The organism is Chryseobacterium sp. LJ668, from assembly GCF_019613955.1.
GTDB lineage: Bacteria > Bacteroidota > Bacteroidia > Flavobacteriales > Weeksellaceae > Chryseobacterium.
In genome coordinates, this window is the sequence record NZ_CP080443.1 from 864,877 (window position 1) to 922,547 (window position 57,671).

Consider the following 57,671-nt stretch of genomic DNA (forward strand, 5'->3'; position numbering starts at 1 on the left):
GCGTGATCGGTTGCAATGACATCAATTCTGTCATCCAACAACGCTTCCCAAAGTCCGTCTTTGTCTTTTTGGGTTTTTACGGCAGGATTCCATTTGATTAGTCCACCTTTGGTATCGTAATCTTCATTTGTGAAAGTCAGGTGATGCACGCAAACTTCTGCTGTAATTTTTTTATCTTTTAATGGAATATCATTTCTGAAAAGCTCCATTTCCTTTGCTGTTGACAAATGAAAAACATGCAGTCTTGCTCCCGTTTTTTTTGCCAGCTCAACTGCTTTTGAAGAAGATTTATAACAAGCTTCTTCACTTCTTATCAAATGGTGGAATTTCACGGGAATATCTTCACCGTATTGATCTAAATATTTTTGGGTATTTGCTCTAATTGTTGCTTCATCTTCACAATGCACAGCGATCAGCATTTTTGTATTGCTGAAAATATTCTCCAGCGTTTCTGGATTGTCTACCAGCATATTTCCTGTTGATGAGCCTAAAAATAATTTAATTCCGGGAACATTTTTAGGATTTGTTTTTAAAACTTCCTCTAGATTATCATTCGTTCCGCCCATCATAAATCCGTAATTGGCATATGCTTTCTGAGAAGCAATTTGATATTTATCCGCAAGCAATTCCTGAGTTACCGCATTCGGAACGGTATTTGGCTGGTCGATAAAACTTGTAATTCCACCTGCAATTGCCGCTTTTGATTCAGTTTCTATATCACCTTTATGCGTTAAACCCGGATCACGAAAGTGTACCTGGTCATCAATCACTCCAGGCAAAAGATATTTTCCGGCCGCATCGATTACCTCATCCGCTTCTTCAGAAATATTTTTTTGTATTTTAGAAATTAAATCATTTTCAATAAGAAGATCGCTTTCAACAGTTTTTCCTTCGTTGACGATTCTTACGTTTTTTATAAGGATTTTCATTTTTTACTTTTAAATATAAAGATTTGTATTGCACAAATTTAATATTTTCAGCAGTGATTTTTAAACATCAATCAGAAAATTGTGAATTCTAATATTTACATTTGCATTTTAAAAAAATAAATTTGTACAAGAAATTATTTGGACAAACCGCAGTATATGGGTTGAGTTCGGTTCTGGTGAGGATCTTTCCTTTCCTGATTGCACCCATTGTTACCAAAGCGTTCGGTCCCTCTGCATCTTCTCCTTTTGTAGACTGGTATTCGATAGCGGGCGTTATCACCGTTTTTTTGACTCACGGAATGGAAACCTCTTTTTTCCGTTTTGCGCAGGAAGGTGAGATCGATAAAAAAACTTTGGTATCCACTTCTGCACTCAGCATCTTAGGAATCGGTTTTTTATATCTTATTTTAGGATATGTATTCAGGCAGGATCTTGCAAACGCTTTTGAAACGCCGGATCAGGTCAATTACCTTGTTATTTTTCTATTTATTCTTTCGTTTGACGCTTTTGCGACGATTCCGTCAGCCGTTTTACGTCTTGAAGGAAAACCTGTAACCTATATGCTTTCCAAAGTTATAGGATCATTAGTGTATTATTTTTTAGTTGTATTTTTTATCAAATGGCTTCCTCATTATCCGGACGGAATTCTAGGAATTAAATATGATCCTAAAATAGGCGTCGGATATGTTTTCATCGCCAATTTGGTACAGAGTATTATCACATTAGCCATCGTCGGGAAAGAATTTGTGAATTTCAGCATCCATAAATTTGATTTTAAACTTTGGAAAAGAATCATGAGCTATTCCTGGCCGGTAATGATTGCAGGACTTGCAGGAATTATCAACCAGACTTTGGATCGGCAGTTCCTTAAATATTTGCTTCCGAAAGAGGAAGCAAAGCATCAGATCGGCGTGTATGGCGCCGTTTATAAGATTGCAACATTTATTACTGTTTTCCGCCAGGCTTATCAGTTGGGAATCGAGCCCTACTTTTTTTCTAGTTTTAAAGATAAAAGCAATCATAAAACCTATGCAGTCCTGATGGATGTTTTCGTGATCTGCAACTGTCTTATCTATATCGGTTTGATGGTCAACCTTCAGTGGATTTCCGAAAGATATTTAAAAAATCCACTGTATTTTGAAGGAATTGAGATCATTCCTTTTGTAATGCTCGGCGCATTGTTTTTAGGAATTTACCTGAATCTTTCGATATGGTATAAACTATCTGATCAGACGAGAGTGGGTTTATACATTTCTCTTATCGGAGCGGCAATAACGATATTCATCAACTTTACTTTTATTCCTGTATACGGATATTGGGCGAGTGCGTTTGCTGCATTGATTACATATAGCAGCATGATGGTTATTTCTTATATTTGGGGTAAAATACAATATCCAATCCATTATAACATAAAAAAAATTGCCGTTTACCTATCATTATCGATTGCAATATCAATGATTTCGTTTTATCTTTTCCGATATAATTATTTAATTGGAAACGGATTATTTATCTTATTCATCGCATTCTTGGTCTACAATGAAAGAACGATGATCAACAAAATACTAAGAAAATCTTAAATTTAAATTAAACTATAAAACATATGAAAATTATTGTACCAATGGCTGGTCGTGGTTCAAGATTACGTCCGCATACCCTTACAGTTCCAAAACCTCTGATCCCGATTGCAGGAAAACCCATTGTACAAAGATTAGTAGAAGATATTGCTAAAGTTGCCGGAGAAGAAATAGAAGAAGTAGCATTCATTATTGGTGATTTTGGCGATGAGGTTGAAAAATCTCTGCTTCAGATCGCTGAAAGATTAGGTGCGAAAGGAAGCATTTATCACCAGGTTGAGCCACTTGGGACTGCACACGCAATCAAATGCGCAGAAGATTCTATGCAGGGAAATGTAGTCGTGGCTTTTGCAGATACCCTTTTCCGTGCAGATTTTGTTTTGGATAAAGAATCTGACGGTGTGATCTGGGTAAAAAGTGTTGAAGATCCTTCTGCGTTCGGAGTTGTAAAATTAGACAATCTAGGTTTTATCACAGATTTTATTGAGAAACCTCAAACTTTTGTTTCAGACTTAGCCATTATCGGTATTTATTATTTCAACAGTGCTGAAAAACTGATGGATGAGATCAATTATATCATTTCAAACGATATCAAAAACGGCGGTGAATACCAGCTGACTCTTGCCCTTGAAAACCTTAAGGCTAAAGGTGCAAAATTCAGTTCGGGGCAGGTGAATGACTGGATGGATTGCGGAAACAAAAATGCAACCGTCGAAACCAACTGTAAAATTCTTGCCTATGAAAAAGAGGAAATGTCTCATTTTGCAGCTACATCTGTTGTTGAAAACTCTCTGATTATTCCACCTTGTTTTATCGGCGAAAACGTGAAGATTTTTAATTCAAAAATCGGCCCCGGAGTTTCTATTGGAAATAACACTGTGATTATCAATTCAAATATCGAAAATTCTTTAATCCAGGAAAATACAAAAATTAATCACGGGAACCTTTCTAACTCAATGATTGGTAATTCTGCCCAATATTTTGGGGTTGCAAGAGAGATTTCTTTAGGTGATTTTTCGGTTTTAGATTTTCTGAATAAAGATTAATTTCACTTAAAATAAATTGACGCCAGACCGCACAACGTGTTTTGTATGGTTTGGCGTTAATATTGTACCCTATTGATTTAAAAAATATATGAAAAAGTGGATCACGTTATTGCTGGCAACACTGGTTATACTTTCTTGTAAAACCAGAAAAAATGCTGTGCAGAACCCCTCTGAAAATGACAGTATTCAGGTTGTAAATTCAGATAATAAAAAACCGATAGATGCCGGCAAAAATATATCCGACCGATTGACTTTTTACGAAAGTATTTATATCCATCCGAAATTTGAGCAGATTAAGATCAACAGCAAAATTACGGCTGATAATATAAGGGTAAGTCCGTTAGATGCGACGATTTATATTGAAAGTGATAAAAAAATATGGTCAAATATTAATTTTCTTTTTTTTAATGCGGCCAGAGCAATTATTACTCCTGACGGCATTAAGGCAGTTGACAAATACAATAAAAATTATATTGATTCTGATTTTGAATATTTAAATAATTTACTGAATATCAATTTCATAGATTACAAAACTTTAGAAAAAATTCTTTTAGGAAGAACATTTTTAGTGGTAAGTGACAGGAATTCGAAAATCACGAAAAACATGCAGGGATACCAGCTTGAATCAATCGTCAATCAGAAAATTGTGACCAATGATCAGGAACGTGAGTATAAAATCACTATGCACTATTCCAACGATTATGATTTAATTTACGTTAAATTACAGGATGTGAAATCCGATGACGCAGTTGAAATCGTATATGATCAATGGGAGAGCTTTGAAAATAATCTCAGATTGCCGCAAAGTGTTAAAATAATTATAAAAGGTTCAAAAACAAGCCAGATTCTATTAGAAAATACGAAATTTGGCTTCACTAGGATGGAAACACCGTATTCAGTTCCAACCAATTATAAGAAAATTGAGATTCAATGATTAAAAAATTTAGCTTTTTAATAGGAATTTTGCTGTTCACGCTGCACTTTGGGCAAAAAAAAGAACAGTTACAGCAACAAAATGCCGAGCTTAAAAAACAAATTGCAAAAATAAATTCTGAGTTGGCGAAGACGAGAAACGATTCTAAACTTTCGATTTCGTATCTTACAAGTGTTAACCAAAAATTAGCTCTGAGAGAAAAGGTTTATAATAATACTCAAAAGGAGAAGAGATTTATAGAAGATGAGATTTATCTCCGTCAGCTCGAAATCAACAGGCAAAATCGTGAGTTAGCCGTTTTAAGAAAGAATTATGCACATGTTCTTGTTAACGCATATAAAAATAAAGGAGTTCAGAATAAAGTGACATTTATTCTCTCTTCAAAAGGTTTTGGAGAAGCATTAAGAAGAGTGCAATATCTAAAGCAGTATTCTGATTATCAGGACAAAAAAGCAGCAGAAATCACTAATGCTGCGGTTGAATTAAAAAGATCTGTAGAAAAGAAACGAAAATCTGCTGTTGAGAAAGAAAATTTATTGGTCAATCAGCAGAAAGATCTGACAACAATCAGTGCCGAGCGGAAGCAGAAAGAGCAGTTAGTCAATGATTTTAAAAAGAATGAAACTAAACTTGCCGGAGAATTAAGACAAAAACAAACTCAGTCGAAAGCACTTGAAGGGCAGATACGATCTATCATCGCAGAGGAAATTCGCAAAGCAAAAGCAGAAGAAGAATCTCGGAAAAAAGCAGAAGCAGAAAAAATACGTCTGGCAAAAATAGCTGCTGACAGAGAGAAAGCAAAAATTGATGCAGAAAATAAAGCAAGAGCTGATGCATTAGAAAGAGAAAGGAAAATAGCTGAAGCTGAAGCTAAAAAAGCTGCTGATTTTGCTGCAAAAAGAGCTGAAGAAGAAAGGAAGAGAACTGAAGATGCAGCGAAAAGTGAGGCAAGTGCTAAAGACGAATCAAGAAAAGTTGCCGCAAAAAAAGCATCAGATGATGCAGCATTACGATCAAGAGAAGCCGCAACAAAACTGGCTGCAGCAAAAGCAGCTGAAGCAGCATTAGAGAAGAAAACAAACGATGATAAGAAAGCCGCAGAAACTAAGGCAATGACCAATTACGGGGTTTCTACATCAGCAGGAAATAGTTTTGCAGCAAATAAGGGAAGATTGGCAATGCCTGCATACGGTACCATTACACACCGTTTCGGGAGACAGCCACATCCTGTATTTAAAAATATTGTTGAAGAAAACAACGGGATTAAAATTTCGGTAGCAAAAGGTACCAGCGCAAAAGCAGTTTTTCCGGGTACAGTTTCTTCAGTAATGCCTTCATCTGACGGCACAAAAACAGTTTTGATAAAGCATGGAGATTATTTCTCCATTTATTCAAACCTCAGCAATAATACGGTATCAAAAGGCCAACAGGTTTCTGCAGGGACTTCTGTAGGTACCGTTGCCCAGGATTTTGATGGCTCGTTTACCTTAGATTTCCAGATTTGGAGAGGTGATACACCGGTAGATCCTTTAGGTTGGGTTTCATATTAAAAAAATATTAACTTTGTAAAAATTTAAGAAATGTATACACTTACAATACTGTCATTATCTTGGCAACATATTCTGATCGTTGCGATCATTCTTTTACTTCTTTTCGGGGGAAAAAAAATTCCGGAATTGATGAGAGGTATGGGATCTGGAATTAAAGAATTTAAAGATGCTGTAAAAGAAGAAGATAAGCCGGTGACTAAAACCGAGAATCCATCTTCAACTACTACCAATAATACCAGCAACTAAAAACTTTTTATCCGAAATGAATTTCAGCGACATTGCTTGGGAAATCTTCAATAAATCAATTGAAGACTACCATGTTTTAGATAACATCGAAACGCCAATTAATAATACATTTCCTATCGACAGTTTGGAACGGATTTTGTATGCTAAAAACTGGATTGATACCGTTCAATGGCATTTGGAAGATATTATTAGAGACGAAAATATAGATCCTGTTAATGCACTTCAGCTGAAAAGAAGCATTGATGCTTCTAACCAGAAAAGAACAGATTTAGTTGAATTTATAGATAGTTGGTTTCTAGAAAAATATAAAAATAGCGCTCCAAAAATTGATGCGAAGATAAATACCGAAACTCCAGCTTGGGCTGTAGACAGATTATCTATACTTGCGCTGAAGGTTTATCATATGTCATTAGAAGCCAATAGAGCATCAGCTTCCGAAGAGCATCGTATAAATTGTCAAAAAAAATTAGATGTACTTCTTGATCAGAAAGAAGATCTATCTACTTCAATTAGTCAATTGCTTACTGATATTGAGAACGGTGATGTTAAGATGAAAGTGTACAAACAGATGAAAATGTACAATGATGAAAGTCTTAACCCAATCCTTTATCAAAAGGAGCAAAAATGAAACCACTATATTTCGGATTACTTTTATTAATCACCATATCCTGCGCCACAGAAAAACCTAACGTTTCTCCCTTGTCTAATGGCTTTTACAGTGAGGCGAAGAAGGCTGAAGCAGATGCAGAATCTAATGATAGTTTTTCTATCAACATCAATGAAAATATAAACGCTGCAGAAATCACTAATTTGATTTCAACTTTTCCCAAATTTAAAAATTCAGCGGTAAATGTAGAGGTCAGTACTTTAAAGTATACCTTACAGAATTATTTATATGCTATCGATGCTGGTAATATTTCCGGAAAAAACAAAACTCTAAATAGTTTAGAAAAATCTTACAAAAAAATTCAGAAACTCAGAAAATATCTCAATAAAGACGATAATGAGGTTCTTAACAGATATCTGGTAAGATTAAAAACCAATGTTACTTTTATTGAAAACTCGATAAACAGTAAAAAATAACTAATAATTAAATGATTAAAATTCAGGCGGAAGCTAATGTTCCTACCGATCATGGGAATTTCCGAATGATAGCTTTTTCTGAGGAGTCTAGTGATTGGATGCCTCATATGGCGATCATTGCCGAAAATACAGATCTCTCAAAGCCTGTCAACGTACGTTTCCATTCTGAATGTATCACTGGTGAAGTTTTTCATTCTCAAAAGTGTGAGTGCGGGCAACAGTTAGACGCTGCAATGAAATACATGCATGAAAATGGTGGCATCATCGTTTATCTTCGTCAGGAAGGAAGGAATATAGGAATTATCAACAAGCTAAAAGCTTACTCGCTTCAGGAAAAAGGCTTTGATACCGTTGCTGCTAATTTGGAGCTGGGCTTGCCTGCCGATGACCGAAATTTTGCTGTAGCCATAGAAATTCTCAATATTTTACAGATTAAAGATATTAATCTTTTAACAAATAATCCTGAAAAGGTGAAGTTTGTAAGGGAAAGCAATATCAATTTAAATTCAAGAATTCCTTTACAGATTCCGGCGAGTGACGCAAGCAGAGGATATTTACAGACAAAAAAAGATTACTTCGGGCATCTTTTGGATGATGAAGTTTAGATTTTTTAAAATTCAAACAAAAATTAAAGCTCTGAGAATTTCTCAGAGCTTTTTAATTATAAAACTAAAGGATTATAAATTAATTTTTTAATTTAATTTTAGATTCGTCAATTCCGTAATATTTAATAACTGCATTGTAATCTTTATGATCAATACTATTTTTACCTGTTTTAGCAGGAACTACAACCACTCTGAATCTTTTTCCCGCATAATATGTTGAATTTGCGTCTAAGTTCAATGTAGGGGTTGAATTTACATTTATTTGTATGTCGAATTTACTGAAATCAAAGTTATAATCTACCTCATCAATACTACCTACAAAAACTGTGTAAGGAAGCAGTCTCCATACGGGAGAATTATTAGCCGTTCCTGTTTGCATATAGATAAGTACTACATCAGACTCCACTAAAGGATCGTTAAATTCATCAGAAAACTGGTATAGATTGCTGCTGGATCTTATAAAAGTTGGCGAAATATCATAAGCGGTTGCATAAGTGTCATTATCTTCTACCTGTACCACTTCATCATTATCATCACAGCTTAATATGAATAAACCGGCAAATGCCAGCATTAGAATTGAAAGAAATTTTTTCATTTTATAAAATTTAATATTATTACTTACTATGCGGGATCAAAACATATACCAAAAAACTGAAAAACTTTGTTTCTGCTGTTTTTTTTAATTGTATTTTTGTTCTTATTCAAAAATCATGAACAAAGTAGCTTTTCAATTACTCTTCATTTTACTGTTTATCCATTCACAGATTTCTGCACAATACCAGCCGAAAAACATTTCTCAGTCAGATCAGAAAAAAGCTCAGCAATGGGTTGATAAAGCTTACAGCTCATTAACTCAGGATGAAAAGCTGGGGCAGCTATTTATTGTTGCACTGTATACCAATAAGGATGAAAACCACATCAATCAGGTTAGAAATATTGTCACTAGTGATAAAATCGGCGGGTTGATTTTGATGCAGGACGATGCAGCAAGAGAAATCAATTTAGTCAATGAATTTCAGCAAAAATCAAAAATTCCGTTAATGATCGGGATGGATGCTGAATGGGGAATTTACCAGAGAATTGCTGCTGCACACAAATTTCCGTGGGCGATGACTTTGGGAGCGATTCAGGATAAGAACCTGATTTATCAAATGGCCGCAAAAATCGCTGAGGACTGCAAAAGAATGGGTATCAACTGGGATTTTGCTCCGGTTGTAGATGTCAACACCAATCCAAACAATCCGATTATCGGAAACAGAAGCTTCGGGTCAGAAGTTTCTAATGTTACCCAATCTGCACTCTCCTACTCCAAAGGCTTGCAGGATAACAATATTTTGGCAGCTATCAAACATTTTCCGGGTCACGGCGATACAAGTACCGACTCACATTTAGACCTGCCGGTAGTCTCTCACTCATTAGAAAGATTAAATTCAATTGAATTGGCACCTTTCAAAGCTTTGATGAATAAAGGAATTGGCGGAGTGATGGTTGCTCATTTATATGTTCCAAGCTTAGAACCACAGAAAGGAATTCCCGCTTCAATTTCAAAAAATATCATCACAGGTCTATTAAAAGAAAAATTAGGCTACAAAGGTTTAATTATTACCGACGCTCTGAATATGGGTGCAGTTGCCAATAAATATCAACCAGGCGAATTAGATGCATTTGCTTTCAAGGCTGGAAATGACATTATGCTTTTTTCACAGGGTGTTGCAGAAGGTAAGAAACTGATTCAGAAAGCAATCGATAATGGCGAAATTTCACAATCAAGAGTGGAAGAAAGTGTAAAAAAGATTTTACTGACAAAATATTTTTTAGGATTAAATCAATACACTCCAAAAAATCCTGAAAATGTTAATCAAGACATCAATAATACTTCTCACAAAATATTGGTTCAGAATCTTTATGCAAATGCTTTAACTTTAATAAAAGACGAAAAGAAACTACTTCCTTTAAACTGTAAAAGCACCTGCTACTACGTTCCTTTGGAAGAAGCACCTTATCAGACTTTTGCAGATCAATTAAATTTAAACTCTACTGTCATTATTAAAAAAGCTTCGGAAATCAATAGCATTCCTGCAAATTCTACAGTGATTGTTGGTTTTCACAAGGATAATTCAACAGCGTATAAGCCGTACAAAATATCTGCTGAATCGAAAAAGGTTTTGGCAGACTTAACTAAAAATCAAAATGTAATTTTAAATATCTTCGGAAGTGCTTATGCATTGAAAGACATTGATATTTCAAAAGTTTCCACCGTTTTGGTTTCTTACGAAAACAATGATGATTCAATGACAGCAACTGCAAATGCCATCAATGGGAAAACAAATATATCAGGAAGGCTCCCGGTTTTGGTAAACGACCAACTGAAAGCGGGAATGGGAATTACATTAGAAGCCCCGCAATTTTCTAAATCAACAGAATTCACCACATCAAAATAAAATAAGATTAAATGAAATCCACTTTTAAGTATTTATTTGACTTATTAAAAACCAAAAATTAAATCAATGAAAATAGGCATACTTTGCTACCCAACATACGGCGGAAGCGGAATCGTAGCAACAGAACTCGGGATGTCTCTCGCCAATAAAGGCTATGAGGTGCATTTTATCAGTTCGGCCCTACCTGCAAGATTAGACATTACCAATCCCAATATTTTTTTTCACAAAGTAAATGTTCAGACCTATCCGCTTTTTCAGTATCAGCCTTACGATATCGCACTGAGCTCGATGATTTACCGTGTTGTGAATCTTTATAAATTAGATCTGCTTCATGCACATTATGCCATTCCGTATGCCTACGCGGCTTTTACGGCAAAACAAATGCTGAAAGAAGATAATAATGACATTCCTTTGGTGACTACTCTTCACGGGACCGATATTACGCTTGTGGGCCAACATCCCAGTTACAAGCATGCGGTAGAATTTTCTATCAATCAGTCTGACGCGATTACTTCTGTTTCTGAAAGCCTGAAAAAAGATACCCTGCAGTTTTTCCGTATCAAAAAAGAAATTCAGGTAATTACCAATTTCATCGATAATACCGAGTTTGAAGATCTTAATGAATGCCAGAGAACCCAGTTTGCCAGTGCTGATGAAAAAATACTGATCCACGTTTCCAATTTAAGACCTGTAAAACGTGTGGAAGAAGTGCTGCAGATTTTTAAAAGCGTCGAAAAGAAAGTTAAATCTAAATTGATCATCATCGGTGAAGGACCCGATATGGAGAAAGTAAATTCTTTCTTAGAAGAAAACCCGGAACTGATCTCTAAAATCCGTCTTTTAGGCAAAGTAAATGATTTGTACAGGATCTTGCGCTTGTCAGACGTATTCTTATTGCCATCTGAGCAGGAAAGTTTTGGTTTGGCAGCTCTTGAAGCGATGGCAGCAAATACGCCGGTTATCAGCTCCAATGCAGGTGGAATTCCTGAAGTTAATATTCAGGGTGAGACAGGATTTTTAGCTGAAATCGGAAATGTAGAAGCCATGAGCAATTACACAATTAAGCTTCTCAGCAATGAAGAATTGTTGGCTCAGATGAAAATCAATGCCAAAGAGCAGGCTATTAAATTTGATCTAAAAAATGTTCTTCCGATCTATGAAGAAATGTACAAAACAACGATTGCAAATTTTAAAAAGGAACCGGCAAAGGTTTAAAAATTCCAAATATTATTAATTAAATCAGAGTCAGTGCTCTGATTTTTTTTATGCCTTTATTTTTGAACCATCATATTTTAAATTCAAATTTTCTTACATTAGTGGTAACACAAAACACCACAGATGAACGAAAAATTATTACAATATCTTTGGAATTTTAAGGTATTCACTCATTTCAACTTTAGTGACCTCAAGGGAAACCCTATTGAAATTTTAGATTTCGGGAAATGGAATAGTGATTCCGGACCGGATTTCCTCATGGCAAAAATAAAAATCAATAATATTATTTTAGCCGGAAATATAGAACTTCATGTGAGGTCATCTGACTGGATTTTTCATCAGCATTCCAAAGATCCGAATTATGATAATATCATTCTGCATGTCGTTTTCCAAAATGATGCAGACATTGATGAATTAAGCAAAAAAAACATCCCTACGCTCGAGCTGAAAGACCATATTGACGAAAGCATTTTTAGCAAGTATGAAAAATTGTTGAAAGAAAGCCGGTTCATTGCCTGTGAAGATGTATTTAATCCCAATATAATTCCAGTTTATTTTTTCGAAGAAAGTTTATTAAAAAAGCTTGAAGAGAAATCTTCAGAACTTGAAAAAGACCTTGAAATTCATAAAAACAATTATGAAGCTGTTTTGTTTCACGCTCTCGCCTATGCTTTTGGATTAAAAGTAAATGCTCATCTATTTAAACAGATTGCAGAAAGCATTGATTTTACTGCTTTTAATAAAATCAGGCAAAATAAAATTCAGCTTGAAGCTTTACTTTTCGGAATTTCCGGCTGGCTAGAAAAGCCTGAAGACGAACAAATGAAGATATGGAAAAGAGAATTTGACTTTCTGAAAGCTAAATTTAATCTATCTGAACTTATCATTCGTCCTAAATTTTTAAGATTACGTCCGCCCAATTTTCCAACGATCCGTTTATCACAGTTGGCAGATCTCTATTACCAGCATCAGAATTTATTCTCAAAAATTATTAATTCTAAAAATTCTGATGAATTGATATCAATTTTTCAAAGCGTAAAAGCTTCTGAATATTGGGATAATCATTTTAATTTTGGAAAGATTTCAGGTGTCGACCAGCCGAAAGTTTTAACCAGAGATTTTATAGAGTTGATCATTCTTAATAGCATTTTACCTTTAAAATACAGCTATCACAAATATCAAAACGAAGAAATTGCAGATGAAATTCTGGAGTTTTATAAAAAAATTTCCGCTGAAAAAAACTCAATCATAAACGGCTGGAAAAATACAGGCTTAAGTATAAAAAATGCTTTGCAGACACAAAGTCTGATTTATCACTACAAAAATTACTGCACACCAAAAAATTGCTTAAATTGCAGCATCGGATTTAAAATTCTAAAAGATAATAATCATGTTTGATAACCTGCGTCACAAGATGGAAAGAGAATGGTTTGGGGTACTCACGAGAATGGGTGCTAAGCTTGGAATTCCTGTTTCTAAATTGCGGGTTTTCTTCATCTATTCTACCTTTGCAACAGCAGGATTTTTCTTTTTAATCTATTTGGGGCTGGCTTTTACCCTGTGGATAAAAGATATTTTCATCACCAGAAGACCCAGCGTTTTTGATTTATAAGTATGGAATTTATACAGATTACCTCACCCGACGATTACCGTGTACAAGTTATTTATGATTCTTATGCTTCAAGTTTTCCTGAAGACGAAAGAAGAGACTGGTACAAATTTGTACGTTTGTTTGAGCATCCGCAGGTCAAAGTTTTATCAGTTTTAAATGATTGTGAAAATATTGGTTATCTGGTGCTTTGGGAACTTGAAAATCACACTTTTGTAGAACATTTTGAGGTTTTTACAGAATTTAGAAATCAGAAACTAGGATCAAAAATTACAGAGTACCTAACTAAAAACCATCCGAGGATCATTTTAGAAATAGAGCCTGGAAATCTGAATGAAAATTCACAACGCCGTTTCTCATTCTACCAGAAAAACGGTTTCCATCTGATCGACGAGATGTACCTTCAGCCTAGTTACGGTGAAGGCAAAAACCCGCTTTCTTTATGGCTTTTATCTAACTATCACCCAGAAAATCTTAATCAGGTAAAAGATGAAATTTATGATGTTGTTTATCATTAATTTTTAGTTTGCTTTTAGAAAACAGTGAGGTGACAATAAAACAAAGTTCATCACGCTTTATTTTTGTGTCTGCGGAGCTTTGTATGAGGAGATTCTCGATAAAACAGCACGTTGAAATCTCATGAGATCTGCATCGCTGACAAAACCATATTTCAGAATACTTTTTCGCTCAAAACCGTTTGCTAAAACATAATATATAAAATGCTGGATCTGGGAACTTTCTATTTTTAAATCTGTAAAATACTGTGTGCCCAAAGCCATTGTGAGATAACCCATAAGATCTACATCCTCCCACTTATCTTTGACTTTTCCTATCGAAAATCCCTGTCCTTTTGGCTGTACAAATTCTCCCGGCCTAGCTGCAAGAATTCTAGGATCAGACTTTTGCTTAATATAAACAGCCAGATCACTTTTGAGTTTTTCAACTTTTTTTGGTGGATTTAAGGTTTTCGTATCTATCTTTAAATCTCCGGTCAGTAATTTTTTGATTTCAACTTCATCAATGAGCTTTGCAGTTCTTAAAAGCTTAATATTAATGGGTGAATTAATATTATCTTTAGTAACAATTGTATTGGCTCTTTCATAACCGATTTTGATAAAACGCAGGTTGTCATCCTGTCTTCCGGAAATCATAAAGTGGCCATCCTGATTGGTTGTCACACGCTCGTCTGTTCTGATGTTGATTACAGTGACATCATATAATTCAATATTTTCTTCAGAGATCACTTTCCCAAAAATAAAATTTTGGGCGTTGATGTTGACGAAGAAAAATAAAGACAAAATAAAGAGTAGTTTACATTTCACGGATTATTGTTTTATGCAGCAAAACTAAAGTAATTTTAATTGTATCTGAGAAATTTAACCACAGTTAACGCTTTTAGTAATTTTTTTTGAATTTTTCTTTTTCCAACTCTTAAAAACCCATTCTCAAATGTTAAAATTTCATTTATATTTTAATTAAATTGCAGTCTCAATCTTTCAAAAAAATGAATAATTCTTACACAGTCATCAATGCATCTGCGGGTTCGGGGAAAACGTATGCGCTTGTACAAAGACTGTTGATGATCTGTCTGCGATATCCTAATCAGCAGCATGCTATTCGTAATATTCTTGCGCTCACTTTTACCAACAAAGCAGCAAATGAAATGAAAGAAAGAATTTTGTCGTGGTTGGGAAACTTCACTGCTGAAAACTATAGGGATAATTCAGATTTAAAAAACATGCAGACGGCTTTTGAAAATGAAGACATAAAAATAACCATTGACGAGCTTCATTTCAGGTCAAAAAAAATGCTGGATTATGTTCTTCATAATTATTCTACTCTAAATATCGGAACGATTGACCGTTTCAACTCACGTCTGGTGCGAAGCTTTTCTTATGAGTTGGGCTTAGCTAAAAATTTTAATCTTGAGATTGATGCTGAACCTTTTTTGATTGAAGCTGTTGACAAAATGCTCGATCAGATCGGAGAAAATGACAGTATTTCAAATTCTTTTATGGATTATGTGGATTACAGTCTTGAAAATAATGAAAAAATAAATTTAAATAAAAACCTATACGATTCTGCAAAAGAATTTGTAAAAGACATTCATTACGAGCATCTTAAAAACAACAAAAGCTTTGACGACAGCAAGTACGAAGAAATTAAAAATACGCTTCGGAAAGAAATTGTCTTCAATAAAAAACATTCTTTAGAAATTGCCACACAATCAATCGAATTGTTTAAATCAAGATCGATTGAAGTTGATGATTTTTCGCAAGGTAAAAATGGAATCGGAGGGTTTTTTACTAAAATTGTAGACTTTTATAATAAAGAAAGACCCGGATTTCCGTTCCCTGCCAACGAGGAAAGCGCCTTAAATAATATTCTGAAAGGTGCAGCAACAAAATCTAAGCACAAAGAAGCAGAAATTTTGGAAATTCTTGAAAAGCTTCTGGAAAACAGAATGAAGCTCATTCTTTTATTTATTGAAACTCAGAAAAAAGAAAAAATATTGTCGGCGTTGCTTCCATTAAAGGTCAACAAAGATATTCAGGATGAGCTGAAAAAAATTGAGGAAGAAAATGATTTGGTACTCCTTTCAAAATTCAATATTCTAATCAACGAAAATCTTAAAAATGAACCTTCTGCTTTTATTTATGAAAAAGTGGGTTCGCAGTTTCAACATTATTTTTTTGATGAATTTCAGGATACTTCAGAACTGCAATGGCAGAATTTTATGCCTTTGAGAGATCATAGTGTTTCAACAGAAAATACTTCTTTTACTTTGGTTGGTGACCCGAAACAAAGTATCTACAGATTTCGCGGTGGAGAAAGCAAACTGATGCTCGACATCATCAATAAAAAAGAAATTTCACCGAAAGAAGCTGAATTATTGGTTTTAAAAGACAATTGGAGAAGTGCAAAAAATATCGTTCAGTTTAATAACGAACTATACCAATTTCACTCAATAAATTTAGAGGAAGAACATAAAAACATTTTCGGAGTTGACGCTAAGCAGAATTCAAAATCTAAAATCGAAGGTCGTGTAAAGGTTAATTTAATCGAAAACCTCACAAAGGAAGATTTTTACAACGACGTTTCCGAAAAAATGCAGAAAGACATTCAGGAATGTATTGATAACGGATTCAGGTTTTCCGACATTACGATTCTTTGTCGCGGTAACTTCGATATTTTCAGTTATTCTCAGAAATTGGGAAACTTGAAAGTAAAGTACAAAGATGAACAAACCAATATCAAAACGATTTCCGACAAAGGTCTGACTTTAGAATTATCAAACACTTTACAGGCGGTAATTCAATTTTTGAGATGGGAAACCAACCCGAAAAACAAACCGCATCTGATTATGCTGATGTTTTATCTGAACCGTTTGGGAAGAATAACGATGCGGGATTTCAGTTTGGATATAAAGGAAATTCTTTTGTTAGATTCTCACGAAGAGATTTTAGAGTTTATTCAAAACAAATATTCTCTCAAATTAAAACAGGATAATTTCCCGAAATTTAATCTTTATAATTTTGTAGAATACTACATTAATGAATTTGCAGTCGAACATAAAGAAACAGACTTTCTCCTCAATTTTCTGGAAATGCTTTTCAATTTTACTCAAAATGCAGGTGCTAGCACAAAAGAATTTCTAAAATATTGGGATGAGGAAGCTTCTAAACATACGATTCAGGCTTCTGAAAATATTGATGCTATCCAAATCATGACCATCCACAAAGCGAAAGGGCTCGAATTTCCGATCGTTTTGATTCCTTTGGAAAATAAAAATTCTGACAGCCAGTTCAACAATTGGTTTGACACGGGTGATGATGATGCATTGAAATCTGTAAATATCAACCAGTTTAATAAAAATCTTGAAGCATACGATCCGGAGATTGAAAAATTTAATAAAATAAATTCCTATAAAAATTTTGTTGACCGGCTTTGCCTGCAGTACGTGGCCACAACGAGACCTGTGGAACAGCTTTTCTTTTATCTTCAAAAAGCCAATAAAACTTCAAATAATCTGGAGATTTTAGAATTTATTCAATCAAAAAACATAGAGAATCTTGATGAGTTTGATCTGTATCGAACCGATCCTGAAATGCTTACCAAGCATACTCAACATAAAAGCTCATCATACAAGACCAAAGACATTCAAAATCTGAATAATAAACATGAAAAGAGTACTTCAATAAAAATAGCTACTCCTTCAAAAACCTATCAGGAACGCAACAAAAAAGTACGGACCGGGATTTTCGTTCATGAATTGCTCTCAAAAATCAATACCGAAAAAGACATCGAAAAAGTGCTTGCATGCTATACTCTTGAAGGTTTGATCACGCTGGAAGAAAAAGAAGAAATACAAAATAATTTAAAAGAAATTATCAACAATTATTCAGAATTTTTTGATGAAAAATGGGAAGTCATTAATGAAAAAGACATTATGATTTCTGAAGGAGGAATCAGCAGAATTTATCGTCCTGACCGTATTTTAAAAAGCACTGAAGGCTATATTATCATTGATTTCAAAACCGGACAAGAGTCTGGTAAAAACGAAAAACAGATTGAAACTTATAAAATGGTTTTGGAAAGTTTAGGGATGAAGGTTTTGAAAACGCAATTGATTTATTTATAAAAAACACAAAGTTTTATAAAAAAGCTTCAATTCTTGATATTTTTTTCACAAATAAATGCAAATATATTTCATTATACAGCAGCCATATCATATAATGCAATTAATTAATCAAAGAAACAAAATATACTTTTAAATTACTGATAATCAGTTTTTTATACTATAAATTTTCTTGTATGTTTGATATTTTTTTATAATTTTGGGAGATCAAATAATAATTAAAAATTTATGTAACAAATTAATTTAATAGCAATTATAGGCATTGCTATCTCCTCATTTTTCTACTCATGTTCTACTGAAAGGGAACTTGAAAACGAAAGTTCTCAAAATCTAGAAATCTTTTATCTAGTCGGGATTCTGAAGTCTGTGATATTTTTAGTAATGTCACTGAAAGCACATTGATTCCTGGTATAAAAGCTGTAAATATTGACAATGGAATTTTATCAACATGTAATAATAATATTTTGATTTCCCTACACTTCAGTCTTATGAAGATGCAATTACAATACTAGACAATCAAATTGATGATTACAATGATGGTTTTGATCAACAAACTGCAAATATGACTGATGAAGAAGCTGATGATTATGCAGACGAAATTGGCTTTAATGAAGATTATCCTTTAATAAAATTTGAAGAAGAACTAAACTCTTGTTCTCTAAGACAAAATATTGAAACTTTAGAAGAAGATTGGTTAAGCCAGCAAGGAGATGGAGCATGGAATTTAAATGCAGACCCATGATGAAACTGAAAGAGCATTACTGATTGCAGGATCTGAATTCATCGTCGGGAATTGTAAAGATGGTTACACATATTATAAAATATTTGAATGGGGTACGGTTGAAATTGAAATTAATGACATAAGTTCTCTTTCAAATATTTTAATTGCTATTAACAATATTATAAACCCCACAATGACTCAAGTAGACGATATATTAGCTGCTTCTGATACACCACATAAAATTGATGTAGGACCACCCGCTTACAATAACATCCCTACTTTTCCCAATGATTGCAAAGAAGCAGCAAAAGAAAAAGAAGAAAAAATATTTGGTAATAACAGAAGAATTATATGGAAAAATAAATTTGTAAGAAAATCTGGCGTCGGTTCATCTCCATCAATTAAAGGGAAAGCATTAACAAAATCATATAGAAAGAAAAAAGGAAAATGGAAAAAATTTAGAGCTACTATTACTGCCGGTCTTGATGGTATAGTTTATAATAATTGTAGCAATACAGTAACTTTCGCTGATTCAAAAGAAAAAAGAAGAAAAAGATTAAAGCTAACAAAACAAATAGGTGATCCCGGAAATTATCAACTTCATAAACTTAAACCAAACAAACTAATTAGTGTACACAAGCAAGAAGGAAATTATTTTCAAGATGATATATATTAATATATTGAAGAAATTTATAAACATTATATGTATTATAACAGCAGGAATAATTTATTCTCAGGATTATCCTTTGAAATTTGGAATAAAAGCGGGCTGGAATTATTCAAATGTGAATGCAATAGATGAATTTGGTGAGCCATCAGGTTATCTTAGTGGCATCATTGATGAAGCTTACGCAGGTTTTTTAATAGAAAAACAGATTTCAACAAAATCATACATACAGGTAACACCAACAGTCTCATTTACAGAAGCTGTTACTTTTATCGAATTACCTGTTTATTTTAAATATAATTTTTATAATAAATTCTCACTTCTTGTTGGTCCAAAACTCAATTTTATTCCTGATGAACAGTATAATAATTTTTATTATTTTAAAAAAAGACTCGGGATTAGTGGAGATATTGGAATTGATTATAAAATATCAAATCATTTTAATATTGAAGGCACTTTCTCAAAAGGATTTACAAAACAATTTGATGATCTTGCCTTAACCTATTATGAAGCTAGAAGAGATGTTTACAGAGTTGGGATAACCTATTATTTTTAACTCCTATAGATTATTAGTAAAACTTTCGGCGGCACCAAAGGTGCCGCCGAAAGTTTTACTTTTTAAAGATAGACTTAAGCTTTAGAATCCGCTACAAAAACCCGCTGCGAAAGTTCCTGATCGAATAAGTATAAAGCCGAAGGATTATCAGAAACCATTTTTATCTTTGTGACATATTGTGATGCGCTTGCTTCTTCCTCTACCTGTTCGTTGATAAACCACTGAAGGAAAGTTGTTGTTGCAAAATCGCCTTCGTCATTTGCATTTTTTACGATATTAAAAATACTTCTGGTTACTTTTTTTTCGTGTTCAAGCGCCTTCTCAAAAATATCTACTGCATTTTCAAAAACATGTGGTGGTTTTGGGATTTCTCCAACAATGATTTCTCCGCCTACATCATTCAAATAATCAAACATTTTATCTGCATGCATCAATTCTTCTTTGCTCTGAACTCTGAAATAATTAGCAATTCCGTCAAGATCTTTTGCAGAAAACCAGGCAGACATTGAAAGATAATATTGAGCTGCATATTGCTCGTGAGCTATTTGTTCGTTGATGAGTTGTGCAATTTTTTCGCTTACCATAATAAAAATTTATACTCAAAATTACGCATTAAAAGGCGAATTGAAAAGTTTTAGCAAAATTTAGAATTAGATTTAATATAAAAAGGATGGAATTGCTTCCATCCTTCTAACATTAAAAAATCAAAATTATAAACTATCAGTTTATTTACGGTTGAGGAGCAAGGCCGTGTCTCATTTTTCTGTCGCCTCGCATCCCTTTTTCTTTCATCATCGCTTTTCTCTGATCCATTTTTGCTTTTTTGCCCGCTTGCCATTTATCATACTGCTCTGGTGAAAGAATTTTCTTCATATCATTATCCATCTGCTGTCTTTTTGCTTTCATCTCTTTCATTTTAGCCTGTCGCTGATCTTTGTTTTTTTCAAAGTCATTTTTCATTTCAGCTTTTCTTTGGGCATGAAGCTCTTTGATTTGAGCCACCTGACTTTGGTTTAAATTCAGCTCTTTTTGCATTTCAGCCATTCTTTCCTGTTGTCTCTCCTGCATCTTCTGCTTCATTTCTTCTCTGTTTACTCTTTTATCCTGCGGAACTGCTTGTTGGGCCATTGCAAAACTTCCTATTCCGATCAATGCGATTGCTAGTACTAATTTTTTCATTTGTTTAAATTAAATTGGTTTGTTATATCTTTTGGATATCGAATTAAAGCTAAAGTTAAATATGAAATTCACAAAAAATGTTAAATTTTAATAAATATACTTTTATAATTATTATTAAATAAAAATAGATCAGGCAATAAAACCTGATCTACACACCACTCAAATATAATATATGAAAACTAATTTTTTACTAAGCCGTTTCTAAGCCCTCCGGAACTTCTTCCTTCATTTCCGCGATTTTGTCTCGGGCTGCTGTTTTGCATTCTCGGACCTGAATTCTCGTTTCTTTGTTGAGATCTGAAACCTCCATTATCTCTTGTTCCGTTACTTTCACTTCTTGGAGTTGCAGTTCTTACAGTACCTGTTTCAGGTCTTTTGTTGTTGCTTCTAAATCCTCCATTATCAGAATTACCTCTCATTCCATCATTTGCGTTGTTACTTCTTACTCCATTATTATCTCTCGTTCCATTACCAGAACCTCTGAAACCTCCATTATTTCCATTGTTACTTTTGATACCATTGTTTGAATTTCTGAATCCTCCGGAAGAATTATTTCCGTTTCTGAATCCTGAGTTTCTCACAACATTCAATGTAGGATTATCATTTCTTCTAAAAGCGCTTCTATCTACCTTATAAATATTGATATTCACATTTCTATATCGAGGCATTACCCTGAATCTTGGTGTATAGTAAGACCTTCTGTAGTTTTGAAAATAAGCTATCGGTCTGTGCCCCTGATAATAATTGTTTTGGAAAACCACAAATATTCTCGGTCCCAAAATTCTTTCCATTGCATAGAATCTGTCGTAGTACCATCTGTCAGGATTATATCTGTAAAAGTTGTTCCAGTTAGAAAAATTCGAGTATAGGTTATTCAGATATAAAATTTGATCGATCTGCCATCGGTTTAATCTATTTTGCTGGAAGAAAATATTCCAGTTGACATTTACAATACTATTTCTGTAATCATTATAATGACTTTGATAGTAGTCTTGAGGATAATAATCCTGGGGATAATTGTAATAATAATCATCAGGGAAATAATTTTGATCGTCTTCGTCATCATAATATCCATCGTTACTTCCATAATTCCCTTGGTCACCCCATCCGTTGTTTGGATATTGCTGTGCAAACGATAATGTCGCGAGAGACAAAGCAAATCCCAAAAGTATTTTTTTCATTTCTATAATCATTAATTGGTTAATATAGCAGAACTTTCATTCTTGTCTTTTGGATGTAAAGAAAAAAAAGAAGTTAAACCCTAAAGTAAAACTTCTTTTATAAATCTTTTAATCAACTGATAATCAATATGATTATTTTATTATGCACGACCACTATCTTTCACCCAATCAGAAATTTTTTGATTAAATAATGTATTTTTCTTTAAATTTTCGACATTTATATGCATTCTGTATCGCCAATAGTGCGGGAATACTGCAGGATTATTAATTCTTTCATTTGCCGAATTAAGATTAGTCAGTTGCCTATCAGTTGCGAGAAATTCCTGCAATGGGAAAATAGCCAACATTGCATCATTGTACAAGTGCTGCTTCATGATGATTTCAGCTACATACGGCTCCAAATTTTGCGGAGCTCTTCCGTATTGAATCAACTGTTGGTTGTAGTATTTCTGAGTCAGTTGAGCATCTTCTTCCCACCATTGTCTCAAGGTTGAGCTGTCGTGTGATGAGGCTGTCACTACATTAAGATAGCCTGCATTTTTAGGATCATAAAAAGAAATATTTTCAGACGGCATCCGTTGAACTTTTAAGGCAACGATTGCCAACTCATCCATCACTTCCGGAACACAATCAGGAACCATCCCTAAATCTTCACCACAAATCAACATTTTCGTAGAATTTAGAATTACAGGAAGCTTTTCCATTGCTTTTTCTTTCCAAAGAAAATCCTGTCTTTTGAAGAAATAATCGTGGTACAATTCGTAAATCGCTTTCTTTTCCCAATCTGACAAGTACTTGTAAGAATCTGTTTTAAAAGCATTAAATCTCGGGTGATAAACAGTCTCACCAGCTCTTTTTTCTGATAAGAATAAAACATTTGCACAAAGCGCAAGGAGCTGACCTTCAATATGACCAGCAGATTTTTTCTTAAAATGATCTGAAAGCTTTCTCTGGGTATCAAATTCTTCTTTAAAAGAATAAGTTCCGTTTAAATTATTATTCAAAAAATCTAATGCCTTATTACTTTGATCTCCGAAATAATTCCAAAGAATCAAGTCATTGATGTAAGGTTTGCAGTATCTGTCAAAATCAAACGGAATATGTCTTGCCTTAAATTCTTCCAAAACAATCGGAACAGCAGGATAAAAATATCCTAAAATTCCTTGAGTTGCAGAAACAGGCATTCTCCAGATTCTGAAAAAACCCAGAATATGATCAATTCTCATAGCATCAAAATACTGCTCCAGAGCTTTGAATCTGTTTTTCCACCATTGATAATTATCGGCTTTCATCGCTTCCCAATTATAAGTTGGGAACTCCCAATTCTGCCCAAGTTCTGTAAACTGATCTGGTGGTGCGCCAGCCTGGAAATTCATTCCAAATAGCTCAGGTTCAGTCCACGCTTCTACAGAATGCCTGTAGATACCAATCGGAAGATCACCTTTTAAAGAAACTCCTAAACTATGAATATAGTCAACAGCATCTTTCAGTTGCTTATGAAGCTGAAACTGCACCCACGCATGAAGCATGGAGGTATCATATTCTTTATTTTTTGGTGAGAAAAATGGTGAGATTTTTCCTGCTATATATTTTTTATGGGTCTTCCAGTCGTTGAAGTTGGGTGTTTTGTATTTATCTCGCAATACACAGAATGCTGTATAAGGAAGAAGCCAGGATTCGTTGTCTTTAATGAATTTTTTAAAATTTCTGTCTTTATAAATTTTATCTCTTTCAGTATTGAAAACAGCATTCAGATATTTCCATTTACCTGAAATCATTTTTTCGTAATCAATTAAATCCAAAGAATTTAAATCTGATTTTTCAGCCTCATATTCTTCAACTAATTCCTTAGGTAAATTATAATCTAAATTTCTTATAGAAATATATTGGGGATGCAAAGCGTATACAGAAACAGCAGCGTATGGATAAGAATCTGTCCATGTATAATTTGCCGTGGTGTCATTGATAGGAAGAATCTGAATAATTCCGAGTGAAGTTTCTTTTGACCAATCGGCCAGTTTTTTTAAATCTGAAAATTCACCGACACCAAAGCCTTCTTCACTTCTCAAAGAAAAAACAGGAACTGCAACTCCGGCCGCATGATACATTTGATAAGATCTGAATTTAAAATAATGATCTGCTGAAATCTGCAAAACATCTTTCTGAAGATTAGGAATTGTAAATCTGTTATCACCGGTTTCAACATCGATCACTTTTCCTTCAAGTGTATCGAAAATTGCATATTTATACTGAATCTGTTGATTTCCGGGAATCTCGACGGAGGCTTCCCAAACACCAAAATCAGTTTGTGTAAGATGAACGGCTTTTTCATAATCCCAGTTTCCCAGAGCCGGAACATTTCCGAACAGGACGATTTCCCATTCTGGATGATATATTGGTGCTTCAATTCTGAATAAATGACTATGTTTTTTAAGTACAGATAATTTTTTCGGAACAAACTGATTCAGCTTATTATATAATATTTTATTGTTGAGATAATTTTCGGGAAAATTCTTATTGTTCCATTGGTCAAAGATTAAAAACTCTTTATAATTGTGAGGAAAACTCAATTGATGCGAAACAAACTCTTGTCTTACCACATTATTTTTGTCGTTTACAAGCTGATAATGATACGATATTGATTTTGAAAAATAATCTACTTCACATTTCCAATAGCCATCTTCTGTGTAAAACATGGTGTGGATTTTTGGCACACTTCCGTTCTCATCAATTACCAGCTGAAGGTTTTCACCAGCATTTGCCCGATAACCAACGTTAAAATATAATTTCATCTATCTATTTTTTTGATAAAAATACAGTTTTAAAATTGAAAAACAAACCGTTACAGGATCAAATAATCATAAAAAAACCTTTTCCCACGTTGGAGAAAAGGTACATGTAATCATTTAAAATAATCAAATTTATTCTGTTATAAGAATCTTTTTATTCAGTAAAGCTTTTCCAGATTCATCAGTGATATTGACAATATATGAACCAGTCACTAAAGTTTTAAGATCAACCTGCTGATTCAGATTTCCTTCTTTTACAGATAATCTCTGCGTCAAAACAGTCTTTCCAGAAATGTCAAAAACGTTAATTTTGATGTTTCCTTTTACAGATTTGTCATTGACATTGATGTAGATAAAATGTTCATCAACTTTAGTGGGATATACATCCAGATTAGCAAAAACATTAACAGCGGTTGCTCTGTCGTTGACAAAATATTTACTCGCCAAATCGTAAATATGTAGATTGCTTTCACCTGAAAGCTGTTTTGCTTCAAGATCATTAAGGCTCACTTCATACATAGGTGCTCCTTTCGCACTTGCAATCACAACTTCACCTTTAGAATTCACGGCTGCTCCGTTTACAGAATAAGTTTCAGGAAGTCCCGATATTTTTCCTATAAATTTTGCCTTTAATTCTTTAGTTGAAACTTTAAACACATTACCCGAAGTAGAGAAAACATAGAAATTATTATCTGCATCAGCAATCATATCTCCGCCAAAGCCAGTTTCCATGGCTGTGAAAGAATTTTTACCATTTTCAGCATCATCTGTTATAATTCCGAGATCATTTACGCTGTACTGATTATTTTTTTTACTTATTTGGATAAACTGAGTTCCTGAATTATTGAGGGCATACATATTCCCATCATAACCCGTTGTCATTCTCGTGATATGAGAATTGATATCACAAGATGTAACCCGTGCAACAGTATTTTCAATCAATGTTATTTCTTTTGTTTTTTGATTTAAAACATAAATATTAGACGAAAACATCGGCATATACACCAAATTATCACCGGAATAATCGTAAGCCAAAGCTGCTAAAGTCATTGCCTGAGCATGATTGTAGGAAGTTTTATCTTCAGTAACAGAAGTTTTTCGTGATTGAGAAACTACTTTTGCTTCCGAAGAAACTCCGAAAATACTTTGACCGGAAGTTCCGTTTGCATTCATCGCACGGAAATCGCTGAATTCTATTCGTGGAGAATCTTTACCCGCCAGCGCAAAAAGATCCTGCTGTGCATTGATGGTGTTTCCAAGTAATAATAGAATGACAGGGAGTAAATGTTTTTTCATATTTTAAAATTTATTGGTAATTGTTTTAGTCTTACTAAGTTAAACAATTTTTAAATTATTTTTAAAAATTTATTATGAAAATTCAGCTATAGTTTAGCATATAAAAAAACTCTCGCAGATTTTACGGATTGAGGAGATGACTATATTAAAATCTACTCTTTCCGTAAAATCTGCGAGAGGTATAAAGTTTAAAAAAAATATTTTAATTCAAAACATAAGAGGTTCCGTCTCTTCCATCTTTTAGTTCGATTCCTTCAGCCAAAAGCTTATCTCTGATCTGATCTGAAAGCTCAAAGTTTTTAGATTTTCTTGCCTGATTTCTCAGTTCGATTAAAACCTGCAACGTTTGGTCTAACTTTTCATTATTATTTTCTTCAATCGCCTGAAGTCCTAAAACATCAAATATCAAAGCACTCAACGTTAATTTCAAATCTGCTAAATCTTTAGCTGAAACCGTTTCTTTTTCATCTTTTAAAGCAAAAATAAATTTCACTGCTTCAAATAAATGTGCAATCAAAACCGGTGAATTGAAATCATCTGTTAAAGCATCATAAGCTTTAGTTTTCCATTCTTTAAGATTAAAACCAGATTCATTTTGATCATTTGAAGCAATTGAATTTAATACTTTCACCGCTTCCATCAATCTTGTAAATCCTTTTTCGCTTGCAATCATCGCATCGCTAGAAATATCTAAAACACTTCTGTAATGAGCCTGCAGAAAACAGAAACGAACGATTGTAGGATGAAAAGGCTTTTCAAAAAAATCATTTTCCCCGGAAACCAATTGTTTAGGTAAAATATAATTTCCGGTTGACTTGCTCATCCGCTGAGAATTCATCGTTAGCATATTGGCATGCATCCAGTAATTTACCGGCTCTACGTCGTTGCAAGCTTTTCCCTGTGCAATTTCACATTCATGGTGCGGGAATTTCAAATCCATTCCCCCTCCATGAATATCAAATCTGTCTCCTAGATATTTGGTACTCATCGCAGTACACTCCAAATGCCATCCCGGAAAACCTTCTCCCCATGGAGAATTCCAACGCATGATGTGAGCCGGGGAAGCTTTTTTCCAAAGGGCAAAATCCTGTGGGTTTTTCTTTTCTCCTTGTCCGTCAAGATCTCTTGTATTGGCAAAAAGTTCTTCTATATTACGTTTAGAAAGTTCACCATAGTTGAGACCTCTTTTGTTATATTCTAAAACATCAAAATAAACTGAACCGTTGCTTTCGTAAGCAAAACCTTTTTCGATTAATTTCTGAGTCAATTCTATTTGCTCAACGATATGACCGGTTGCTGTAGGTTCAATATTCGGGGGTAAAAGATTAAACATTTCTAAAACTTTATGAAAATCTACTGTGTATTTTTGTACGATTTCCATAGGCTCTAATTTCTCCAAACGGGTTTGCTTTACGAAACGATCGTTATTAACGTCTCCATCGTCAGTAAGGTGGCCTGCATCAGTAATATTTCTTACATATCTTACTTTATAGCCCAAATGCATTAAGCTTCGGTAGATAAAATCGAAAGAAAGGAAAGTTCGCACATTTCCCAAATGCACATTGCTGTAAACTGTTGGCCCACAAACGTACATCCCAACGTTTCCTTCTAAAATAGGAGTGAATATTTCTTTTTCCGCTGTTAGCGAATTGTATATTTTTAGTTGCATTTATTTTTGTAATTAAAAGATTGAATGATTATAAGACTTAAAAATTGGTCAAACAAATTCTGTCACAACAAATAATGGTTGTGATGAAAATCTGGCTTGAAACTTTTTTAAATTTTATCATTTCTAAATTTTTAATAATCGAGTTTTGCATGACTTCCTACATAATGAAGGAATTCCTGTCTTGTAATAGGATTGGTTCTGAAAATCCCACTTAATTCCGCAGTAATGGTCGAACTTGCGGTATCCTTAATCCCTCTGCAATTGACGCAAAGATGTTTTGCATCAATAATGCAAGCAACATTTTGGGTTCCTAAAGCATCTTTCAGCGCATCGACAATCTGCATCGTCAATCTCTCCTGAACCTGCGGCCTTTTTGCGTAATAATCTACTATTCTGTTAATTTTCGAAAGTCCGATCACATCACCGCTCGAAATATATGCAACGTGCGCTCTTCCGATTATCGGTAAAAAGTGATGTTCGCAGAAAGAATATACTGTGATGTCTTTTTCTACCAACATCTGTCGGTATTTATATTTATTTGAAAATGTAGAAATTCCGGGTTTGTTTTCTGGAAGAAGTCCTCCAAAAATTTCATTCACATACATTTTAGCGACACGTTTCGGAGAATCTTTTAAAGAATCATCGGTCATATCAAGGCCTAAAGTTTCCATAATTTCTCCAAAAAGTTGCGTAATAATTTCTATCTTTTCCTGTGGCGATTTCTCAAAAGCATCTTCACGGATCGGCGTATGCTCTTTTCCCGTGAAAATATCATCATCGTTATCGGTAAAATCAACCATTTTTATTTATTTTGCAACAAAAATACGGATAAAATTAATTCTATATTTTAATTTAGGTCAAATTTGAATTACCTTTCACCCTATAAGTCTCAAATATTATGATTAGTGTCGAAGAAGTAATGAATATTGCGCAAAAGAAAGAATTTCTGGAATTTCCGGCAAGACTTTATAAAGATGACAAAGCGTATATCCGTCCTTTGGATAAAGATATCGAAAGCGTATTCGATAGCAGTCAAAATAAGTGTTTTGCAAATGGTGAAAGCACCCGTTTCCTTTTTAAAAATAAACATGGAGAAACTATTGGAAAAGTAGCTGTTTTTGTCAATAAACAATATATCGAAAAGCAACCGACCGGTGGAATTGGCTTTTTTGACTGTATCAATGATCAGGAAACAGCTAATTTTATTTTTGACAACTGTAAAGAATGGCTTCAAAAAAGAGGTATGGAAGCGATGGACGGCTCGATCAATTTCGGCGAACGAGATAAATTCTGGGGAGTTTTGATCGAAGGGTTTGACCAGCCTTTGTATGGAATGAATTATAATTTCCCTTATTACAAAGAGCTTTTTGAAAATTACGGATTTGAAATTTATTTTAACCAACTGTGCTTCAGCAGAAAGGCCCATGCTCCAACATCGAGAATTTTTAATATCATGCACGCCAAACATTCTAAAAACGAGCTGTTTTCTGCAAAACCTGTAAACAAGGTCCATCTCAATAAGTTTGCTGAAGATTTTTATACCATTTATAATAAATCCTGGGAAAGCCACGGCGGCGGAAAGCAGATGTCTCTCAATGATGTAAAAAAACTGTTCAACAATATGAAACCGGTTATGAATGAGCACATTGCATGGTTTGCGTATGAAAGTGGAAACCCGATTGCTATGTGGATCAATATTCCGGATTTGAATCAATGGTTTAAATATCTTAATGGAAAATTCGGGACATTGGAAAAATTAAAGTTTTTGTATTATAAAACTTTTAAGCACAATACAAAATTTGTCGGACTGATTTTCGGTGTTCTTCCTGAATGGCAAAACAAAGGTGTGGAAGGATATCTCATTGTGGAAGCCGCAAAACATTTCCAGGTAGAAACAAAATTTAAAGATTTTGAGATGCAATGGATTGGGGATTTTAATCCAAAGATGCTCGGGCTTGCGAAGCATTTAGATACCGAAATGACAAGGAAACTGGCAACATACAGGTATTTGTTTGACAGGAATAAGGAGTTTGAGAAACACCCAATGGTTTAATTTAAATATCAATTTATGGATTCATTAGTTTTTGTACTTATTTTATTTTTCCTTTTTATTTTATCGATTCCTGCAATTATTTTTTTGATTGCCTATCTGGCTGCACAAAGCAGAAAGAAGAAGCAAAAGATGCTTTTGGAGCGAATCGGTACTCCTGAATATTATGCTTTTGTAAGATATAATATGGGAAATACTCAAGATCAATTCTTTAAACTAAAAGCATTTCAGGGAAGTAGAATCATTTATCTTGAAGACCGAAAAATTATTTTCAGGGATACTTTAGATCAAAATCCACACACATTTATTTTAGATGAATGTTCCATCAAATGGGAGGATGTAAATATCGTTAATGGTTTATTGAAATGGTTTTCTATTACTGACAGCACAAAAAAATATTACTTCAATATCGACAGCGGAATGTTTATTTTTAACACCAACTCTTCAAAGCCTACAACAAAAAGCGTCTTTGACAAATTGGTTCAGCATCAAAACGAATTATAAACTATATGGCTTTAGAAAATTTCTAAAGCCGTATTTATTTTCATATTACTAACTATTTAAAACAGCTCTCCGGCAATTTTTTTAATATTATCACTTTTTCCCATTGAGTAAAAATGTAAAACAGGAACACCAAAATCAAGCAATTCTTTACATTGAGTTATTGCCCATTCTACACCAATCTGCTTTACAGCTTCATTGTTTTTTGCACTTTCCACTGCATTGATTAAATCTTCGGGTAAATCTATTTTGAAAACCTGAGGCAATAATTTCAAATGTTTTTTTGTTGCAATCGGCTTTATACCCGGAATAATAGGAACTGTAATACCCATTTTACGTGCTTTTTGCACAAATTCAATGAATTTTTTATTATCAAAAAACATTTGCGTAACGATATAATCTGCACCGGCATCTACTTTTTGCTTCAGCCATTTCAGATCGTAATTCATTGATGGAGCTTCCATATGCTTTTCGGGATAACCGGCTACGCCGATGCAAAATTTATTGTGCTCGTCACAAATTTGGTCTTCATCATGAAGATATTTTCCTCTTCCCAAATTATTAATTTGATTTACTAAATCCATTGCACTGGAATGCCCTCCAGGAGTTGCTTCAAAATACTGATGTCCTTTCATTGCGTCACCACGAAGCGCCATGATATTATCTATGCCCAAATACATACAATCGACCAAAAGATATTCTGTTTCTTCTTTGGTAAAGCCTCCACAAAGCAAGTGAGGAACAGTATCTACGCTGTATTTATGCTGAATTGCTGAACAAATGCCCAAGGTTCCGGGTCGCATTCTGGTAATACGTCTTTCCATCAAACCGTTGCCTTTATCGATGTATATATATTCTTCTCTTGAAGTAGTGACATCAATAAATGGCGGTTTAAATTCCATCAAAGGATCGATATTCCTGTATAAATCTTCAATCCCTATCCCTTTTTGGGGCGGAACAACCTCCAAAGAAAATAAGGTTTTGCCGTTGGCGTTTTTTATGTGGTCTGTGATTTTCATTTTTTATGAATCGTAGTTTAATTTTTGTATATCCAGTCAGTACCTAATCTGTTCGATTCTCCGCATTGAATATAAGAGTCGAGGTAAAATGAAATTTTAAATCTGTACTTCCTATCATTAAAAATTTCAAAAAATTTACTGCTTTGTATTACTTCGAAGTCCGATTTTATATTTACATTATAAACATATATTTTATTCGGCTTAAGCTTAATATCTTTATCCTTATAGGTAAAGCAATCAATATCTTTATTACTCAATTCCATTTTTTTAAAAGATTGAGTAATTTCATTATAAAATTCCAGATCTACTAATCTCATATTACAGAAATTAATCTCTTTTGGAATTTTAAAAAACTTCCCATCAATATTTTTAAGCATTAATTTAAACTTTCCAGTTTCCTTTAAATTGTCTGCATTTACAGTAACCAGATATTTTGTACAAAAACAAAAAGATCCAGGTTGAGAAATAAAATAAAGATTAGTTTTTTCATTTTAAATTCCGTCTGCTAAATTCGGGTTCAGCCACTTTCTGGCTTCCTGTAAAGAAATCCCTTTTCTTTTGGAATAATCTTTCAACTGGTCTTCTGATATTTTCCCTAAACCGAAATATTTGGCGTGCGGACTCCCAAAATAATATCCGGAAACGGCAGCCGTTGGGAACATTGCCAAACTTTCAGTAAGATAAACTCCGATATTTTCTTCCACTTTTAAAAGGTTCCAAATCTCATGTTTTTCCAAATGATCGGGACATGCAGGATAACCCGGAGCAGGACGAATTCCTTTATATTTTTCGGCAATTAATTCTTCGTTGCTTAAATTTTCCTGATTGGCGTATCCCCAATATTCTGTACGGACTTTCTTATGTAAAAACTCAGCGTAGGCTTCCGCAAAACGGTCGGCTATTGCTTTAACCATAATTGCGTTGTAGTCGTCGTTGTCTTTTTCATACTGATCAGACAATTCATCCGTTCCGAAACCTGTACACACACAGAAAGCTCCCATATAATCGGTTTTCCCTGAACTTTTTGGTGCGATAAAGTCGCTTAATGCGATATAATCTTTCCCTTTTGATTTCTGAACCTGTTGTCTCAACGTTAAAAACTTAACTTTTTCCTGATCATTTTCATCATAAATTAAAATGTCATCGGTTTCATTTGAATTGGCTTTAAAAATTCCAAAGACCGCTTTGGCTACCAAGAGTTTTTCGTCAACTATCTTCTTTAAAATTTTCTGTCCGTCTGCAAACAGTTCTTTTGCCTGCTCGCCAACAACCTCATCATCAAAAATGTTAGGATACTTTCCGTGAAGGTCCCAGCTTCTGAAAAACGGCGACCAGTCGATAAACGGAATCAATTCTTCCAGAGCCTGATTTTCAAAAACCTGAATTCCCAAATTGTTAGGCGTGAAAATTTCTTCGTTTTCCCAATCGATTTTGAATTTATCTCTTCGGGCATCTTCGATGGTAACGTAATTTTTATCAACCTGTCTGTTCAGGAACTTTTCTCTGAAATCTGAATAATCACTTTTTAAATCATCCACATATTCCTTGTTTCGGTCCCCAAGCAATGAACTTACTACATTGACCGCTCTGGAAGCATCATTCACATGAACGACTGCATTTTTATATTTTAAATCAATCTTTACTGCAGTATGCGCTTTTGAAGTCGTTGCACCCCCTATTAATAAAGGGAAATTTAAGTTCTGTCTTTCCAGTTCCGAAGCGATGTACACCATTTCATCTAAACTTGGCGTAATCAGTCCGCTCAAACCGATGACATCGACGTTGTGGTCGATCGCCGCCTGAATAATTTTCTCAGCCGGAACCATCACGCCCAAATCAACAATATCATAATTATTACAACCCAAAACTACACTCACAATATTTTTTCCGATATCGTGAACGTCGCCTTTTACGGTTGCCATCAAAATTTTTCCGTTGGGTTTCTGAGCTACGTCTTTTTCGGCTTCGATGAAGGGTTGTAAATAAGCTACAGCTTTCTTCATCACACGGGCCGATTTTACCACCTGCGGAAGAAACATTTTCCCTGCACCGAATAAATCTCCGACAACGCCCATTCCGGTCATCAGATTGACTTCGATAACGTGCAGAGGCCGGTCAGCAAGCAATCTGGCTTCTTCTACATCTTCTTCGATGAAACGGTCAATCCCTTTTACCAGAGAATGCGTAATTCTTTCCTGCAAAGAATGTGTACGCCATTCGAGTTCCTCAACTTTTTCTTTTTTGATCGATTTATTTCGTTCAGAATAATCCAAAAGTCGTTCGGTTGCATCTTCTCTTTTGTCGAGAATTACATCTTCAACGAGTTCGAGAAGTTCTTTATTGATTTGATCATATACTTCAAGCAATGCAGGATTTACGATTCCGATATTCATCCCGGCCTGGATCGCATGATAAAGAAAAACGGAGTGCATCGCCTCGCGCACCGTATCATTTCCACGGAAAGAGAACGAGACATTAGAAACTCCACCACTCACCGAAGCATACGGAAGATTTTGTCTTACCCAGCGTGTCGCTTCAATAAAATCGATTGCGTTTCGACGGTGTTCATCCATTCCTGTTGCAACGGGGAATATATTTAGATCGAAAATAATATCTTCAGCAGGAAATTTAATCTCATCAACTAAAATATCATATGATCGTTTGGTAATTTCCAGTCTTCTGTCATAATTATCGGCTTGACCGACCTCATCAAAAGCCATAACAATCACAGCTGCTCCGTATCTTTTGATCGCTTTGGCGTGTTTTACAAACTCTTCTTTTCCTTCTTTTAAACTGATGGAATTCACCACACATTTTCCCTGAACGACCTGAAGACCGGCTTCCAAAATTTCCCATTTGGAAGAATCGATCATGATCGGTATTTTGGAGATGTCAGGTTCGGAGCCAATAAGGTTGAGGAATTTAATCATGGAAGCTTTTCCGTCGATCAAACCGTCGTCAAAATTCACATCAAGAATCTGAGCACCACCATCCACCTGATCTCTTGCGATATCTAAAGCTTCAGCAAATTTTTCTTCTTTTATTAATCTTAAAAACTTTTTAGATCCGGCAACGTTAGTTCTTTCACCGACGTTGATAAAATTTGATTCCGGAGTAATGATCAAGGGTTCGAGCCCTGATAATTTTAAATATTTCATTGAATTATTCTTCTAAAATAAAATATGCGTTATTCGCATTTTGCTTCAGCAAATCGACATGTTTGCCTAAAGCGGTAAAAATCGGAAATCGTTTGTAGCCCAAATTATTTTCTTTGGCAAACTGCTCAATTTCTTCCGTGATTTCGTTATAATACATATAGCTGTAGTTTGGAAAAAGGTGATGGGCAACATGAAAGTTGAAATTTCCCAGCACATTTCTCACAAACCAGTTATTTTCTTTTAAATCATTGGTTACTTCCAGTTGATGGCGAATCCAGCTGAACGGAAGTCCGTTTTTTTCATCCAACTTCGGAAACGCATTGTCAGGAAGCGGATGTAGTGGTAACAGTACAAAAAGTGCAAAAATGCTTGCTGCAATGACCTGTAAAAACCAGGCTCCCAAAGCCAAGCTTAGTGAGACTTTAAAAAACAAAACCGGCACAGCGATCTGATAAAAAAAGTAAAATAATTTAAAACAAATCATCTTAATTTTTTCTGAAACAGGAATTTTGCCCTGTGTCTTAAGAATCACTCTTTCATTATCAAAAAAATCTCTGAAATCTCTGATGAACATCCAGTTGAAGAGATATAATGGATATACTAAAAAGAAAAATAAATGCTGGTATTTTTGAATTCCTTTAGCCTTGATCCATGGAACGATGAGTAAAAGTCCGCTTTGCTCGATGTCGGTATCCCAGCCGTCGACATTAGGATAGGCGTGGTGCGCTGCGATGTGTCTTTTTTTCCAGATGTAGGAATTGGCTCCCACAAAATCGAAAATCTGCAGCACAAGGCTATTCAATTTTTTATTTTTAAAAATATTGTTGTGAGCTGACTCGTGAATTAAATTTAAATAAATCAGAACCAGCGAAATACCCATCAACACAAAACCCGAAATATAAACCCACAATTGATCTGCATTGAGAAGCGCAAACACATACAAACCGAAATAGACCAAAGGCAAAAATATGGCTTTAATCTGGATGTAAACATCTCTGTTTCTGGGAAGTTTTTCTACTCGCTGATTCACTCTTTTTCTTAATTCATTAAACATTTTGGCGTCGTCTGGATTTTTTTGGTAAATTGGCTTTTCCATAAGATTCTTAATTTGGATTTAAAGTATTTTCATACCTGCTCTAAATTTTCAAATCAAAAATCATACAAAATCCTTCACTTTTCTTGGCTCATATTTATCAACTAAATCTGCAATCGCTTTGATGTGTTCTGGTGTTGTACCACAGCATCCTCCAATGATATTGATCAATCCTTTTTCTACATATTCTCTGATTTGGGTTGCCATCTGATCAGGAGATTCATCGTACTGCCCGAAAGCATTTGGAAGACCTGCATTCGGATAAGCTGATATATGGAATTCTGAATTGTGCGCTAGTGTTTCTAAATAAGGCGTCAACTGATTCGCCCCTAAAGCACAGTTGAAACCTACGCTCAATAAATTCAGATGAGAAACTGAGATTAGAAAAGCTTCCGCGGTTTGTCCGCTCAATGTTCTTCCTGAAGCATCGGTAATTGTTCCTGAAACCATGATTGGAATTTCAATCCCTCTTTCTTCCTGAATTTCATCGATGGCAAACAATGCCGCTTTTGCATTTAATGTATCAAAAATTGTTTCTACCAAAAGAATGTCTGAACCACCATCCAGCAAAGCTTCTGACTGTTGCTTGTAAGCGTTTCTCAATTCTTCAAAAGTAATCGCACGGTAACCTGGATCATTGACATCTGGACTTAAACTCGCTGTTCTGTTTGTCGGACCAATTGATCCCGCGACAAATCTTGGCTTTTTGGGATTCTTTGCTGTATAGTCATCACAGACTTTTCTGGCAATTTTTGCAGATTCGTAATTCAGTTCGTAGACCAAATCTTCCATGTGATAATCTGCCATTGCGATGGTTGTTCCTGAAAAGGTATTAGTTTCCAGAATATCAGCTCCTGCTTCAAGGTATTTCCTATGAACTTCTTCGATCGCATGAGGCTGTGTCAAAGAAAGGAGATCATTGTTTCCTTTTACAGGATGTTCCCAGTCTTTGAAACGCTCGCCACGGTAATCTTCTTCCTCAAATTTATAGCGCTGAAGCATGGTTCCCATCGCTCCGTCGAGAATCAGGATTTTCTCGGAAAGGGCTTTGTATAGTTGTTCTGAATTTTTCATTTTATTTAATACTAATTACACGAATTATATTCGAATTTCTCAAATTTTACGCTGAATCTCTTGCAGCCCGACTTGAACGGAGCTCTTTTTGCCGGAGCGCAGCGGAGGCAAAAAAGCGGGAGTGGAAGGCGGATACAGCTGCCCAAATTATTTTACTCCAGCGCTTGCTTCAAATCTTTAATAATATCATCCACATTTTCCAGACCTACGGAGCAACGAACCAAACCTGCTGTAATCCCTACTTCGTTTCTTTCCTCACTAGATAGTTTGGAATGCGTTGTAGATGCAGGATGGGTGACAATCGTTCTTGTATCTCCAAGATTTGCAGATAGTGAACACATTTTTATTTTATCTAAAAATTTTCTTCCGCCTTCAATTTCGCCTTTGATCTCAAAAGCGACAATGTTTCCGCCCAATTTCATTTGTTTTTTGGCAATCTCATAACTCGGATGTGATTTTAAAAATGGATATTTTACAAGTTCAACATTAGGATGTGTTTCTAAAAACTCTGCCACTTTCAACGCATTTTCGCAATGTCTTTCGACACGGATTGCTAAAGTTTCCAAGCTTTTGGATAAAACCCACGCGTTGAATGGTGACATCGCCGGACCTGTATTTCTGGCGAAAAGATAAATTTCTCTAATCAAATCTTCTTTTCCGACCGCTACTCCACCCAAAACACGACCTTGCCCATCAATTAGTTTTGTAGCTGAATGGACGACCAAATCAGCTCCGTATTTAATCGGCTGTTGTAAATAAGGTGTGGCGAAACAGTTATCTACAATGAAAATCAGATTGTTTTTTCTGGCAATCTGACCAAAATATTCTAAATCTAGAATTTCTATCGCAGGATTTGTCGGAGTTTCGAGATAAAGGATTTTTGTATTTGGTTTAATGTATTGCTCTACATTTTCAGAATCTTCAGCTTTAAAATATGTTGTTTCAATATTCCATTTTGGGAAATATTTTGTAAACAAAGTATGTGTAGATCCAAAAACCGACTGACAGCTTATAATGTGATCTCCTGCATTCAGTAAAGCTGCAAAGGTAGAATAGATGGCTGCCATTCCTGTTGCAAAAGCATAACCCGCTTCTGCGCCTTCCATTTTTGCTATTTTATCAGTAAATTCTGTAACATTCGGGTTTGAAAACCGGCTGTACAAATTCTTGGATTTCTCTTCAGCAAAACTCGCTCTCATGTCTTCTGCATCTTCAAAAACGAAGCTTGAAGTAAGATACAAAGGAGTGGAATGCTCGTCAAACTGCGTTCTTTCGGTTTGAGTTCTTATTGCGAGGGTTTCGAAATTTTCGTTTTCCATTATTTTATTATTTTTCCCATAGGTTTCACCTACGGCTATTTATATTAAACCCTTCGGTTTGTTATTACTTTGTTTCACTCAACCGTAAAATATCCCCAAAAACACCACGGGCAGTTACTTTCGCTCCCGCTCCCGCCCCCATGATGACAATTGGATGTTCACCGTAACTTTCGGTATAGATCTCAAAAATTGAGTCTGAACCTTTTAACTGTCCTAAAGCAGAAGTTGCCGGAACAGAAATTAATTTTACATCCAGTTCACCTTTTTCTTTCTGTAAATCGCCATGCAAATCACCTACATATCTTAAAACATGATCCGGCTCCTGATTTTTCTTGATTTTTTCATACTCTCTGTCTAATTCATCAAGTCGTGAAAGGAATTCCCGCTTGGAAACAGAAAGTAAAGCTTCAGGAACTAAATTTTGAATACTGATATCGTTAAACTCATTAATTAAATCTAATTCTCTCGCTAAAATCAGCAATTTTCTAGCAACATCATTTCCTGACAAATCTTCTCTCGGATCCGGCTCGGTAAATCCTTTTTCTAAAGCTTCGTTAACAATTGCTGAAAATTTATCGTCTCTTAAAGAAAAATTATTAAAAACATAGCTTAAAGTTCCTGAGAAAACCCCTTTAATCCTGGTAATATTTTCTCCGGAAAGATGTAAAAGTTTAATAGTGTCAATTAATGGTAAACCCGCACCAACATTGGTCTCATACAGATATCGCTTGTTATTTTTGTTCAAAGTATAACGTAGTTTACGGTATTCTTCGATAGGAAGTGTGTTAAAAATTTTATTGGATGAGACTACATCAAACCCATTTTCTGCTAAAGCATGATAATTTTTGACAAAATCTACACTTGCCGTATTATCAACAACAATCAGATTTTCAAGCTGATTTTCTTTTGAAAAGTTAATGAGTTCGTCAATGCCTGACGATCTTTCCGAAGCAAAAACCTCATCACTCCATTTGTCATCGAATCCTTTTTTGTTAAAGGCAATTTTTCTGGAATTGGCAACTGCAACAACTTTCAAATGTATATTTTTTCTTCTTTTAATTTCTTCTGAAGAATGCAAAACCTGCTCAATTAACGTTTTTCCTACATTTCCGTGGCCAATAATTGCTAAATGAACCGTTTTTGGTTTTTTGAAAATTTCTGATTCAATAATATTTTTAGATTTTTCATCCTGAGAAGAAGTAACGACAATATTAATGCGTTTTTCGCTTGAATTTTGGTTTAAAAGCAACGGGAAAATATTGTTTCTCGCCAGTTCAGAAAGTATTTTATTCAGATCATCTGCCACAAAACCAATGACTGAAACATTATTGATACTGTAAATCTGTGAAACCTTACCTGATTTTCTTTCTGCAGCAAATTCTTCAATCAGACAATTAACCGCTTTTTCAGAATCATCTTCGTGTACAAGAATTGACAGCCCGTTCTCCACGGCTTGTTGAGATATTACTCCAACACTTATTCTTGCGAAGGTAAGTGCTTTAAAAACTCTTCCATCAATACCGATTTCGCCTAAGAAATCTTCTCCTTCAAACTTGATGATTGATCTGTTTTTTAAAAATTTTATTTCGTTAGCATTATTTTTCATCTACAAAATATTTTTTATGATATAATTTAATTGTTCATATTCCATTAGAAAGGCATCATGCCCATGAATTGATCTGATCTCGTGATAGAAAACATCTTCTTTCTCAGTTTTCAGCTTATTAAAAGACATTCGAATTTCAGAAGCCGGGAAAAATAAGTCGGTATCTACAGAGATCATATGCATTCGTGCTTCGATTTTGCTTAAATCTTTTTCGTCAGCATTAATGTTCATGAGCAAATGATTCATCAGTTGGTAAGATTTTAAACTAAATCTTTCGGCTAAAGATTTGCCATGATAAACCAACCAATCTTCCGATTCTAATTTTTGCTTTTCCTTGTTATAATTGTTTTGAAATCTGTCATTTAGAGATTGAGGCGTTCTGTAACACAACATCGCATGAATTCTTGCTTTTTCTAATGGCTGATCAGAATCATTTAATAAAAATTTCTGAACCAAACATTGAGCATGAAGCCAATCGTGAGTTTTAAAATCACACGCAATCGGAATAAAGAGCTCGGCCAAATCTGGAATTTTAGCAAGCATTCCCCAACCAATTCCACCACCAAGCGAACCCCCGATAATGGCATATAAGTTTTTAATATTTAAAATCTCAAGACCTTTCAGAAAAATATTGGCAATATCTGAAGGGGTGAAATCTGAATACTCATCAATAAAAAAATCATCATATCCGTTTCCGGGAATATTGAAGCACAGAACAGTATATTTATTGGTATCAATGATCTGATTTTCGCCAATCAACTGCTTCCACCAACCTTTTTCTCCGGAAACATTTGAATTTCCGGTTAAGGCATGATTGACTAAAATGATGGGTGCTGAAAACAGTTCTTTCCCAAAAAGCTGATAGCTTAACGGGATCTGATATTCCTTTTGAGAATCGGTTTTGTACAAAAAATTAATATGTTGCAGTTCTGTTTTCAATTTTATCTTAATTAAATAAATTTGAAAATGCCACGGGAAATGGCTGAAAAGAACTTCAGTAAGTTATCTGTCCAAAATAATCTTTTGGTAGAACGTAGCACCTTCTTCACTTGCGCGAAGGGTTGCTAAGGTTTCACAGGGTCTATCCCTCAACCTTTCTTGATAACATTTTCAATATGTAAATGAACGAATGGTGCAAATATAATACATTTCTGCTAAATAAGTAAATAAAAAATATTTCTTATTAAAAATCCTTTAATGAGAAATATTTTAGAAGTATGTTAAGAATTATTAAGCTTAAAAAAATTGGTTTTTTTTGTCAAAAAATCTACCTTAGCAATGAAAATGATGCAATATGAGTGTTGAAAAACAGAGACTAAAAGATAAAAACTGGTTAAACTGGGGACCTTATGTCAGCAACAGACAATGGGGAAATGTGCGTGAAGATTACAGTCCCAACGGTGATGCATGGCGGTTTGCGAATCACAATAATGCCGAAAGCTATGCCTACCGATGGGGCGAAGAAGGCATCGCCGGAATTTCAGACACCAAGCAACTCTTTTGCTTCGCACTTTCATTCTGGAATAAAAATGACGAAAGGGTAAAAGAACGATTTTTCGGATTAAGCAATCCTCAGGGAAATCATGGAGAGGATATTAAAGAAATTTTCTACTATTTAGATAATACACCGACACACAGCTACATGAAGCTGGTCTATAAATATCCCATCAACAAGTTTCCTTACGAAGATTTAGTCGCTGAAAACGGAAGACGAACCAAGAAAGAACCGGAGTATGAAATCATCGACACGGGAATCTTTGATAAGGACGAGTATTTTGATATTTTTATTGAATATTGTAAAGGAAATTTTGATGACATTTTGGTGCGGGTTACGGTTTGTAATCGCAGTAACCAAGATGCACCAGTTGTTGTAATACCAACCGCGTGGTATAGAAACAACTGGAAATGGGGGTATAATGAATACAAAGGTCAGCTGCAAGATTCTCATGACGGATGTATCAACATCAATCACGATAGTATTCCTTTGAAGAAATTTTATTCAAAAAACAAAAATGCACAACGCGTTTTTTGTGATAACGAAACCAATAATCCAAAAATTCATGGAACTGCAAATGTTGAAAATGCATATTATAAAGATGGAATTAATGATTTTGTAGTCCATCAGAAAAACACGATTAATCCGGAAAAAAAAGGTTCCAAAGCATCATTTATTGTTGAAAATGAGGTAAAAGCCGGGCAGTGTGAAATTTTCGAATTCAGATTGACATCCCATGAGATGGATGATCCTTTTTATGATTTTGAAAATATCTTCAGTACAAGAATTTCTGAAGCTGATGAATTTTATGAGGAAATTCAGCAGGATGTTCCGAACGAAGACGAAAGAAACGTACAGCGGCAGGCTTTTGCAGGCCTTCTCTGGAATAAGCAGTTTTATCACTATAATGTAGGAAAATGGCTGAAAGGCGACCCAAATCATGAAGCCCCAAGAGATTTTGAAAATTATGTGAGGAATACCGAATGGGAACATCTTCACAATAAAGATATCATTTCAATGCCCGATAAATGGGAGTATCCTTGGTATGCGACTTGGGATTTGGCATTTCACTGTGTTCCTTACGCAATTATTGACGGTGATTTTGCTAAAAACCAGCTTCTTCTTTTGACTAAAGAATGGTACATGCATCCTAACGGACAAATGCCCGCTTACGAATGGAATTTAAGTGATGTAAATCCACCTGTTCATGCATGGTCTTGTTTCCGAGTATTTAAAATAGATGAAAAAGCAAATGGTAAACCTGACCTTTTATTTTTAGAAAAAGTTTTCCAGAAACTACTTTTAAATTTTACCTGGTGGGTCAACCGAAAAGATAAAAACGGTAAGAATATTTTTGGCGGTGGATTTTTAGGACTCGATAACATCGGAGCTTTCGATCGGAATATGACTCTTAAAGATGGTGAACATCTTGAGCAGGCAGACGGTACAAGCTGGATGGCAATGTATGCCCTGAATATGATGCGTATTGCGATGGAGCTGGCTCAATATTACCAGGTTTACGAAGATATGGCCATCAAATTCTTTGAACATTATCTCTACATCGCCGAGGCTATGGAAAATATGGGTGAAGACAAAGAAGGTCTCTGGAATGAAGAGGACGGGTTTTTCTATGATGTTCTTCAGCTTGGAGACGGAGAAAGTGTAACCTTAAGACTAAGAAGTATTGTAGGATTGATTCCGATGTTTGCAGTAGAGATTATTGATCATCATCTTTTGGATAAAATGCCCAATTTCCGTGAAAGGATGGATTGGGTTTTGAAAAATAAACCTGAACTTGCCAATCTTGTATCTCATTGGGACGAAGAAGGCAGCGGTAGAAAGCATTTGATGAGCATCCTCCGTAAGACAAGACTTAAGAAAGTTTTGACAAGAATGGTTGACGAAAAAGAATTTTTAAGCACATACGGTATTCGTGCGATGTCAAAAGTGTATGAAGAAAACCCTTTTGTTTTCACCGTTCATGGCAATAAAAATGTAGTGTATTACACTCCGGCAGAAAGTGACAGCCGAATGTTTGGCGGAAACAGCAATTGGAGAGGTCCGATTTGGTTTCCGATTAACTTTTTAATTGTAGAAAGTCTCCAGCGTTTTCATTTTTATTATGGAAACAGCCTGAAAATTGAGTTTCCGACAGGAAGCGGTGAGCAGAAAAATCTGGATGAAGTTGCTACCAATATCAGCAACAGACTTTGCTCTATATTTTTGAAAGATGAAAGCGGACAACGTGCTTTCAATGGGGGAAATTATAAATTTAACTATGATCCGAATTTCAAAGATTATATTACTTTCTTTGAATATTTTCACGGAGACAACGGCCGCGGTGTAGGTGCATCACACCAGACAGGATGGACGGCTACGGTTGCAAAACTGATGAAGCCAAGACTGGCTTAATTGGTTGGAGGGTTTGAGTATTGTAATTTTTGAGTGTCATAGAATAAGTGACAATTTTCTACAGCACTCAAACCCTCCCATTCTATTTTCCAACTTTTTCTGTGTTTACATAAATTTCAAACCCAATTGCTACAGTAGGTTCTAGTGTTTTTGAAACCGAGCAGTATTTTTCAAAGGACAGCTCACATGCCTTTAAAGCTTTTTTAGGGTCGATTGTTCCTTCTAAAAAGAATTTAACGAGGATAGATTTAAAAGGTTTGGCATCTTCTACAGGAACTCTTTCTCCTTCCACTTCAGCTCTGAAACTTGTAATTTCCTGTCTTTGCTTTTTTAAAATTGAAACGACGTCGATTCCGCTGCATCCTGCTACTGCCATCAATACGCTTTCCATCGGAGAAACGCCTTTTGCGCCGGGCTGTGAAGTGTTATCTAAAAGAATTGAATTTCCTTGTGAATTGGTACATTCAAATAAAAAATCGTCGTTAAGTCTATTGAGAGTTATTTTCATTATTACTTATTTTATTACAAAGTTACAAAATCCCTCTTGCTTTGATCTCCAGATATTTATTAATCACCTCCACATTCAGATTTTCCGGAAGCGTATACACAGAATAAATTCCAAATTTTCTTAACTCCTGAATGATGAGTTTTTTCTCAAATTCAAATTTTTCAGCAATCACTTCGTCATAAATTTCCTGCATACTTTCCGGATTTTTGTGAAGCAAAGTCTGTAATTCTGAATTTTTAAAGAAAACGACAACCAGCAAATGGTTTTTGGCAATACCGCGAAGATATTTCATCTGACGGTTTAAGGCGTCCAGTGTTTCGAAATTGGTAAAAAGCAAAATAAGGCTTCTCTGGTTTACAGAATATTTCACATCCTGATATAACCTGTTGAAATCACTTTCAAAAAAATCTGTTTTGATATTGTACAATGATTCTGAAATTTTTCTCAACTGTCCTGATTTGTTATCAGCAACAACTTTATTTTCTGCTTTTTTAGAAAAAGTCATCATCCCTGCACGATCACCTTTTTTCAGGATAATATGTGATAAGGCCATAGTTGCATTAATCGAATAATCGAGAAGACTCAGTCCTTGGAAAGGCATTTTCATCGTTCTGCCTTTATCAATCAGCATAAAAATCCGCTGTGATTTTTCATCCTGAAATTGGTTGACCATGATGCGGTTTGTTTTTGAAGTTGCTTTCCAGTTGATGGTTCTTACGTCATCTCCGGGAACATATTCTTTGATTTGCTCAAACTCCATTGTATGACCGAGTTTCCTGATTTTTTTGATTCCGCCGAGCAAAAATTCATTTTGCAAAGCCATCAATTCATACTTTCTTAAATGAATAAACGACGGATAAGCCGGAAGCATGGCATCTTTCTGAAAAGTAAATCTTTTAGACACAAAACCTATAGGAGATGAAGCAAAAATATTTAAAGCTCCGAAATTGTATTCCCCTCTTTCTTTCGGCTCCAAAATATATTGAAATAAAGTGTTTTTACCAGATTCAATTTGTTTTTCAATTAAAAAATCTCTCTTCTGAAACTGAAATGGTATTTCATCAATTACTTTCGCATTGATTTTGAAACTATACTTATTTTTAATATCAACTTTTACCTGATTTTCGTCGCCATTGGATAGTTTTTCAGGTAAAATTCTTTGTGCTAACAAGCCATTTTTTTCTCTAAACAAAAGCAGATAATCAACCATCGCGGCAAGGAAAACCAACAATAAAAAAATATGCCCGAAAATCATCAGAAACGGAAAGAAAAATGCAAAAACATATAGAATCCCCACTCCTGTGAGCGCGAAAAAAAAGCGATTGTTGATATATAATTTCTTCATTGACTATATGCTATAAATAAAGGGCAGTAAGCTGTAAACGTCAACTTCCAACCAATGACCCATTTCTATCTCGGAATTTCAATTCCTTCCAAAATCTGACGGATAATTTCATCGGCAGTCAATCCCTCCATTTCTCTTTCCGGTGACACGATCACTCGGTGTCTTAAAACTGCATAACTCGCCTCCTTGATATCTTCCGGAGTTACAAAATCTCTTCCCCTCAATGCCGCAAAAGCTTTTGAAGCCGTCAGCAAAGCTAAACTTGCTCTTGGCGAAGCTCCCAAATACAGAAATTGATTTTCTCTCGTGCTGATAGTGATTTTACCAATATATTCCATCAGTTGAGATTCGACAATGATCTCTTTTACCAATTTTTGATAATGGCTCAATTGCTGAGCGCTGATTACTGGTTGTACCACATCTGTTTTATCTTCCTGCCTGCTTTCGTGCTGGTTTTTGATGATGGCAATTTCCTGTTCAAGATTCGGATAACCTACATTTATTTTAAACAAAAAACGATCGAGCTGCGCTTCCGGAAGCCTGTATGTTCCTTCATGCTCAATGGGATTCTGTGTAGCCACGACCAAAAAGGGAGCTTCCATTTCATATTGCGTTCCATCCATTGTGATTTGCCTTTCTTCCATCACCTCAAACAATGCCGACTGCGTTTTGGCTGGTGACCGATTGATCTCATCAATTAATATAAAATGGGAGAAAATAGGACCTTTCTTAAACTCAAATTCAGAATTTTTTATACTGAAAATTGATGTCCCCAAAATATCTGAAGGCATTAGATCCGGCGTAAATTGTATTCTGCTGAAGTCAACATCTATTGTTTTTGCCAATAATTTTGCTGTTATTGTTTTTGCAACTCCTGGAACACCTTCAATCAAAACGTGACCATTCGAAAGTAAAGCCGCCAAAAGATGCTCGATCATATCATGTTGACCGACAATTACTTTTGCAATTTCGGCTTTTACTTTTTCCAGACTTTTGCGAAGTTCGATCATATCAATTCTCGGTTCAAATCCGCTTTCTTTTTTATCTAAATTGATAAAATTCTGAGAGTCTATATTTTGGTTTTCTTGGTTTACCATAACTATGTTTATTATTTTTGAGCTCCGTAGGAGCGAAATGTTTGTAGTTTTAGCTTGAAACGGTTAGTGGAGCTCCGTAGGAGCGGCACTTTAATCTTCATCAAATTCAAACATATATTTTTCTTCGTATTGTATTTCAAATTTATTTAAAAGTTCAATATACTCTTCTTTAAAGCTTTTCCTTTTGTGATGTTCTTCTTGGTTAAGTATATAACTAACAACTTTATCAATCTGACTTTTAGAATAAGAAAAAGCGCCGTAACCTTCCTGCCAGTTAAATTTTCCATTGACCCATTTTTGTTCATTAATAAATCTGGAAGAATTTGCTTTAATGTCACGAACAAAATCTGATATTTTAAGATTCAAACTATTAAATCCCACAAGAAGGTGAATATGGTCAGGATTAGCATAAATTGCTAATAATTTTTGGTTGCTATTTTTAATAATTCCTGAAATGTATTTGTGCAAATCTTCTCTTTTTGAATTATGAATCAGATTTTGCCTTCCCTTTACAGCGAAGATCAATTGAATGTAAATCTGAATATATGTATTTGCCATTTCTGTATCGCTCCTACGGAGCTCAATTTATAATTATCGTTTTAGTTACAAACATTCCGCTCCTACGGAGCTCCCCTTCTAATCTATCACTTCAATATATCATCCAAAAGTTTATTCATTCTCGCCAGATCTTCCTTCATCACACTTGCATAGGGATCTTGAGCCTCTTTTATTAAAACAACCGCTTCATTAATCGTTTCAATATTTTTTCCGGTTTTCAACTGAAGTTTTTTTGCGAACTCTTCATCCAAATTTTGCGTATCAATCAATAGATCGAGTCTTACTCTGTTTAGAAAATACTGTGCTTTTTTTGCCATCATATCATGAAAATCTCCTTCCTGCAGATAAAGATTCCCTATACTTTTTACAAAATCGACGGAAGTGTTCTTTAACGGTTCAAGAATGGGAACGATTCGCTGTTTTCTTTTTGCATTAAAAAAGATAAACAAAATCAACCCACCCAACAAAAGCCACCAAGCATATTTCAGAGCCGGGTTTCCTAAAATAAAACGCATAAAAAACCTTGACTCTTTGGTATTCGATTCTACAAACCAAAGCGTTTCTCTATCATCAAGATAAGAAAAAACATCTTGTGCATATTTTGTATTTCCGGATTTTAGAAGGTAATAATTAGTCAAAAATAGCGGTTCACAGTGAATGTAGATTTTTCCTTTCCCAAAATTTGCTTTAATGAAATTAGCCTGATCGGTATTTTCTGCCTCCACTGTTTTTCCTAAAGCCTGAACACCTGGTTTTATATAGGAAAAGCCTCGTCCGGAAGGAAATTTATCTAATTTAATAAAATCATTATGATATTTTTTATCGGTCAGCTTTAATACGTTATTGTCTTCAAATGAAATCTGAGAATCGTAAAAACCAATGCTGTCTGAGATTTCTTTTGGCATTTTACTCATAATCAGCATTGCGTCAGATCCTTTATAAACCTCATCAAGGATCTTCTTCCAGGATTGTATGTCAATATCACTTTCAATCACTAAGATATTGTGGGCATCTTTTTTATTTTGATTATAATAATCGTAAGCGGTAACATCAATTTTTTTGAGGTTATTTTTAAATAAATCTTTTACTTCCTGATTAAAAACAAATAATCCGAAAGGTGATTTTTCATTCACATCAAAATTTTTTCGCCAGTCTACAACCTCTTTTTTATTAACTTCAAGCAACGCCAAAATCACCATGATAATGATGAAAATTAAAGCATATATTTTGAACGTTTTATTCATTTTAAATTTAATTATGGTTTGAAAGACTGATACTGTTCTTTAAATTTTAAATAACTTTGATCATCAATATTGAACTCACCATACCAAACATAATCGAAAATATAAGAGAGATTTGAAAATTCTTCTTTTAAAAGTGGAACTTTAAATTCAGCAATATAATCTTTATTGGTTTTTTCAGGGTTCCAGAGAATGAGTTTTTTGTCACTGAGTTTTTTCAGCACAAATAAAAACTGGTAACGAATCGCCGAACGATAATCTTTTGACCTCTCGAAAGCAACAATGCTTTCAGGAAAATTGATCTCATGAATGTTTTCGTGAAGCTCTTCGTCAGTGATGACTACTTTTTTATTTCTTTTTCCGAAAAAGAGATTCCCGTTTTTGCCTATTAGAAATTTAACGATAAAATACAGCAGAAATCCGACCAATATAATCGCAAACAAACGGATAATGGTTGTTGTAATTTTTGCAGAACTTTCTAAACTTGTTTCGCCAAAAACACTCTGAACAATCTTTAAAACTTTCCTCATCAGCTTATCCCAAAATGACTCTCTGGGTTTTGAAGTCGAATAATCAAACTCATTACCTTTATACCTTGATTTGATATTTTCTTTAAAACTTTTAGGATAAACTGTATTTTCTGAAACAGGATTTTTAAGCAAAACAGAATCTGCGCGTTGCATATTTTTATAATGCGGAGTACTGAGAGAATCACTGTAAGATTCTTCATAATAATCATTATATACAACCGTGCTGTCTGCCTCCTGAGCATCTGACAGCACAAAAGAAAATAGAAACAGTATGAAAAGTATTCTTTTATTCATTGATTCCGATCGTATCTATTTCAGCCAGCTCTACCTGCTGGTGAAGGTCTCTTCTGCTATCGTAATAGATCAGACCGGCATTAACGTATATTAAATTATAAAGGAAAAATGACACCAGCATTGAAATTCCGTAAACTATAAAAAACACAATGCCTATTGTTCCTGAGAATGGGTTTTGCTCAAAATTACCATCTGATTCTGTCGTCATCATCGTGAAAAAAAATATAATCATGGGAATCATTGTAAAAATGGTAGTAAGCACATACATGATGATAAATACAACCAATGTGGAACCCCAATACTTCCAGTATGGAGATTTTTCCCTTCCGTTAGCGTAAGAAAACTGCGCGCGGATAGAATAACTTAAGCTTTCAAAAAAACCTCTATTGCTGTTAAAAAGGTCATACATCAGAAAGTTGACAATATTGATTACCGAGGGAAAAACGAATAGCATAATGGGTATCCCGATCAGGATGATAACCAAGGCATAAGAAACTCCCAATATAATGAAAGCGGGTGGAGTCACAATAAAAATCATTCCGAGAAAAAGAATTAAGATTCGTTTGGCGTTGTTTTTAAAGTCGTTTAAAATATCATCCATGGTGATCTTCGTCTCGCCAGCAGCCAGTCTTTTCAGATAAAAAACAGGATACAGGTAATTTACAATCATTAAAACAACAAAAAGTATAAACGTAAGTGATCCTACAATAATGAACATTCCCAGATTATCTTCAAAATAATCTTCAAGGTAGGAGCTGTTCCCGCTGATATTTGATCCCAAAATCTGCATTAAGAGTTCTCTATAACCGAAAATCACCACAACTACCATCAGAATAAGCAAAAGCCCATTCAGAAGAATATAATTCTTGAAATAATTTTTACCGTAAAGCCTGAAAAACCCGAAACTGTCGCTGATAAACGTTCCGAAATCTCTGTTTTTATAAAACTGCATCATAGGTTGTCATTGTGTTATTAAGTTTTTTATTAACGATAAAAGGATACACAAAGTAGTAGAATCCTATAATGGTTAAACATCCGAAAATGATAATTAAATTTAAAAATTCCGGCATTTTCAAAGCATGTCTTGTCACATAACCTTCAATGATTCCCGCACAGATTGTGAATGGAATGGTGCTTAAAAATATTTTGAATGAATCTTTTAAACCAGTTTTTAAAGATTCAAATCTTGACAGGGTTTTTGGGAAAAGAATTGAAGCTCCGAGAATCAATCCGCACATTGCTTCTACTACCATTGCAAAAATTTCAAAAACTCCGTGAAGCCAGATTCCTCTTGCACTGTCTTTTAAAGCCCCATAATCATAGAAAAAATACTGGAATGAGCCCAACATCACAGAATTGGAAAGAAGGGCGTAAAGCGAACCTACTCCACCGAAAATACCGTAGATATATAATTTTGCACCTACAACAATATTATTAAAAATAATCCCTATCGTGCTTCCCCATGTCGAGCCGCTTTGATAAATCCCAACTGCATTACCTTTCTTGATGTTTTCAATAGTGGTATTCACATAGCTTTCGCCTAAAATAATGTTGGCAAAATTTTTATCATAAACAGCCGAAAGAACGCCAATGGAAGTAAAGAGGATAAAAAATATAAAAGCGTACAATAAATAGCGCCTGTAGTGATAGACCAGCAACGGAACTTCAGTTCTGAAAAAATACAGCATCCTGTTTTCTTCTACTCTTTTGGTTTTATAAATTTTCTGAAAAATTTGAGAAGAGAGGTGATTAAGATACACCGTCGTATTACTTTTAGGGTAATAAGTCTGGGCAAAAGAAAGATCATTGATCAGATTGATATACAGCGAAGACAGGTCATCAGGATTTTTTTTGATTTTCCCTTGAATAACCTGTTCGATTCCCAACCATTTTTCTTTATTTTGTTTAATAAAATAAACTTCTCTCATAATTGTAAGGCTAAAATAATAAAAAATATGTCTCAAATTGCGATTAATACTTCACAAAATGTAAATATTAATTTTAACATTTCGAGTATTGGCGAGAGGTTTCTTGCCTTCATCATCGATTCTTTGATAAAGGGGGCTTATATGCTTGTTACATTTTATATTTTCTTCAGTATTTTAGATTTAGGCTATTTACTTGATGGTCTTGACCAGTGGTCTCAGATGGCGATTTATATTGCTATAACTTTCCCGGTTTACATTTATCCTGTTGTTTTGGAGAGCCTGATGGAAGGACAGACTCCCGGAAAAAAAATCATGAAAATACGGGTTGTGAAGATTGATGGTTATCAGGCGGGTTTCGGAGATTATCTTATCCGCTGGGTATTCAGAGTCATTGATGTTTCTTTTTTAATTGTTGGTTTTATTACGATGCTCGTCACCAAAAATAATCAGCGTTTTGGAGATATTGCTGCCGGAACTGCCGTAATTTCGCTTAAAAATAACATCAATATTTCCCATACTATTTTAGAAAATCTTCATACAGATTACATTCCTACTTTCCCGCAAGTTATTGGTCTGAGTGATAATGATATGAGAATTATCAAAGACAATTATCTGAAAGCTCTAAAGATTGACGACCGACAAATTATTAGCAAACTTTCAGATAAAATTAAAGGAATTTTAAAGCTTGAAATTGATCCCACAAAAATGACCGAAAGACAATTTATCAACGTCATTATCAAAGATTACAATTATTATACTGGGAAAGATTAATTAAGATCTGTAGTTAATTTTTGTTTCACAAGTCAATTTTGATTTTAAGATTGATAGTAAAACTAATTGACGTTTCACCATTGACTTTAATACTTGAAATATTCCCTTCGGTTCAAATTTTGTATATTCTTTTAAATCAAGATAATGAAATCGCCAGATTAAGTATAACCTAACAAAAATTGGCGATATCCTATATCCTTTTAAAACAATAAATCTCCACATATGAAATTCGAAAACAATAGATCAGGAAACGGCGGAGTGATCACACTCAGCAATGAGATTAAAGAAGTCGGGCGCCTGACGTATACGATATTCCCCGAAGATAACAAACTTATTATTTCGTTCGTCCTCGTTCATCCTGAGTTTGAAGGACGCGGAATGGGTAAATATTTGGTGGAAGAAGCCCTTAAATTTTCAAGAGAAAACAAATGGAAGGTCTATCCACACTGTTCTTATGCTAGAGCTGTCATGAGAAGGATGAATGATGTGGAAGATATCTTTTTAGAACGTTAAAACATCATTCAGAATGATATCTTCAATATCATCGGGGTAATTAACTTTAAAATGAATATCTGAATACACCCAATCTGTTATTTCTTTTGCATCCAGGGTTTTTGAATTGGGAATTCCTATTTTATCTAAAGCAGAAGCGTTACACTCTTGCTCATACTGATTGTGAATAGGAATGACAAATAGTTTTTTATCCATAAAAAGCGCTTCAGCCGGACCTTCGAAGCCTGCATTACATAAGATACCATCACAGCTTTCGAAACATTCAAGAAAATGTGTTTCGTCAATAGGATAAATTTCTACATTATTGATCTGAGTATGAATTTTAGTATATTTTGAAAAAACCCTCCATTCTACAGGGATCTGGCTTATAACTTTCGTAATATTTTCATCCGAGAAGCTAGGCAGATACACGATATAAAAACCTTTCTTAGCAGGATTTAAATTTCTAATTTTTCTTCTGATGACGGGCTTTTTAATTTGAGGATGATAATTGTCAAAATGAAAACCAATTTTATCTTTACTTGGGCAGTAGTGCTTTAGAATAAATTCACCGAAAAAATCTTTTTTATCAGGTTTGGGAGTTTCTTTAAAGCTCATGGAAGCTTGATGGCTAAGCTCGAGCATTTTTAGATTTCTCATTTTGCATGCCCATGCTGTCAGAGGTTCATAGTCGTTGATAATTAAATCATACTGATTCAACTTGATTTGCTGTATTTTTTTGACTGCTTCGAAGAAGTTATTCTCAAAGAGAATTTTTTTATAGGATATTCCGCCTGTTTTATTATACAAAAGTGAAACTCCGCGGTGACTGAAATCAATAGGAAAATCGGCCTTTAGCTGTGATTGATGACCGCTGATCAATGTATCTACAAATGCATATTTTTTTAAAAGCGGAATGATCTCCTGAGCTCGCGCTACATGGCCATTTCCGGTTCCCTGAAAAGCATACAATACTTTCATCTCCAGTTTTTCAAATTATGTAAATTGGGTAACTATTTTTAAAAGGTCAGAATTATTCATGTCCTGAATTTCTTCCGATTCGTCATCTTTCAACAAATGTTGATGCTCTTCGTAATGGAAGATATTCCATTCGTTGCAGTTATATTCTAAAGCGGAAAGATTTTCTATCCAGTCACCGGAATTTAGATAAGTGCATGAGCCTTTTTTAGTAACTACCTCTCGAATTTGTGGCTGATGAATGTGTCCGCAGATTACAAAGTCATACCCATTATCAATCGCTAGCTCGGAAGCTGTCAATTCAAAATCACCAATATATTTAACTGCTTTTTTGACGTTGTTTTTGATTTTTTTAGAAAATGAATATTTTTCTTTACCCATCTTATCCAAAATCCAATTGACCAAATTATTAATAACTATTAAAAGATCGTAGCCTTTTCCTCCTAATTTTGCAATCCATTTCGAATGTTGCACAGACGCGTCAAAAACATCACCGTGGAAAATCCAGGTTTTCTTTTCGTTTAAATTTAGGCAAAGTTTATTGATGACTTTTAGTTTACCTAATTCAAAATCGGTAAATTTTCTGAACATTTCATCATGATTGCCTGTGATGTAGTATACATCTGTAGATTTTGTGGCAAATGAAATAATTTTTTTGATCACTTTGAGATGAGTCTTAGGGAAGTAAGACTTTTTAAACTGCCAGATATCAATAATATCACCATTCAAGACCAATGTTTTTGGTTGAATAGAATTGAGATACCTCAACAATTCTTTAGCCTTACATCCGTAAGTTCCCAAATGTACATCCGAAATGACAACCAATTCAACGTTTCTTTTCATTTGCAGATTTTATTTTATCATGCATTGCCTTTTAGCAATTTTAATAAAATGATTTATGCAAAGAAACTACTTGAAAATGAATTGTATATGAATGCTATATTATATTTTATAGAGAATCTAAAAGTTCATCTGTAATTTCCATGTTATGATAAACATTTTGTACATCATCATCTTCCTCAAAACGGTCAAGCATTTTCATATTTGCCTTAAACTGCTCTTCTGTAACTTCTTTAGTAATATTGGCAATTCTCTGAAGTTCTGCACTTTTGACTTCAATTTTGAGCTCATCTAATTTGTGAGATAGTGAACCAAAATCTTCAAAAGCAGTGGTAATCATTACTTCTTCTTCATCTTTTTCTACATCTTCTGCTCCACCATCGATCATTTCCATTTCAAAATCGTCCCAATCCATCTTGATTTGTGATTTATCAATGCTAAAAATTCCTTTTCTGTCAAAAATAAAAGCCAATTCACCATTCTTTCCCAAGTTACCGTCAAATTTATTAAAGGTCGCTCTAACGTTGGCTACAGTTCTGGTTGTATTGTTGGTCGTACATTCAACAAAAAAAGCAACACCGCCTTGTCCGTAACCTTCATAGTTGATCTCTTCATAGTTTTCCGCATCTGCTCCACTTGCCTTTTTGATGGCTCTTTCTACGTTATCTTTAGGCATATTTGCACCCTTTGCATTCTGAATGCATCTGCGTAATGCCGGATTTGCTTCAGGATCAGGACCGCCGGCTTTTACTGCTAATGCGATGTCTTTACCGATTTTAGAAAAAGTTTTGGCCATTTTATCCCAACGTGCCATTTTCGAAGCTTTTCTATATTCAAACGCTCTTCCCATTTTATATTTTAAATTTCAACAAAATTACTTAAAATCAACAATAAAAAAAATACCCCCGGAAAATCCGGAGGTATTTATTATGTAGAAAAATTAATTATTTTTTCTTTTTAACTACTTTTTTCTTAGCTGGAGCTTTTTTCACTGGAGCGTCTTCGTAATCTCTTTTAGAGATCGCATTCCATTGAGCAGCGTCTTCAATAGCTTTAACAACTACTTTTCTATCAGCTTGTCTTTCAGCATCAGAAGCTTTTTCAGAAACTTTAGCTTTAGCTTCACCAACACCAATTGATTTTAATGCATTAGCATCTACACCTCTTGCATCTAAAGCAGCAACTACCGCAGCAGCTCTTTCTCTAGATAATTTTAAGTTGTATGCTTCAGAACCTTTAGCATCAGTTTGACCTTCTAACAAATAGTTACCTCCATCTTTCTTGATGATATCAGCAGCTTTGTCTAAAGCAGGAGTAGATTCAGCTTTAATTGTCGCTTTGTTGAAATCAAAATAAACACTTTTAACTTGCTCATCAATTTCCTTTTCTGTAACAATTCTTGGTTTAGGACATCCGTTGTATTCTGGAAGACCTGGAACAGTAGGACAAGCATCATCTTTATCTAAGATACCGTCACCGTCTGTATCTGGCCAAGGACAACCATTGTTTTCTGCAGGACCTGCAACTGTAGGACAAGCATCATCTTTATCGATTACACCGTCACCGTCTGTATCTGGCCAAGGACAACCGTTGTTTTCAACCGGACCAGCAACTTCTGGACATTGATCGTCTTTATCTGGAACTCCATCTCCATCAGTATCAGGACATCCCTGGAATTCTGGTAAACCTGGTGTATCTGGACACAAATCGTCTTTATCTAAAATACCATCCTTATCTCTATCTCTGTTTCCAAATCTAAAGTTTAAAGATGCAGAAGCTTGCCAGAAGTTTGCAACTGTAGACTTATCTCCAGGAGTGGTAACATAATCACCTTGGATACCAAGACCGAAGTTCTTAGTCAACCAGAAGTTAGCACCAGCACCAGCAGCAACTGCAAAGAAATTTGCTTTACCGTTTTCGTTACCGTTTTCACCGTTAGAAACACTTTCTCCTCTCCAGTCTGTTCTTGGGAAAGTAAGAGCAGTATAATCATGTCTCAAGTAGTTAGCACCAACTCTTAAATAAGGGTCAAACCAAGATTCTTCATTCCAAATAAGACCAGCTGCCTTAGCTTGGAAACCAAGACCTGTCATTAACATGAATTCTTTACCCATGTTGAATCTTTGATTTTCAACATTCCCAACAGTAGTCTGCCAGTCAATTACCAAACCTTTACCGATGTTTCTTGCAACAGTAAGTTTAGATAATGGTGGAGTGATTGAGAAATTGTTCACGTTGAACATTGTCTTTGTCAAATTTGTAGCAGAAAACGTGTTACTAAAGTTACCCGCCTGTGCTTTATGGTTTTCCGCGTGAGCACCAACCCCGATTAACCACGGATTGTTGGTAGTCTGAGCGAAAACAGTAGAGGCCACAGTAAGCGCCAATGCTGAAATTCCTAATTTTAGATTTTTCATAGAATTAAATGATTAAATAATTGATATTGCAAAATAAATATAATTTTTCTTTATAAACAAAGTTTTCAGGATGATTTTTAACTTTTCTTTAATATTCTATCGAGGTCACGTTTATTTTCTCTATCTTTAATGGTCTCTCGTTTATCAAAAAGTTTTTTACCTCTTCCCAATGCAATCAATACTTTGGCTTTACCTTTATCATTTATGTACAGTTTAAGAGGTATGATGGTATTACCTGCATCTTTCAACTTTTTTTCGAATTTTAACAATTCTCTTTTGTGCAACAGCAACTTTCGTTCCCTTTTTGTTTTATGATTATAAAAAGTGCCCAGTTTATATTCATCAATCATCATATTAATGATGTACAATTCTCCGTCGATGAACTGACAGAAGGCTTCTGAGATAGATGCCTTAGAAGAGCGTAAAGATTTTATTTCGGTTCCGGTAAGCACCATTCCGGCTTCCACTTCCTCTATAAACTCATACTCGAAACGTGCTCTTCTATTTAATATGTTAACAGTTTTTTCAATCTTCATTTCCTAGAATTTCATTCATGTAATATACAAAAATACACCACATTAAAAACTTGAGTATTACATTATTATAATTACCCGAATTCTTTTCGTAATTTTGCGCCAAATTTACAAAACAATATGTTAACAGTATCTAACTTATCTTTACAATTTGGGAAGAGAGTTCTTTTTGACGAGGTAAACATCATGTTTACAAAAGGAAATTGCTACGGAATCATCGGAGCAAATGGTGCAGGAAAGTCTACATTCCTTAAAATATTAACAGGAAAGCAGGATCCAACTACCGGACAGGTGTCCCTAGAACCAGGGAAAAGAATGTCTGTTTTGGAGCAGGATCACTTTGCATATGATCAATTCACAGTGCTTGAAGCTGTTTTGAGAGGAAACAAAAAATTATTTGAGATAAAAGAAGAGATGGACGCTTTGTATGCTAAAGAAGATTTCTCTGATGCTGATGGAATAAAAGCTGGCGAACTGGGCGTA

Annotated in this window: 53 protein-coding genes and 1 riboswitch (2 of these 54 only partly in view); of the genes, 23 read left to right on the forward strand and 30 right to left on the reverse strand. The window is 34.7% G+C overall.

The annotated features are described in order from the left end of the window. Positions 1-929, reverse strand: partial view of a dihydroorotase gene (locus K0U91_RS04125; protein WP_220180653.1) — the 5' portion only. It extends 403 nt beyond the left edge of the window; only the first 929 of its 1,332 coding nucleotides appear in the window; the start codon lies at positions 927-929; its stop codon lies off the left edge, out of view. A gap of 122 nt (positions 930-1,051) precedes the next feature. On the opposite strand from K0U91_RS04125, the gene K0U91_RS04130 reads away from it, so the two are divergent. The 8 genes from K0U91_RS04130 (at position 1,052) to ribA (ending at position 7,967) form a co-directional block, all read left to right on the forward strand. Next, positions 1,052-2,506 carry a lipopolysaccharide biosynthesis protein gene (locus K0U91_RS04130; protein WP_220180654.1) on the forward strand — a complete coding sequence of 485 codons (1,455 nt, stop codon included), beginning with the start codon at positions 1,052-1,054 and terminating at the stop codon, positions 2,504-2,506. A 23-nt stretch (positions 2,507-2,529) separates the two neighbouring features. Then, the gene (locus K0U91_RS04135; RefSeq protein WP_220180655.1) at positions 2,530-3,549 is read left to right on the forward strand and encodes a sugar phosphate nucleotidyltransferase; all 1,020 of its coding nucleotides are present in this window, start codon (positions 2,530-2,532) and stop codon (positions 3,547-3,549) included. Between the two features lie 88 nt (positions 3,550-3,637). Next, positions 3,638-4,483, forward strand: coding sequence for a DUF4292 domain-containing protein (locus K0U91_RS04140; RefSeq protein ID WP_220180656.1), 846 nt, complete (start codon positions 3,638-3,640; stop codon positions 4,481-4,483). Next, positions 4,480-6,033 carry a murein hydrolase activator EnvC family protein gene (locus K0U91_RS04145; RefSeq protein ID WP_220180657.1) on the forward strand — a complete coding sequence of 518 codons (1,554 nt, stop codon included), beginning with the start codon at positions 4,480-4,482 and terminating at the stop codon, positions 6,031-6,033. The genes K0U91_RS04140 and K0U91_RS04145 overlap by 4 nt, the downstream gene beginning before the upstream one ends. Before the next feature lie 30 nt (positions 6,034-6,063). Then, the gene (locus K0U91_RS04150) at positions 6,064-6,279 is read left to right on the forward strand and encodes a twin-arginine translocase TatA/TatE family subunit (protein WP_219971605.1); all 216 of its coding nucleotides are present in this window, start codon (positions 6,064-6,066) and stop codon (positions 6,277-6,279) included. A 16-nt stretch (positions 6,280-6,295) separates the two neighbouring features. Next, positions 6,296-6,907, forward strand: a complete 612-nt coding sequence (locus tag K0U91_RS04155) for a DUF4254 domain-containing protein (RefSeq protein WP_220180658.1) — start codon at positions 6,296-6,298, stop codon at positions 6,905-6,907. Further along, on the forward strand, positions 6,904-7,362 hold the full coding sequence (locus K0U91_RS04160) for a hypothetical protein (RefSeq protein WP_220180659.1): 459 nt from the start codon (positions 6,904-6,906) through the stop codon (positions 7,360-7,362). Before K0U91_RS04155 ends, K0U91_RS04160 begins: the two co-directional genes overlap by 4 nt. 11 nt (positions 7,363-7,373) lie before the next feature. Beyond that, positions 7,374-7,967: a GTP cyclohydrolase II gene (ribA, locus tag K0U91_RS04165; RefSeq protein ID WP_219971601.1), complete on the forward strand. Its 594-nt coding sequence runs from the start codon at positions 7,374-7,376 to the stop codon at positions 7,965-7,967. A 79-nt stretch (positions 7,968-8,046) separates the two neighbouring features. On the opposite strand, the gene K0U91_RS04170 is transcribed toward ribA, so the two are convergent. Next, a complete protein-coding gene (locus K0U91_RS04170) occupies positions 8,047-8,562 on the reverse strand; it encodes a hypothetical protein (protein ID WP_220180660.1) in 516 nt (171 codons plus the stop codon). Between the two features lie 115 nt (positions 8,563-8,677). Between K0U91_RS04170 and K0U91_RS04175 the strand changes: the two genes are divergently transcribed. The 5 genes from K0U91_RS04175 to K0U91_RS04195 all read left to right on the forward strand — a co-directional run bounded on the left by K0U91_RS04175 (position 8,678) and on the right by K0U91_RS04195 (position 13,750). After that, positions 8,678-10,408 carry a glycoside hydrolase family 3 protein gene (locus tag K0U91_RS04175; RefSeq protein WP_220180661.1) on the forward strand — a complete coding sequence of 577 codons (1,731 nt, stop codon included), beginning with the start codon at positions 8,678-8,680 and terminating at the stop codon, positions 10,406-10,408. Positions 10,409-10,474: 66 nt separating this feature from the next. Further along, a complete protein-coding gene (gene bshA / locus K0U91_RS04180; protein WP_219971594.1) occupies positions 10,475-11,623 on the forward strand; it encodes an N-acetyl-alpha-D-glucosaminyl L-malate synthase BshA in 1,149 nt (382 codons plus the stop codon). A 123-nt stretch (positions 11,624-11,746) separates the two neighbouring features. Then, on the forward strand, positions 11,747-13,021 hold the full coding sequence (locus K0U91_RS04185) for a DUF2851 family protein (RefSeq protein WP_220180662.1): 1,275 nt from the start codon (positions 11,747-11,749) through the stop codon (positions 13,019-13,021). After that, a complete protein-coding gene (locus tag K0U91_RS04190) occupies positions 13,014-13,235 on the forward strand; it encodes a PspC family transcriptional regulator (protein ID WP_034678114.1) in 222 nt (73 codons plus the stop codon). The genes K0U91_RS04185 and K0U91_RS04190 overlap by 8 nt, the downstream gene beginning before the upstream one ends. Before the next feature lie 2 nt (positions 13,236-13,237). Then, positions 13,238-13,750, forward strand: a complete 513-nt coding sequence (locus K0U91_RS04195; RefSeq protein ID WP_220180663.1) for a GNAT family N-acetyltransferase — start codon at positions 13,238-13,240, stop codon at positions 13,748-13,750. A gap of 57 nt (positions 13,751-13,807) precedes the next feature. On the opposite strand, the gene K0U91_RS04200 is transcribed toward K0U91_RS04195, so the two are convergent. Next, on the reverse strand, positions 13,808-14,554 hold the full coding sequence (locus K0U91_RS04200; protein WP_220180664.1) for a carboxypeptidase-like regulatory domain-containing protein: 747 nt from the start codon (positions 14,552-14,554) through the stop codon (positions 13,808-13,810). 182 nt (positions 14,555-14,736) lie between these two features. Between K0U91_RS04200 and K0U91_RS04205 the strand changes: the two genes are divergently transcribed. The 4 genes from K0U91_RS04205 (at position 14,737) to K0U91_RS04220 (ending at position 19,815) form a co-directional block, all read left to right on the forward strand. Continuing rightward, entirely contained in the window at positions 14,737-17,874 is a 3,138-nt protein-coding gene (locus tag K0U91_RS04205; protein ID WP_220180665.1) for a UvrD-helicase domain-containing protein, read from the forward strand. A 559-nt stretch (positions 17,875-18,433) separates the two neighbouring features. Then, the gene (locus K0U91_RS04210; RefSeq protein ID WP_220180666.1) at positions 18,434-18,613 is read left to right on the forward strand and encodes a hypothetical protein; all 180 of its coding nucleotides are present in this window, start codon (positions 18,434-18,436) and stop codon (positions 18,611-18,613) included. Then, the gene (locus tag K0U91_RS04215; RefSeq protein WP_220180667.1) at positions 18,600-19,268 is read left to right on the forward strand and encodes a hypothetical protein; all 669 of its coding nucleotides are present in this window, start codon (positions 18,600-18,602) and stop codon (positions 19,266-19,268) included. Before K0U91_RS04210 ends, K0U91_RS04215 begins: the two co-directional genes overlap by 14 nt. After that, complete coding sequence (locus tag K0U91_RS04220) at positions 19,255-19,815, forward strand: porin family protein (RefSeq protein WP_220180668.1); 561 nt, start codon at positions 19,255-19,257, stop codon at positions 19,813-19,815. The genes K0U91_RS04215 and K0U91_RS04220 overlap by 14 nt, the downstream gene beginning before the upstream one ends. Positions 19,816-19,889: 74 nt before the next feature. Here the strand turns inward: K0U91_RS04220 and K0U91_RS04225 are convergent, their stop codons facing one another. The 7 genes from K0U91_RS04225 to folE form a co-directional block, all read right to left on the reverse strand. Then, on the reverse strand, positions 19,890-20,399 hold the full coding sequence (locus tag K0U91_RS04225) for a ferritin (RefSeq protein WP_219971585.1): 510 nt from the start codon (positions 20,397-20,399) through the stop codon (positions 19,890-19,892). Positions 20,400-20,544: 145 nt separating this feature from the next. Beyond that, positions 20,545-20,994, reverse strand: coding sequence for a hypothetical protein (locus tag K0U91_RS04230; protein ID WP_219971584.1), 450 nt, complete (start codon positions 20,992-20,994; stop codon positions 20,545-20,547). 179 nt (positions 20,995-21,173) lie between these two features. After that, the gene (locus K0U91_RS04235) at positions 21,174-22,175 is read right to left on the reverse strand and encodes a hypothetical protein (protein ID WP_220180669.1); all 1,002 of its coding nucleotides are present in this window, start codon (positions 22,173-22,175) and stop codon (positions 21,174-21,176) included. A 140-nt stretch (positions 22,176-22,315) separates the two neighbouring features. Beyond that, positions 22,316-24,967: a 4-alpha-glucanotransferase gene (locus K0U91_RS04240; protein WP_220180670.1), complete on the reverse strand. Its 2,652-nt coding sequence runs from the start codon at positions 24,965-24,967 to the stop codon at positions 22,316-22,318. Positions 24,968-25,096: 129 nt separating this feature from the next. Continuing rightward, positions 25,097-26,260: a T9SS type A sorting domain-containing protein gene (locus K0U91_RS04245; protein ID WP_220180671.1), complete on the reverse strand. Its 1,164-nt coding sequence runs from the start codon at positions 26,258-26,260 to the stop codon at positions 25,097-25,099. Between the two features lie 202 nt (positions 26,261-26,462). Further along, the gene (cysS, locus tag K0U91_RS04250; protein ID WP_220180672.1) at positions 26,463-27,929 is read right to left on the reverse strand and encodes a cysteine--tRNA ligase; all 1,467 of its coding nucleotides are present in this window, start codon (positions 27,927-27,929) and stop codon (positions 26,463-26,465) included. 131 nt (positions 27,930-28,060) lie between these two features. Continuing rightward, a complete protein-coding gene (folE, locus tag K0U91_RS04255; RefSeq protein ID WP_219971579.1) occupies positions 28,061-28,729 on the reverse strand; it encodes a GTP cyclohydrolase I FolE in 669 nt (222 codons plus the stop codon). Positions 28,730-28,827: 98 nt separating this feature from the next. Here folE and K0U91_RS04260 point away from each other — a divergent pair, with 98 nt between their 5' ends. Together K0U91_RS04260 and K0U91_RS04265 are read left to right on the forward strand one after the other, a co-directional pair. Beyond that, a complete protein-coding gene (locus K0U91_RS04260) occupies positions 28,828-29,982 on the forward strand; it encodes a hypothetical protein (protein ID WP_220180673.1) in 1,155 nt (384 codons plus the stop codon). Positions 29,983-29,997: 15 nt separating this feature from the next. Then, a complete protein-coding gene (locus K0U91_RS04265) occupies positions 29,998-30,483 on the forward strand; it encodes a hypothetical protein (protein WP_220180674.1) in 486 nt (161 codons plus the stop codon). Between the two features lie 56 nt (positions 30,484-30,539). Here the strand turns inward: K0U91_RS04265 and metF are convergent, their stop codons facing one another. From metF to K0U91_RS16200, 7 genes are all read right to left on the reverse strand, one after another. Then, positions 30,540-31,499: a methylenetetrahydrofolate reductase [NAD(P)H] gene (metF, locus tag K0U91_RS04270; protein ID WP_220180675.1), complete on the reverse strand. Its 960-nt coding sequence runs from the start codon at positions 31,497-31,499 to the stop codon at positions 30,540-30,542. Positions 31,500-31,990: 491 nt separating this feature from the next. After that, positions 31,991-34,657, reverse strand: coding sequence for a methionine synthase (gene metH, locus K0U91_RS04275; protein WP_220180676.1), 2,667 nt, complete (start codon positions 34,655-34,657; stop codon positions 31,991-31,993). 4 nt (positions 34,658-34,661) lie between these two features. Beyond that, complete coding sequence (locus tag K0U91_RS04280; RefSeq protein WP_220180677.1) at positions 34,662-35,753, reverse strand: fatty acid desaturase family protein; 1,092 nt, start codon at positions 35,751-35,753, stop codon at positions 34,662-34,664. 60 nt (positions 35,754-35,813) lie between these two features. Beyond that, positions 35,814-36,824 (reverse strand): homocysteine S-methyltransferase family protein, encoded by a 1,011-nt coding sequence (locus K0U91_RS04285; RefSeq protein WP_220180678.1) that lies wholly within the window; start codon positions 36,822-36,824, stop codon positions 35,814-35,816. A 152-nt stretch (positions 36,825-36,976) separates the two neighbouring features. Continuing rightward, a complete protein-coding gene (locus tag K0U91_RS04290; protein WP_220180679.1) occupies positions 36,977-38,143 on the reverse strand; it encodes an O-succinylhomoserine sulfhydrylase in 1,167 nt (388 codons plus the stop codon). Positions 38,144-38,207: 64 nt separating this feature from the next. After that, on the reverse strand, positions 38,208-39,749 hold the full coding sequence (locus K0U91_RS16195; protein WP_258561925.1) for an ACT domain-containing protein: 1,542 nt from the start codon (positions 39,747-39,749) through the stop codon (positions 38,208-38,210). Further along, positions 39,750-40,688, reverse strand: coding sequence for an alpha/beta fold hydrolase (locus K0U91_RS16200; protein WP_258561926.1), 939 nt, complete (start codon positions 40,686-40,688; stop codon positions 39,750-39,752). A gap of 60 nt (positions 40,689-40,748) precedes the next feature. Further along, a riboswitch (SAM riboswitch) is annotated at positions 40,749-40,857 on the reverse strand. Positions 40,858-41,043: 186 nt separating this feature from the next. Here K0U91_RS16200 and K0U91_RS04300 point away from each other — a divergent pair. Beyond that, positions 41,044-43,656, forward strand: coding sequence for an MGH1-like glycoside hydrolase domain-containing protein (locus K0U91_RS04300; RefSeq protein WP_220180680.1), 2,613 nt, complete (start codon positions 41,044-41,046; stop codon positions 43,654-43,656). 82 nt (positions 43,657-43,738) lie between these two features. Here the strand turns inward: K0U91_RS04300 and K0U91_RS04305 are convergent, their stop codons facing one another. The 8 genes from K0U91_RS04305 to K0U91_RS04340 form a co-directional block, all read right to left on the reverse strand. Next, the gene (locus tag K0U91_RS04305; protein WP_219971561.1) at positions 43,739-44,164 is read right to left on the reverse strand and encodes an OsmC family protein; all 426 of its coding nucleotides are present in this window, start codon (positions 44,162-44,164) and stop codon (positions 43,739-43,741) included. Between the two features lie 22 nt (positions 44,165-44,186). Then, positions 44,187-45,509, reverse strand: coding sequence for a DUF58 domain-containing protein (locus K0U91_RS04310; protein WP_220180681.1), 1,323 nt, complete (start codon positions 45,507-45,509; stop codon positions 44,187-44,189). Between the two features lie 65 nt (positions 45,510-45,574). Then, positions 45,575-46,519 (reverse strand): AAA family ATPase, encoded by a 945-nt coding sequence (locus K0U91_RS04315; RefSeq protein ID WP_408912598.1) that lies wholly within the window; start codon positions 46,517-46,519, stop codon positions 45,575-45,577. Between the two features lie 177 nt (positions 46,520-46,696). Then, complete coding sequence (gene tnpA, locus K0U91_RS04320) at positions 46,697-47,164, reverse strand: IS200/IS605 family transposase (protein ID WP_219971558.1); 468 nt, start codon at positions 47,162-47,164, stop codon at positions 46,697-46,699. Positions 47,165-47,250: 86 nt separating this feature from the next. Next, a complete protein-coding gene (locus K0U91_RS04325) occupies positions 47,251-48,408 on the reverse strand; it encodes a hypothetical protein (protein ID WP_220180683.1) in 1,158 nt (385 codons plus the stop codon). Between the two features lie 11 nt (positions 48,409-48,419). After that, the gene (locus tag K0U91_RS04330) at positions 48,420-49,229 is read right to left on the reverse strand and encodes a DUF4129 domain-containing protein (RefSeq protein ID WP_220180684.1); all 810 of its coding nucleotides are present in this window, start codon (positions 49,227-49,229) and stop codon (positions 48,420-48,422) included. Continuing rightward, on the reverse strand, positions 49,222-50,184 hold the full coding sequence (locus tag K0U91_RS04335) for a DUF4013 domain-containing protein (RefSeq protein ID WP_220180685.1): 963 nt from the start codon (positions 50,182-50,184) through the stop codon (positions 49,222-49,224). Before K0U91_RS04335 ends, K0U91_RS04330 begins: the two co-directional genes overlap by 8 nt. Beyond that, positions 50,168-51,157: a stage II sporulation protein M gene (locus tag K0U91_RS04340; protein ID WP_220180686.1), complete on the reverse strand. Its 990-nt coding sequence runs from the start codon at positions 51,155-51,157 to the stop codon at positions 50,168-50,170. Before K0U91_RS04340 ends, K0U91_RS04335 begins: the two co-directional genes overlap by 17 nt. A gap of 27 nt (positions 51,158-51,184) precedes the next feature. Here K0U91_RS04340 and K0U91_RS04345 point away from each other — a divergent pair, with 27 nt between their 5' ends. Together K0U91_RS04345 and K0U91_RS04350 are read left to right on the forward strand one after the other, a co-directional pair. Beyond that, a complete protein-coding gene (locus K0U91_RS04345; RefSeq protein WP_220180687.1) occupies positions 51,185-51,928 on the forward strand; it encodes an RDD family protein in 744 nt (247 codons plus the stop codon). 222 nt (positions 51,929-52,150) lie between these two features. Continuing rightward, positions 52,151-52,441, forward strand: coding sequence for a GNAT family N-acetyltransferase (locus tag K0U91_RS04350; RefSeq protein ID WP_219971552.1), 291 nt, complete (start codon positions 52,151-52,153; stop codon positions 52,439-52,441). On the opposite strand, the gene K0U91_RS04355 is transcribed toward K0U91_RS04350, so the two are convergent. The 5 genes from K0U91_RS04355 to smpB form a co-directional block, all read right to left on the reverse strand. Beyond that, positions 52,430-53,401 (reverse strand): glycosyltransferase family protein, encoded by a 972-nt coding sequence (locus K0U91_RS04355; RefSeq protein ID WP_220180688.1) that lies wholly within the window; start codon positions 53,399-53,401, stop codon positions 52,430-52,432. The two genes, K0U91_RS04350 and K0U91_RS04355, sit on opposite strands and share 12 nt — an antisense overlap. Before the next feature lie 15 nt (positions 53,402-53,416). Then, the gene (locus tag K0U91_RS04360) at positions 53,417-54,241 is read right to left on the reverse strand and encodes a UDP-2,3-diacylglucosamine diphosphatase (protein ID WP_220180689.1); all 825 of its coding nucleotides are present in this window, start codon (positions 54,239-54,241) and stop codon (positions 53,417-53,419) included. Between the two features lie 106 nt (positions 54,242-54,347). Then, positions 54,348-55,088 carry a YebC/PmpR family DNA-binding transcriptional regulator gene (locus K0U91_RS04365; protein WP_220180690.1) on the reverse strand — a complete coding sequence of 247 codons (741 nt, stop codon included), beginning with the start codon at positions 55,086-55,088 and terminating at the stop codon, positions 54,348-54,350. Between the two features lie 94 nt (positions 55,089-55,182). Next, the gene (locus tag K0U91_RS04370) at positions 55,183-56,655 is read right to left on the reverse strand and encodes an OmpA family protein (RefSeq protein WP_220180691.1); all 1,473 of its coding nucleotides are present in this window, start codon (positions 56,653-56,655) and stop codon (positions 55,183-55,185) included. A 77-nt stretch (positions 56,656-56,732) separates the two neighbouring features. Continuing rightward, complete coding sequence (smpB, locus tag K0U91_RS04375; RefSeq protein ID WP_219971545.1) at positions 56,733-57,191, reverse strand: SsrA-binding protein SmpB; 459 nt, start codon at positions 57,189-57,191, stop codon at positions 56,733-56,735. Positions 57,192-57,308: 117 nt separating this feature from the next. Between smpB and K0U91_RS04380 the strand changes: the two genes are divergently transcribed. Next, on the forward strand, positions 57,309-57,671 hold the beginning of the coding sequence (locus K0U91_RS04380; protein ID WP_219971544.1) for an ABC-F family ATP-binding cassette domain-containing protein. It continues 1,260 nt past the right edge of the window; the window shows 363 of its 1,623 coding nt (coding positions 1-363); it begins with the start codon at positions 57,309-57,311; the stop codon falls past the right edge of the window.

Excerpts from the sequence above, each read along its gene's own strand:
- K0U91_RS04135 (WP_220180655.1), top strand. The coding sequence starts at position 2,530 with ATGAAAATTATTGTACCAATGGCTGGTCGTGGTTCAAGATTACGTCCG.
- K0U91_RS04140 (WP_220180656.1), top strand. The coding sequence starts at position 3,638 with ATGAAAAAGTGGATCACGTTATTGCTGGCAACACTGGTTATACTTTCT.
- K0U91_RS04145 (WP_220180657.1), top strand. The coding sequence starts at position 4,480 with ATGATTAAAAAATTTAGCTTTTTAATAGGAATTTTGCTGTTCACGCTG.
- K0U91_RS04150 (WP_219971605.1), top strand. The coding sequence starts at position 6,064 with ATGTATACACTTACAATACTGTCATTATCTTGGCAACATATTCTGATC.
- K0U91_RS04155 (WP_220180658.1), top strand. The coding sequence starts at position 6,296 with ATGAATTTCAGCGACATTGCTTGGGAAATCTTCAATAAATCAATTGAA.
- K0U91_RS04160 (WP_220180659.1), top strand. The coding sequence starts at position 6,904 with ATGAAACCACTATATTTCGGATTACTTTTATTAATCACCATATCCTGC.
- ribA (WP_219971601.1), top strand. The coding sequence starts at position 7,374 with ATGATTAAAATTCAGGCGGAAGCTAATGTTCCTACCGATCATGGGAAT.
- K0U91_RS04170 (WP_220180660.1), bottom strand. The coding sequence starts at position 8,562 with ATGAAAAAATTTCTTTCAATTCTAATGCTGGCATTTGCCGGTTTATTC.
- K0U91_RS04175 (WP_220180661.1), top strand. The coding sequence starts at position 8,678 with ATGAACAAAGTAGCTTTTCAATTACTCTTCATTTTACTGTTTATCCAT.
- bshA (WP_219971594.1), top strand. The coding sequence starts at position 10,475 with ATGAAAATAGGCATACTTTGCTACCCAACATACGGCGGAAGCGGAATC.
- K0U91_RS04185 (WP_220180662.1), top strand. The coding sequence starts at position 11,747 with ATGAACGAAAAATTATTACAATATCTTTGGAATTTTAAGGTATTCACT.
- K0U91_RS04190 (WP_034678114.1), top strand. The coding sequence starts at position 13,014 with ATGTTTGATAACCTGCGTCACAAGATGGAAAGAGAATGGTTTGGGGTA.
- K0U91_RS04195 (WP_220180663.1), top strand. The coding sequence starts at position 13,238 with ATGGAATTTATACAGATTACCTCACCCGACGATTACCGTGTACAAGTT.
- K0U91_RS04205 (WP_220180665.1), top strand. The coding sequence starts at position 14,737 with ATGAATAATTCTTACACAGTCATCAATGCATCTGCGGGTTCGGGGAAA.
- K0U91_RS04210 (WP_220180666.1), top strand. The coding sequence starts at position 18,434 with ATGACTGATGAAGAAGCTGATGATTATGCAGACGAAATTGGCTTTAAT.
- K0U91_RS04215 (WP_220180667.1), top strand. The coding sequence starts at position 18,600 with ATGCAGACCCATGATGAAACTGAAAGAGCATTACTGATTGCAGGATCT.
- K0U91_RS04220 (WP_220180668.1), top strand. The coding sequence starts at position 19,255 with ATGATATATATTAATATATTGAAGAAATTTATAAACATTATATGTATT.
- K0U91_RS04225 (WP_219971585.1), bottom strand. The coding sequence starts at position 20,399 with ATGGTAAGCGAAAAAATTGCACAACTCATCAACGAACAAATAGCTCAC.
- K0U91_RS04230 (WP_219971584.1), bottom strand. The coding sequence starts at position 20,994 with ATGAAAAAATTAGTACTAGCAATCGCATTGATCGGAATAGGAAGTTTT.
- K0U91_RS04235 (WP_220180669.1), bottom strand. The coding sequence starts at position 22,175 with ATGAAAAAAATACTTTTGGGATTTGCTTTGTCTCTCGCGACATTATCG.
- K0U91_RS04240 (WP_220180670.1), bottom strand. The coding sequence starts at position 24,967 with ATGAAATTATATTTTAACGTTGGTTATCGGGCAAATGCTGGTGAAAAC.
- K0U91_RS04245 (WP_220180671.1), bottom strand. The coding sequence starts at position 26,260 with ATGAAAAAACATTTACTCCCTGTCATTCTATTATTACTTGGAAACACC.
- cysS (WP_220180672.1), bottom strand. The coding sequence starts at position 27,929 with ATGCAACTAAAAATATACAATTCGCTAACAGCGGAAAAAGAAATATTC.
- folE (WP_219971579.1), bottom strand. The coding sequence starts at position 28,729 with ATGGTTGATTTTACCGATAACGATGATGATATTTTCACGGGAAAAGAG.
- K0U91_RS04260 (WP_220180673.1), top strand. The coding sequence starts at position 28,828 with ATGATTAGTGTCGAAGAAGTAATGAATATTGCGCAAAAGAAAGAATTT.
- K0U91_RS04265 (WP_220180674.1), top strand. The coding sequence starts at position 29,998 with ATGGATTCATTAGTTTTTGTACTTATTTTATTTTTCCTTTTTATTTTA.
- metF (WP_220180675.1), bottom strand. The coding sequence starts at position 31,499 with ATGAAAATCACAGACCACATAAAAAACGCCAACGGCAAAACCTTATTT.
- metH (WP_220180676.1), bottom strand. The coding sequence starts at position 34,657 with ATGAAATATTTAAAATTATCAGGGCTCGAACCCTTGATCATTACTCCG.
- K0U91_RS04280 (WP_220180677.1), bottom strand. The coding sequence starts at position 35,753 with ATGGAAAAGCCAATTTACCAAAAAAATCCAGACGACGCCAAAATGTTT.
- K0U91_RS04285 (WP_220180678.1), bottom strand. The coding sequence starts at position 36,824 with ATGAAAAATTCAGAACAACTATACAAAGCCCTTTCCGAGAAAATCCTG.
- K0U91_RS04290 (WP_220180679.1), bottom strand. The coding sequence starts at position 38,143 with ATGGAAAACGAAAATTTCGAAACCCTCGCAATAAGAACTCAAACCGAA.
- K0U91_RS16195 (WP_258561925.1), bottom strand. The coding sequence starts at position 39,749 with ATGAAAAATAATGCTAACGAAATAAAATTTTTAAAAAACAGATCAATC.
- K0U91_RS04300 (WP_220180680.1), top strand. The coding sequence starts at position 41,044 with ATGAGTGTTGAAAAACAGAGACTAAAAGATAAAAACTGGTTAAACTGG.
- K0U91_RS04305 (WP_219971561.1), bottom strand. The coding sequence starts at position 44,164 with ATGAAAATAACTCTCAATAGACTTAACGACGATTTTTTATTTGAATGT.
- K0U91_RS04310 (WP_220180681.1), bottom strand. The coding sequence starts at position 45,509 with ATGAAGAAATTATATATCAACAATCGCTTTTTTTTCGCGCTCACAGGA.
- K0U91_RS04315 (WP_408912598.1), bottom strand. The coding sequence starts at position 46,519 with ATGATCGAACTTCGCAAAAGTCTGGAAAAAGTAAAAGCCGAAATTGCA.
- tnpA (WP_219971558.1), bottom strand. The coding sequence starts at position 47,164 with ATGGCAAATACATATATTCAGATTTACATTCAATTGATCTTCGCTGTA.
- K0U91_RS04325 (WP_220180683.1), bottom strand. The coding sequence starts at position 48,408 with ATGAATAAAACGTTCAAAATATATGCTTTAATTTTCATCATTATCATG.
- K0U91_RS04330 (WP_220180684.1), bottom strand. The coding sequence starts at position 49,229 with ATGAATAAAAGAATACTTTTCATACTGTTTCTATTTTCTTTTGTGCTG.
- K0U91_RS04335 (WP_220180685.1), bottom strand. The coding sequence starts at position 50,184 with ATGATGCAGTTTTATAAAAACAGAGATTTCGGAACGTTTATCAGCGAC.
- K0U91_RS04340 (WP_220180686.1), bottom strand. The coding sequence starts at position 51,157 with ATGAGAGAAGTTTATTTTATTAAACAAAATAAAGAAAAATGGTTGGGA.
- K0U91_RS04345 (WP_220180687.1), top strand. The coding sequence starts at position 51,185 with ATGTCTCAAATTGCGATTAATACTTCACAAAATGTAAATATTAATTTT.
- K0U91_RS04350 (WP_219971552.1), top strand. The coding sequence starts at position 52,151 with ATGAAATTCGAAAACAATAGATCAGGAAACGGCGGAGTGATCACACTC.
- K0U91_RS04355 (WP_220180688.1), bottom strand. The coding sequence starts at position 53,401 with ATGAAAGTATTGTATGCTTTTCAGGGAACCGGAAATGGCCATGTAGCG.
- K0U91_RS04360 (WP_220180689.1), bottom strand. The coding sequence starts at position 54,241 with ATGAAAAGAAACGTTGAATTGGTTGTCATTTCGGATGTACATTTGGGA.
- K0U91_RS04365 (WP_220180690.1), bottom strand. The coding sequence starts at position 55,088 with ATGGGAAGAGCGTTTGAATATAGAAAAGCTTCGAAAATGGCACGTTGG.
- K0U91_RS04370 (WP_220180691.1), bottom strand. The coding sequence starts at position 56,655 with ATGAAAAATCTAAAATTAGGAATTTCAGCATTGGCGCTTACTGTGGCC.
- smpB (WP_219971545.1), bottom strand. The coding sequence starts at position 57,191 with ATGAAGATTGAAAAAACTGTTAACATATTAAATAGAAGAGCACGTTTC.